The organism is Micromonospora sp. C81, from assembly GCF_018070425.1.
GTDB lineage: Bacteria > Actinomycetota > Actinomycetes > Mycobacteriales > Micromonosporaceae > Micromonospora > Micromonospora zamorensis.
Window position 1 is genome coordinate 111173 of sequence record NZ_JAGPXS010000016.1, and the last position, 54534, is coordinate 165706.

56 protein-coding genes (2 of these 56 only partly in view) are annotated in these 54534 nt (G+C 71.7%); 24 read left to right on the forward strand and 32 right to left on the reverse strand.

The genetic code is table 11. The annotated features are described in order from the left end of the window. The 3 genes from KBX46_RS24100 to KBX46_RS24110 all read right to left on the reverse strand — a co-directional run. A protein-coding gene (locus KBX46_RS24100; protein WP_088948027.1) for a rhodanese-like domain-containing protein crosses the window boundary here: on the reverse strand, positions 1 to 479 show its 5' portion. It extends 7 nt beyond the left edge of the window; 479 of the gene's 486 nt are visible here — the first part of the coding sequence; its start codon is at positions 477 to 479; its stop codon lies off the left edge, out of view. Between the two features lie 47 nt (positions 480 to 526). Further along, a complete protein-coding gene (locus KBX46_RS24105; RefSeq protein ID WP_210794161.1) occupies positions 527 to 982 on the reverse strand; it encodes a cysteine dioxygenase family protein in 456 nt (151 codons plus the stop codon). Positions 983 to 1093: 111 nt separating this feature from the next. Further along, a complete protein-coding gene (locus KBX46_RS24110; RefSeq protein ID WP_088948025.1) occupies positions 1094 to 1471 on the reverse strand; it encodes a signal peptidase I in 378 nt (125 codons plus the stop codon). 64 nt (positions 1472 to 1535) lie between these two features. Between KBX46_RS24110 and KBX46_RS24115 the strand changes: the two genes are divergently transcribed. Both KBX46_RS24115 and KBX46_RS24120 read left to right on the forward strand, forming a co-directional pair. After that, positions 1536 to 1928, forward strand: a complete 393-nt coding sequence (locus KBX46_RS24115; protein WP_088948024.1) for an ankyrin repeat domain-containing protein — start codon at positions 1536 to 1538, stop codon at positions 1926 to 1928. Between the two features lie 32 nt (positions 1929 to 1960). Then, on the forward strand, positions 1961 to 2908 hold the full coding sequence (locus KBX46_RS24120; protein ID WP_210794162.1) for a DUF3500 domain-containing protein: 948 nt from the start codon (positions 1961 to 1963) through the stop codon (positions 2906 to 2908). Between the two features lie 124 nt (positions 2909 to 3032). Here the strand turns inward: KBX46_RS24120 and KBX46_RS24125 are convergent, their stop codons facing one another. From KBX46_RS24125 to KBX46_RS24155, 7 genes are all read right to left on the reverse strand, one after another. Beyond that, positions 3033 to 3791, reverse strand: a complete 759-nt coding sequence (locus KBX46_RS24125; RefSeq protein ID WP_210794163.1) for a class I SAM-dependent methyltransferase — start codon at positions 3789 to 3791, stop codon at positions 3033 to 3035. Positions 3792 to 4050: 259 nt separating this feature from the next. Further along, positions 4051 to 4542 carry a DUF2231 domain-containing protein gene (locus KBX46_RS24130; protein ID WP_088948023.1) on the reverse strand — a complete coding sequence of 164 codons (492 nt, stop codon included), beginning with the start codon at positions 4540 to 4542 and terminating at the stop codon, positions 4051 to 4053. Positions 4543 to 4911: 369 nt separating this feature from the next. Continuing rightward, positions 4912 to 5652, reverse strand: coding sequence for a GAF and ANTAR domain-containing protein (locus KBX46_RS24135; RefSeq protein WP_210794164.1), 741 nt, complete (start codon positions 5650 to 5652; stop codon positions 4912 to 4914). A gap of 179 nt (positions 5653 to 5831) precedes the next feature. Beyond that, positions 5832 to 8123 carry an accessory Sec system translocase SecA2 gene (gene secA2 / locus KBX46_RS24140; RefSeq protein WP_210794165.1) on the reverse strand — a complete coding sequence of 764 codons (2292 nt, stop codon included), beginning with the start codon at positions 8121 to 8123 and terminating at the stop codon, positions 5832 to 5834. Positions 8124 to 8246: 123 nt separating this feature from the next. Beyond that, the gene (locus KBX46_RS24145) at positions 8247 to 10052 is read right to left on the reverse strand and encodes an ABC transporter ATP-binding protein (RefSeq protein WP_247668067.1); all 1806 of its coding nucleotides are present in this window, start codon (positions 10050 to 10052) and stop codon (positions 8247 to 8249) included. Positions 10053 to 10125: 73 nt separating this feature from the next. Beyond that, on the reverse strand, positions 10126 to 11214 hold the full coding sequence (locus tag KBX46_RS24150) for a zinc-binding dehydrogenase (protein ID WP_099853179.1): 1089 nt from the start codon (positions 11212 to 11214) through the stop codon (positions 10126 to 10128). Continuing rightward, positions 11207 to 12217, reverse strand: a complete 1011-nt coding sequence (locus KBX46_RS24155) for a Gfo/Idh/MocA family protein (RefSeq protein WP_210794166.1) — start codon at positions 12215 to 12217, stop codon at positions 11207 to 11209. Before KBX46_RS24155 ends, KBX46_RS24150 begins: the two co-directional genes overlap by 8 nt. Positions 12218 to 12440: 223 nt before the next feature. Here KBX46_RS24155 and KBX46_RS24160 point away from each other — a divergent pair, with 223 nt between their 5' ends. The 5 genes from KBX46_RS24160 to ctaD all read left to right on the forward strand — a co-directional run bounded on the left by KBX46_RS24160 (position 12441) and on the right by ctaD (position 18106). Beyond that, positions 12441 to 13424 carry a glucosyl-3-phosphoglycerate synthase gene (locus KBX46_RS24160; RefSeq protein ID WP_231927464.1) on the forward strand — a complete coding sequence of 328 codons (984 nt, stop codon included), beginning with the start codon at positions 12441 to 12443 and terminating at the stop codon, positions 13422 to 13424. Between the two features lie 22 nt (positions 13425 to 13446). Beyond that, complete coding sequence (locus KBX46_RS24165) at positions 13447 to 14604, forward strand: glycosyltransferase (protein ID WP_088948017.1); 1158 nt, start codon at positions 13447 to 13449, stop codon at positions 14602 to 14604. Positions 14605 to 14712: 108 nt separating this feature from the next. After that, a complete protein-coding gene (locus tag KBX46_RS24170; protein ID WP_210794167.1) occupies positions 14713 to 15171 on the forward strand; it encodes a DUF4383 domain-containing protein in 459 nt (152 codons plus the stop codon). A gap of 90 nt (positions 15172 to 15261) precedes the next feature. Next, positions 15262 to 15990 (forward strand): STAS domain-containing protein, encoded by a 729-nt coding sequence (locus KBX46_RS24175; protein WP_210794168.1) that lies wholly within the window; start codon positions 15262 to 15264, stop codon positions 15988 to 15990. A 124-nt stretch (positions 15991 to 16114) separates the two neighbouring features. Further along, positions 16115 to 18106, forward strand: a complete 1992-nt coding sequence (gene ctaD, locus KBX46_RS24180) for a cytochrome c oxidase subunit I (RefSeq protein ID WP_210794169.1) — start codon at positions 16115 to 16117, stop codon at positions 18104 to 18106. A 66-nt stretch (positions 18107 to 18172) separates the two neighbouring features. Here the strand turns inward: ctaD and KBX46_RS24185 are convergent, their stop codons facing one another. Together KBX46_RS24185 and KBX46_RS24190 are read right to left on the reverse strand one after the other, a co-directional pair. Beyond that, on the reverse strand, positions 18173 to 19315 hold the full coding sequence (locus tag KBX46_RS24185; protein ID WP_088948013.1) for a SigB/SigF/SigG family RNA polymerase sigma factor: 1143 nt from the start codon (positions 19313 to 19315) through the stop codon (positions 18173 to 18175). A gap of 223 nt (positions 19316 to 19538) precedes the next feature. Beyond that, positions 19539 to 20909 (reverse strand): hypothetical protein, encoded by a 1371-nt coding sequence (locus tag KBX46_RS24190; RefSeq protein WP_210794217.1) that lies wholly within the window; start codon positions 20907 to 20909, stop codon positions 19539 to 19541. A 275-nt stretch (positions 20910 to 21184) separates the two neighbouring features. Between KBX46_RS24190 and KBX46_RS24195 the strand changes: the two genes are divergently transcribed. Further along, the gene (locus KBX46_RS24195) at positions 21185 to 21415 is read left to right on the forward strand and encodes a CDGSH iron-sulfur domain-containing protein (protein WP_210794170.1); all 231 of its coding nucleotides are present in this window, start codon (positions 21185 to 21187) and stop codon (positions 21413 to 21415) included. A gap of 231 nt (positions 21416 to 21646) precedes the next feature. Here KBX46_RS24195 and KBX46_RS24200 read toward each other — a convergent pair whose 3' ends face one another. The 3 genes from KBX46_RS24200 to KBX46_RS24210 are packed head-to-tail and all read right to left on the reverse strand — an operon-like array spanning position 21647 to position 25671. Next, positions 21647 to 22750 (reverse strand): iron-containing redox enzyme family protein, encoded by a 1104-nt coding sequence (locus KBX46_RS24200; protein ID WP_210794171.1) that lies wholly within the window; start codon positions 22748 to 22750, stop codon positions 21647 to 21649. Between the two features lie 49 nt (positions 22751 to 22799). Continuing rightward, entirely contained in the window at positions 22800 to 24554 is a 1755-nt protein-coding gene (locus KBX46_RS24205; protein ID WP_210794172.1) for a thiamine pyrophosphate-binding protein, read from the reverse strand. Continuing rightward, positions 24547 to 25671 (reverse strand): Vms1/Ankzf1 family peptidyl-tRNA hydrolase, encoded by a 1125-nt coding sequence (locus tag KBX46_RS24210; RefSeq protein ID WP_210794173.1) that lies wholly within the window; start codon positions 25669 to 25671, stop codon positions 24547 to 24549. The genes KBX46_RS24205 and KBX46_RS24210 overlap by 8 nt, the downstream gene beginning before the upstream one ends. Positions 25672 to 25813: 142 nt before the next feature. Between KBX46_RS24210 and KBX46_RS24215 the strand changes: the two genes are divergently transcribed. Continuing rightward, on the forward strand, positions 25814 to 26362 hold the full coding sequence (locus KBX46_RS24215; protein WP_185755288.1) for a hypothetical protein: 549 nt from the start codon (positions 25814 to 25816) through the stop codon (positions 26360 to 26362). 50 nt (positions 26363 to 26412) lie between these two features. On the opposite strand, the gene KBX46_RS24220 is transcribed toward KBX46_RS24215, so the two are convergent. Then, a complete protein-coding gene (locus KBX46_RS24220) occupies positions 26413 to 26751 on the reverse strand; it encodes a DUF3817 domain-containing protein (RefSeq protein WP_088948007.1) in 339 nt (112 codons plus the stop codon). Between the two features lie 155 nt (positions 26752 to 26906). Here KBX46_RS24220 and KBX46_RS24225 point away from each other — a divergent pair, with 155 nt between their 5' ends. After that, positions 26907 to 28385 (forward strand): glutamate--cysteine ligase, encoded by a 1479-nt coding sequence (locus KBX46_RS24225; RefSeq protein ID WP_210794174.1) that lies wholly within the window; start codon positions 26907 to 26909, stop codon positions 28383 to 28385. Positions 28386 to 28415: 30 nt separating this feature from the next. On the opposite strand, the gene KBX46_RS24230 is transcribed toward KBX46_RS24225, so the two are convergent. The 4 genes from KBX46_RS24230 to KBX46_RS24245 all read right to left on the reverse strand — a co-directional run bounded on the left by KBX46_RS24230 (position 28416) and on the right by KBX46_RS24245 (position 31743). Next, positions 28416 to 28802 (reverse strand): DUF2267 domain-containing protein, encoded by a 387-nt coding sequence (locus KBX46_RS24230; protein WP_210794175.1) that lies wholly within the window; start codon positions 28800 to 28802, stop codon positions 28416 to 28418. 119 nt (positions 28803 to 28921) lie between these two features. Beyond that, on the reverse strand, positions 28922 to 29476 hold the full coding sequence (locus KBX46_RS24235; RefSeq protein ID WP_308159676.1) for a GNAT family protein: 555 nt from the start codon (positions 29474 to 29476) through the stop codon (positions 28922 to 28924). Between the two features lie 115 nt (positions 29477 to 29591). Then, entirely contained in the window at positions 29592 to 30764 is a 1173-nt protein-coding gene (locus KBX46_RS24240; protein WP_210794177.1) for a zinc-dependent alcohol dehydrogenase, read from the reverse strand. 28 nt (positions 30765 to 30792) lie between these two features. Continuing rightward, complete coding sequence (locus KBX46_RS24245) at positions 30793 to 31743, reverse strand: SRPBCC family protein (protein ID WP_141909270.1); 951 nt, start codon at positions 31741 to 31743, stop codon at positions 30793 to 30795. Positions 31744 to 31981: 238 nt separating this feature from the next. Between KBX46_RS24245 and KBX46_RS24250 the strand changes: the two genes are divergently transcribed. Then, a complete protein-coding gene (locus KBX46_RS24250; RefSeq protein ID WP_210794178.1) occupies positions 31982 to 32995 on the forward strand; it encodes a carboxypeptidase-like regulatory domain-containing protein in 1014 nt (337 codons plus the stop codon). Between the two features lie 9 nt (positions 32996 to 33004). On the opposite strand, the gene KBX46_RS24255 is transcribed toward KBX46_RS24250, so the two are convergent. Beyond that, positions 33005 to 33262 (reverse strand): hypothetical protein, encoded by a 258-nt coding sequence (locus tag KBX46_RS24255; protein ID WP_210794179.1) that lies wholly within the window; start codon positions 33260 to 33262, stop codon positions 33005 to 33007. A 52-nt stretch (positions 33263 to 33314) separates the two neighbouring features. Between KBX46_RS24255 and KBX46_RS24260 the strand changes: the two genes are divergently transcribed. From KBX46_RS24260 to KBX46_RS24275, 4 genes are all read left to right on the forward strand, one after another. After that, positions 33315 to 33863 (forward strand): sigma-70 family RNA polymerase sigma factor, encoded by a 549-nt coding sequence (locus KBX46_RS24260; protein ID WP_210794180.1) that lies wholly within the window; start codon positions 33315 to 33317, stop codon positions 33861 to 33863. Further along, positions 33850 to 35052, forward strand: a complete 1203-nt coding sequence (locus tag KBX46_RS24265) for a hypothetical protein (RefSeq protein ID WP_210794181.1) — start codon at positions 33850 to 33852, stop codon at positions 35050 to 35052. Before KBX46_RS24260 ends, KBX46_RS24265 begins: the two co-directional genes overlap by 14 nt. A gap of 80 nt (positions 35053 to 35132) precedes the next feature. Beyond that, positions 35133 to 35495: an SCP2 sterol-binding domain-containing protein gene (locus tag KBX46_RS24270; protein WP_210794182.1), complete on the forward strand. Its 363-nt coding sequence runs from the start codon at positions 35133 to 35135 to the stop codon at positions 35493 to 35495. Between the two features lie 3 nt (positions 35496 to 35498). After that, the gene (locus KBX46_RS24275; protein ID WP_247668068.1) at positions 35499 to 37550 is read left to right on the forward strand and encodes a glycogen debranching N-terminal domain-containing protein; all 2052 of its coding nucleotides are present in this window, start codon (positions 35499 to 35501) and stop codon (positions 37548 to 37550) included. 8 nt (positions 37551 to 37558) lie between these two features. Here the strand turns inward: KBX46_RS24275 and KBX46_RS32690 are convergent, their stop codons facing one another. Together KBX46_RS32690 and KBX46_RS24285 are read right to left on the reverse strand one after the other, a co-directional pair. After that, positions 37559 to 38095, reverse strand: coding sequence for a hypothetical protein (locus KBX46_RS32690; protein WP_247668069.1), 537 nt, complete (start codon positions 38093 to 38095; stop codon positions 37559 to 37561). 88 nt (positions 38096 to 38183) lie between these two features. Then, a complete protein-coding gene (locus KBX46_RS24285; protein WP_210794183.1) occupies positions 38184 to 39137 on the reverse strand; it encodes a helix-turn-helix domain-containing protein in 954 nt (317 codons plus the stop codon). 94 nt (positions 39138 to 39231) lie between these two features. On the opposite strand from KBX46_RS24285, the gene KBX46_RS32695 reads away from it, so the two are divergent. From KBX46_RS32695 to KBX46_RS24295, 3 genes are all read left to right on the forward strand, one after another. Then, positions 39232 to 39369: a hypothetical protein gene (locus tag KBX46_RS32695; RefSeq protein WP_247668070.1), complete on the forward strand. Its 138-nt coding sequence runs from the start codon at positions 39232 to 39234 to the stop codon at positions 39367 to 39369. A gap of 3 nt (positions 39370 to 39372) precedes the next feature. Then, positions 39373 to 40278, forward strand: a complete 906-nt coding sequence (locus KBX46_RS24290; protein WP_308159677.1) for a saccharopine dehydrogenase NADP-binding domain-containing protein — start codon at positions 39373 to 39375, stop codon at positions 40276 to 40278. 208 nt (positions 40279 to 40486) lie between these two features. After that, positions 40487 to 41995, forward strand: a complete 1509-nt coding sequence (locus KBX46_RS24295; protein WP_210794184.1) for a DUF1996 domain-containing protein — start codon at positions 40487 to 40489, stop codon at positions 41993 to 41995. Between the two features lie 39 nt (positions 41996 to 42034). Here KBX46_RS24295 and KBX46_RS24300 read toward each other — a convergent pair whose 3' ends face one another. The 3 genes from KBX46_RS24300 to KBX46_RS24310 all read right to left on the reverse strand — a co-directional run bounded on the left by KBX46_RS24300 (position 42035) and on the right by KBX46_RS24310 (position 44405). Next, entirely contained in the window at positions 42035 to 43114 is a 1080-nt protein-coding gene (locus tag KBX46_RS24300) for a MerR family transcriptional regulator (protein WP_210794185.1), read from the reverse strand. Positions 43115 to 43121: 7 nt separating this feature from the next. Beyond that, positions 43122 to 43790 carry a HEAT repeat domain-containing protein gene (locus KBX46_RS24305; protein ID WP_210794186.1) on the reverse strand — a complete coding sequence of 223 codons (669 nt, stop codon included), beginning with the start codon at positions 43788 to 43790 and terminating at the stop codon, positions 43122 to 43124. 171 nt (positions 43791 to 43961) lie between these two features. Next, a complete protein-coding gene (locus KBX46_RS24310; RefSeq protein WP_210794187.1) occupies positions 43962 to 44405 on the reverse strand; it encodes a DUF5990 family protein in 444 nt (147 codons plus the stop codon). A 215-nt stretch (positions 44406 to 44620) separates the two neighbouring features. Here KBX46_RS24310 and rph point away from each other — a divergent pair, with 215 nt between their 5' ends. Together rph and bla are read left to right on the forward strand one after the other, a co-directional pair. Next, positions 44621 to 47266 carry a rifamycin-inactivating phosphotransferase gene (gene rph / locus KBX46_RS24315; protein ID WP_210794188.1) on the forward strand — a complete coding sequence of 882 codons (2646 nt, stop codon included), beginning with the start codon at positions 44621 to 44623 and terminating at the stop codon, positions 47264 to 47266. Then, entirely contained in the window at positions 47263 to 48195 is a 933-nt protein-coding gene (gene bla / locus KBX46_RS24320) for a class A beta-lactamase (RefSeq protein WP_210794189.1), read from the forward strand. The genes rph and bla overlap by 4 nt, the downstream gene beginning before the upstream one ends. Before the next feature lie 19 nt (positions 48196 to 48214). On the opposite strand, the gene KBX46_RS24325 is transcribed toward bla, so the two are convergent. Further along, positions 48215 to 48571, reverse strand: coding sequence for a DUF4267 domain-containing protein (locus KBX46_RS24325; RefSeq protein WP_308159678.1), 357 nt, complete (start codon positions 48569 to 48571; stop codon positions 48215 to 48217). Positions 48572 to 48705: 134 nt separating this feature from the next. On the opposite strand from KBX46_RS24325, the gene KBX46_RS24330 reads away from it, so the two are divergent. Then, entirely contained in the window at positions 48706 to 49308 is a 603-nt protein-coding gene (locus tag KBX46_RS24330) for a TetR/AcrR family transcriptional regulator (RefSeq protein ID WP_210794191.1), read from the forward strand. Here the strand turns inward: KBX46_RS24330 and KBX46_RS24335 are convergent. The 4 genes from KBX46_RS24335 to KBX46_RS24350 form a co-directional block, all read right to left on the reverse strand. After that, positions 49298 to 49981, reverse strand: a complete 684-nt coding sequence (locus KBX46_RS24335; protein ID WP_210794192.1) for a bifunctional 2-polyprenyl-6-hydroxyphenol methylase/3-demethylubiquinol 3-O-methyltransferase UbiG — start codon at positions 49979 to 49981, stop codon at positions 49298 to 49300. The genes KBX46_RS24330 and KBX46_RS24335 overlap by 11 nt on opposite strands. A gap of 64 nt (positions 49982 to 50045) precedes the next feature. After that, the gene (locus tag KBX46_RS24340) at positions 50046 to 50873 is read right to left on the reverse strand and encodes an ABC transporter permease (protein ID WP_210794193.1); all 828 of its coding nucleotides are present in this window, start codon (positions 50871 to 50873) and stop codon (positions 50046 to 50048) included. Next, entirely contained in the window at positions 50870 to 51865 is a 996-nt protein-coding gene (locus KBX46_RS24345; protein WP_210794194.1) for an ATP-binding cassette domain-containing protein, read from the reverse strand. The genes KBX46_RS24340 and KBX46_RS24345 overlap by 4 nt, the downstream gene beginning before the upstream one ends. Then, positions 51862 to 52164, reverse strand: a complete 303-nt coding sequence (locus tag KBX46_RS24350; protein ID WP_141909251.1) for an antibiotic biosynthesis monooxygenase — start codon at positions 52162 to 52164, stop codon at positions 51862 to 51864. Before KBX46_RS24350 ends, KBX46_RS24345 begins: the two co-directional genes overlap by 4 nt. Before the next feature lie 60 nt (positions 52165 to 52224). Between KBX46_RS24350 and KBX46_RS24355 the strand changes: the two genes are divergently transcribed. Both KBX46_RS24355 and KBX46_RS24360 read left to right on the forward strand, forming a co-directional pair. Beyond that, the gene (locus tag KBX46_RS24355; protein WP_210794195.1) at positions 52225 to 52854 is read left to right on the forward strand and encodes a TetR/AcrR family transcriptional regulator; all 630 of its coding nucleotides are present in this window, start codon (positions 52225 to 52227) and stop codon (positions 52852 to 52854) included. A gap of 128 nt (positions 52855 to 52982) precedes the next feature. Next, positions 52983 to 53363 carry a hypothetical protein gene (locus KBX46_RS24360; RefSeq protein WP_210794196.1) on the forward strand — a complete coding sequence of 127 codons (381 nt, stop codon included), beginning with the start codon at positions 52983 to 52985 and terminating at the stop codon, positions 53361 to 53363. A gap of 92 nt (positions 53364 to 53455) precedes the next feature. Here KBX46_RS24360 and KBX46_RS24365 read toward each other — a convergent pair whose 3' ends face one another. Then, a complete protein-coding gene (locus KBX46_RS24365; protein ID WP_210794197.1) occupies positions 53456 to 53887 on the reverse strand; it encodes a helix-turn-helix domain-containing protein in 432 nt (143 codons plus the stop codon). Positions 53888 to 54003: 116 nt separating this feature from the next. Here KBX46_RS24365 and KBX46_RS24370 point away from each other — a divergent pair, with 116 nt between their 5' ends. Then, positions 54004 to 54534 carry the 5' portion of a DsbA family protein gene (locus KBX46_RS24370; RefSeq protein ID WP_210794198.1) on the forward strand. It continues 189 nt past the right edge of the window, so 531 of the gene's 720 nt are visible here — the first part of the coding sequence; it begins with the start codon at positions 54004 to 54006; its stop codon lies off the right edge, out of view.

Here is a 54534-nt window from a genome sequence, read left to right on the forward strand (position 1 = left end):
CGCGCCCACCCGGTCTTGACGGGGGACGCGAGTGGGGAGGTGTGCAGCGGGGTCGGGCCGAGGGCTGGCAGGCCGGCGATCCGCCAGGCCGCGAAGCCGCCGACCACGTCGGTGGCCCGGTGCAGGCCGACGTCCTGCAGGGCGGCGGCGGCCAGCGACGAGGTGTAGCCCTCCTGGCAGAGGATCATCACCGGCACGTCGTAGTCGACCGCCTGCGGCAGTCGGGCCGGGCAGCGGGGGTCGAAGCGCCACTCCAGCACGTTGCGCTCGACAGTGAGCGAGCCCGGCACCACGCCGTGCGCGGCCCGCTGCGCTGCCGGTCGGATGTCGACCAGCAGTGCTCCGGCCCGGTACGCGAGGTGCGCGCGCTCCGGGTCCAACCGGTGCAGCCGGGCACGCGCGGCGGCCAGGATCTCGTCGATGCCCCGGGAGCCCGGCGGCGGCACGGGGGCCGGACAGTGCTCGGCGGTTACCTGCATTATCGGTTCCTTCCGGTGACAGGGAGTGGATCGTGGGCTCGCCGCGGTCACCAGGACCGGCCGGCTTCGGCGACCTCGGCGACCCGCAGCCGCCCGTCCACCAGGTGGTAGCGGGTCATCCGCAGCAACGCCGGCCGGTAGACGTGCACGCTGACCGCCGGCGCCGGCCCCTGGTTGGTCACCTGGTGCACGTGTCGGGGGCCGAAGCGGCGACCGGCGCCGGCGGGCAGCAGTCGTGGGCGCAACCGGCCGGCGGCGACCGTCTCCTCGGTGAGCGTGCCGCTGACGACCCGGAACCCTCCGGCCGAACCACCGTGGTCGTGCAGGTCGGTGCCCTGCCCGGGCAGCCAGCTCAGTGCCCACACCTCGTGGTCGTCGCCGACGTCGAGGCGCGCGTACCAGCGCTCGGCCGGGTCGAAGCGCAGCGCGACCGGCCAGCCGGCCGGATCGGCCCACCGGGCGGCGACGGTGAGCAGGTCGGGCTCCGGGCGGCGGTGCGTCATGGCGGTTCCTCGCGGGTCGTTCGGCGGGGTGCCCTCGTACTCTAGACGGCAAAGCCTATAGGTTTAGTAGGTAATTCCACCTGCTGGGACGCAGGTCAGACCTGGTGTCCATCAGCGCAGCACCGGCGGGTCCACCCGGTAGCCGGGCAGCGACGGCCACCGCACTGTCAGGACCACCGACGCGCGCTCCGCGAACCAGGAGTGGTCCACTCCCCGACCCCACACCACGTAGTCGCCCGGCGCGGCCAGCCGTACCGTGCGGTCCGGCAGCTCCACCCGGAAGCACCCCTCAATGAGTACGAGCAGAGTGGTGCGCCGCTCCCCGGTCGCCCACTGGGACCGGGCCTGCCCGGGCGGGTGCACTCCCCACTTCACCTCGACATCGGCGCTGTGCCGGATCTCCCCCGGCGGCGCGAAGTGCCCGAGCAGCCAACCGGCATTGGTGGCACCGTCGACACCCGCGTTGCCCACGTACACCGTCTCCGCCATCGGACCCCTCCCCCAGCACACCGGCCGAGCAACGTATCAGGACCGCTGCGACTAACCTGGACCGGTGACCGACCACCTCGACGCCGAGACGCTGGCGTTCGCGCACCGCATGTTCGACCTGGCCCGGGCCGGCTCCACCGAGGAGTTGGCCGCACAGCTCGACGCCGGCCTGCCCGTCAACCTCACCAACGACAAGGGCGACACGCTGCTGATCCTGGCCGCGTACCACGCCCACCCGGACACGGTGGCCGCCCTGCTCAGTCGCGGCGCCGACCACTCCCGGGCCAACGACCGGGGTCAGACCGCGCTGGCCGCCGCGGTGTTCCGCAGCAGCACCGAAGCGGTCCGCGCGCTCCTCGCCGCCGGCGCCGACCCGGCACACGGCAACCCCTCGGCACTGGAGACCGCGCAGTTCTTCGACCTGCCGGAGATGACGGAGCTGCTGCGCGCCGGCTGACACCAGCGCCGACGGGCCGGTATACAGGGTCGGTGGAAGATCCCCTGCCCGAGCAGATGCGGGCCGCCGGCACCACGCTGCTGGCCGCGCTCGACCCCGCCACCCGCGACAGCGCCGTGCACCCGTTCGACGACGAGTCGTCCCGACGCTGGCTGGAATACCGGCCTCGACCCCGGCCCGGCGTCTGCCTCTCCGATCTCGACGTCGCCGGCCGCAAGGCCGCGCACCGGTTGCTGGCCACCGCGCTCAGCCCTTCGGCGTACGCCCAGGCGATGGCGATCATCGCGCTGGAGGAGGTGCTGGACCGCGCCGAAGGCTGGCACCGCGGGCGGCACAGCGGTGACTACTGGGTGGCCGTGTTCGGTGACCCGGCGCGCGACGACCGCTGGGCGTGGCGACTCGAAGGGCACCACCTGTCGGTGAACATGACAGTGGTGGACGGTCAGGTCTCCCCCGCGCCGATCTTCTTCGGCGCCAACCCGGCAGCGGTCCACTACGCCGGCCGCCCGGTCTCCCGCCCACTCGGCATCGAGGAGGACCTGGGCCGGGCACTGCTCGACGCGATCGGGCCAGCCGAGCGATCCGCCGCGATCATCGCCGACGAGGCGCCCGCGGACATCATCAGCGCCACCCGCGGGCAGGTCGACGCCCCGCTGGAGCCGCTCGGCGTCCCGTCCGACCGGTTGGGGCCCACCGGGCGCGCACTGCTCGACCAGGTGGTCGCGCTCTACCTGGACCGGCTGCCGCCCGAGCTGGCCATCCGCGAGGCGCGCCGACTGGACGCCGGCCGGCTGCACTTCGCCTGGGCCGGGCCAACCCACCCCGGGCAGCGGCACTACTACCGGGTGCAGGGCGACGACCTGCTGATCGAGTACGACAACACGAGCGCCGACGGCAACCACGCCCACACAGTGCTACGCCGCCCCGCCAGCGACTTCGGCGCCGACGTCCTGGCAACCCACCACAAGGACCACCACTAGTCCGCCCTGCCCTGGCCCGCCCCGCCCCGCCCCGCCCGGTCGATCATGGACTTGTGGTGGGCGGCTTGGCCCGGTGCGCCACTTTTGCGGGGCACCACAAGTGCATGATCGCCGCGGTCAGGGGTCAGGGCCGGGTCGCCTCGATGAGGAAGCGTTGGGCGTGGGCGGTGAAGGGGCCCTCGGTGGTGATGCGATCGTGCAGGGCCAGGAGTTGTTCGCGGTAGCGGTCCACGGTGAACCCGGGCACCGTCCAGATCACCTTGCGCAGGAACCAGACCACCGCACCGATGTCGGAGAAGGTGGCCCGCAGGGTGGCCCGCCGCAGGTCGACCACCCGCAGACCAGCGTCTTCGGCGGCAGCCGCCGCGTGTTCGGGATGCCGGTGGGCCGGCGGCGGCAGCGGGCCGAGGATCGCCTCACTCAACTCCCGCATGGTGCCCGCCCCGATCTGCTGGGACAGGAACGTCCCACCCGGCCGCAGCACCCGGGCGATCTGCGCCCAGTCGGTCCGCACCGGATGCCGGCTGACCACCAGGTCGAACGAGGCGTCACGGAAGGGCAACGGCCCGTCCGGGTCGACCGCCACCACCGTCGCGCCCACCCGGCGCAGGGTGCGCCGGGCAACCTCCACGTTGGGCGGCCAGCCCTCGGTGGCCGTCAGCAGCTTCGGCGGATGCGGCACCTCGGCGAGCACCTCACCGCCGCCGGTGTCCACGTCCAGAGCGGCGGCGGCGCGCGCCATCCGATCGACGACCAGGCGGGCGTACGCCCACGGTGGACGCTCCTCGGTAGCCCGGCCGGACAGCCAGTCGAAGCCCCAACCGTCGATCGGCGCGGCGGCTGCCTCGGCGATCAACTCCTCGGCGTTCCGTAGATCGGTCATGGCCGTCAGCCTCACCGGCCGGCCACCCGACCGGCAACTCATTTGCGCCCACCACCGCCATGGCCCGGCCGGGCGGGTCGGATCAGGGCCGACCGGCCGGACCGGTCACGCCCGTCCAACCGGGTCACAGGTCGGACGAACCAGGCGGGTCGGGTCACGGGCCGGCAGGCGTGGGGCCCGCAGCGTGGGGCCCGCAGCGTGGGGCCCGCAGCGTGGGGCCCGCAGCGTGGGGCCTGTAATGCTCTGCCGGCAGTGCGCGTCAGGGGCGCGGGCGGACGATCTCGACGGTGCCGTTGGCGAGCGCGTCGAGGCCGCCCGTCTCGGTGCGGCCGCTGTCGAATTGCCGCATCAGCCGGGCGCCCAGGTGCACGCCGATGCCACCGGCGGCGAGCGCGACCAACTCGGTGACCAGGATCGCGGCCGACGCGCCGTGCTCCGGTGACTGCGACCGGACCAGGCAGGTGAGCAGGAACAAGCCGGCCATCACCGCGTTCACCAGGTTGAAGGCGACCGCTGTGCGGCGGGTGCGGTCGACCGGAACGTCCCACAGGTCGATCATGCCGGCCACCGCGGTCAGTGCTGCGGCGACGAGGGCGGCGACGCCGGTCCAGTAGCCGACCTCGCCCAGGAACGCCGGTCCGCCGACGACATCGGTGAAGTCGAAGACGGTGGCGCTGACGAAGAGCCCGAGTGGAAACGTGACCAGCATCGGTTGGATCGGGTGCCCCTGCACCCGCAGCCGGCTCTGCATCGGTCCTCCCCCGGGTCGGCGCAGCTCACCTGACCAGAGTGCTACCCGAGGCCGGTCGGGACGAAACGACGCCGCCCGACTCGCCGCCGAGAGAGAGAACGGGCACCGCCCGGAGAACGGGCACCACTGCGGGCACGCGCACCGCCGCGGGCACAGGCACCACCGCACGCACACGCACCGCCGCGCGCACACGCACCGCCGGGAGGTTGATCCACTCGGGACTCAGGAAACCGGTCCATCCACGAGCCGCGAACACCCCGGATTCAAGGAACCCGAGTCGATCAAGCCGAACCACGAACGCAACACGAGCCACGAACGCCCACCCGCCCGGGCAAGCCGTGGCGCCGGTCCGGTCAGGCATCGCGCCGGTCAGGCGTCGCGAGGGCGGGAGACCGTCCGGACCAGGCGCTCGGCCACCTCGCGCAGCGGAATGTCCAATGACGACGCTGCGGTGCGCAGCACGTCGAGGGCCTCGGCTGGCGGGCACCCGCGCTGAGTCATGATCACCCCGACGGCCTGGCCCACCACCCCGTCGTGCAGCAGTGAGGCGTCCCGCTCGCTGGCGAGCGTGAGTTGCCGCTTGCGGTCACGGACGGCCGCCAGCAGCAGGCCGGCGTGTTCGGCGAGCAGCATCGCGGTCAACTGGTGTTGCGGGGTCAGCAGCTCCGGCGAGGCGGCGTAGAGGTTGATCGCGCCGATCACCTGGTCGTCGATGTCCACCGGCGCGGAGATGACCCCGCGCACGCCGAGATCCCGGGCGCGCGCCGTCCAGACCGGCCAGCGGGTCTCGCCGGCCAGATCGGCGGCGAGGATCATCTCGCGGAGTTGGATGGCGCTCATCGCTGGCGAGTCCGGCCCGTGTCGCAGGTCGTCCAGCCCGGCCAGCCGCTCGTCGGAGGCGGCCACACCGGCGGGTTCGCCGGCGCGCAGGGCGGTGAACCCGCACCAGCGCACTCCGGCCACGGCGTCCCGGGTGACCCGGACCAGGGCCAGCAGCGCCTCGTCAAAGTCGGTCAGGGCGATCAGGCCGGCGGTCAGCTCGCGTAACAGGGCTGCGGTTTCCAGGACACCGAGGGTCTGCACCACCGGCTCCCGCGTGTCGAGGTTCACCTGTTCGCAGCCTCCGTGCGCCCTCGCGCCCGGCCCGCGATCATCGTCACCTGTGTCATCGTCTGCTCTCTCCCGACTCGACCGACCAGCGCTACTACCCGAGGAAACCTGGGTCGAAACGACGTAAATCGGGGCCCCTGCCGCACGCGGAGGCACGACAGGGGCCCCGGTGGCCTACGTCAGCGCGAGGTGCCGCTGAGTCGCCGCCCGATCGACGCGATCAGCCGGTCCAGCTCGGACCCGAACGGGTTGTCGTGCACCAGGTACGTCCAGGTGGCGGTGGGCCGGACCAGGGTGCCGTCGTCGGGCTGCCAGTCCTCATCGAATTCGGTCTCGGTAAAGGTGGCGATGGTGCGGGCCTCGATCTCCGGGATCAGGTCGTTGAACGCCGGCACGGCGGCCCGGTGGAACTCGTCCAGCGGGTCGAGCCGACCCAGCGCGCGCAGGTGCACGCCCTCGCGGACCTCCGACAACTCGGCCAGGTGCTCGGCCCAGAGCCGGTCCAGGTGGAAGAGCGCGATCGAGCGGGCCGCGCGGGCGAGCAGGTCCTCGTCCATCTCGCCGGCCTTCTCAGGCTCCTTCTCCAGCAGCATCACGGCGGCCACGTCACTGGTCAGCAACCGTTCGCGGCGCGCGGCGAGAGCCTTGCGCTGCTGCTCGATCACCACGCTGTAGCGCCAGGTGTTGCGGTGGATCTCGTGGTTGACGCCCTCGGCGACCCGCTGGGCGTGCTCCACCGCGTAGTCGACCTGCTCGTCGGTCACCAGGCCGTCGGCGTTCATCCGCGGCGACGCCGGCACCGAGTCGGCGGCGTGCCGGACGACCAGGTCGTCCTCCAGGCTGACGAAGAAGACCGAGCCGCCGGGGTCGCCCTGCCGGCCGGCACGACCACGCAGCTGGTCGTCCACCCGGCGGCTGTCGTGCCGGCCGCTGCCGATCACGTAGAGGCCGCCCAGCTCGGCGACCCGCTCCTGGTCGCGGCCGTCGCTGCCGCCCAGTCGGATGTCGACGCCCCGCCCGGCCATCTGGGTGGAAACGGTCACCGCGCCGTACGCGCCGGCCTCGGCGATGATCGCCGCTTCCTCGTCGTCGTTCTTGGCGTTCAGCACGACGCAGGGCACCCCGGCCGCGTTGAGACCGGCGGCCAGGCCCTCGGACTCCTTGACGTCCAACGTGCCGACCAGCACCGGCCGCCCCTTGGCGTGCCAGCGCTGGATCTCGTCGATCAGCGCCTCGTCCTTCTCGGCCCGGGTGGCGTAGATGCGGTCCGGCTCGTCCTCGCGGATGCAGGGGGTGTTCGGCGGGATCACCGCGACCTCAAGTCCGAAGAACTCCCGCAGCTGGTCGCCGACCAGCACCGCCGTGGCGGTCATGCCGCAGACCTTCGGGTAGAGCGCGATGTACGCCTGCATGGCGATCGTGCCCAGCACCTCGCCCTCGGCGGTGGCGTCCAGGCCCTCCTTGGCCTCGACCGCGGCCTGGAGCCCGTCCGGCCAGCGGCGGCGCTGGGCCACCCGGCCGCGCATCTCGTCGACCAGCTCGACCGAGCCGTCCCGGACGATGTAATCCACGTCACGGTGCAGCAGGGCGTGCGCGTGCAGCGCCACGTTGACCGCGGAGAGCTGCTCGACGTGCTCCTCGTCGTACAGGTCGATGCCGAGCTTGGCCTCGATCGCGGCCAGGCCGGCGGAGGTGAACGCGACGCTGCGGCCGTCGTCCGCGACCGTGTAGTGCTTGCCCTTGCGCAGGCCACGGACCAGCGCGGCGGCGGCGTGCACCGGGTCCTGCTCGCCCGGCACGGCGCCGGCCAGGACCATCGGCACCCGAGCCTCGTCGATCATGATCGAGTCGGCCTCGTCGACGATCGCGGTGGTCAGGGCCGGTTGCACCCGGTCCTCCACGTCGGTGGCCAGCTGATCGCGCAGGTAGTCGAAGCCCGCCTCGCTGACCGACACGTAGGTGACGTCGCAGGCGTACGCGTCGCGCCGCTCCTGCGGGGTGGAGCTCTCGTTGACCCAGCCGACGGTGAGGCCGAGCAGGGTGTAGACCGGCTCCATCCACTGGGCGTCGCGTCGGGCCAGGTAGTCGTTGATGGTGAGCACGTGCACCGGCCCGTTGCCGAGCCGGACGTGCCCGTACGCGGCGATCGTGGCGGTGAGTGTCTTGCCCTCACCGGTGGCCATCTCGGCGACCTTGCCGGACAACAGCGACATCGCGCCGAGCAGCTGCACGTCGTACGGCCGCTGGTCGAGGCCGCGGCGGGCGGCCTCGCGGCCGATCGCGCAGATCTCCTCGTAGCCGGTGGCGGCACCCGCGGCCTCGGTCAGCTCGGCGTCGTCCAGCGCGGCGAGCTCGTCCTCGCGCGCCTCGACAGCCGGCAGCAGCTTCTCCAGCGGAGCAAGATCCACGGTCGAGCCGGGGCGCTGAAGGAACCGCCGGAACTTGCTCTTGAACCGTTGCGACACACCCATGAGCGGCAACGGTACGCGATTCCGGCCGGCTTGCGCGGCCCGGCCGCCGGCAAGTCGACACCGAACGGAGAGAGCACCTCGACCCCGGCGGAGGAGTGCAGGTCGGCCCCCGAACGGACGGAGTCAGCCGACCAGCAGTTGGTGGGTGGCGAGCTCCCGGTAGAGCGGGTCGGTGGCGGTCAGTTCGGCGTGGGTGCCGACGGCCACCACCCGGCCGCCGTCGAGGACGACGATCTGGTCGGCGTCGACGACGGTGGCGAGCCGGTGCGCCACGATCAACAGCGTCCGGCGGACGGCCACCGCGTCGATGGCGCGGCGCAGTGCGGCCTCGTTGCGCGAGTCGAGGTTGCTGGTCGGTTCGTCCAGCAGCAGCACCGGCGGGCCGGCGAGCAGCGCGCGGGCGATCGCCAGTCGCTGCCGCTCACCCCCGGAGAGCAGCACCCCACCCTCCCCCACCTGGACGTTCAGACCTTCGGGGGTGCGCTCGACCAGGTGCGCGAGGTTGACCTCGTCGAGCACCTGGCGCAACCGGTCGTCGGTGGCGTCCGGGGTGGTGATCAGCAGGTTCTCCCGCAGCGTGCCGGCCAGCACGGGTGCTTCCTGCTCGACGTAGCCGAGCCGGGCCCGCAGCGCGTCGCGGGGCAGGTCCCGGACGTCGTGGCCGTCCAGTCGGACCGCGCCGGCGGTGACCTCGTAGAAGCGCTCGACCAGGGCCAGCAGGGTGGACTTGCCGGCGCCGGAGGGGCCGACAAGCGCGGTACGCGTACCGGCGTGCACCGCGAAGCTGACCTCGTGCAGCACCGGCTCGCCGCCCGGGTAGCCGAACCCCACCCGATCGAACTCGATCATCGGTGCGGGCCGGCGCGGGGTGGTCGTCGCGGCGGCGGGAGCGGCCCGGTCGGCAGCGCCCTCGGCGGGCACGGCCAGGATCTCCTCGATCCGCTGGAGGGCACCCAGACCGGACTGCAACTGGGTGTACGCCCGCAGCACCTGGGCCAGCGGCAGCGCCAGGAGGAACAGGTACATGACGAAGGCGACCAGGTCACCGACGGAGATCGCCCCGGCGGCGACCCGTGCACCGCCGATGCCGAGCACCAGCAGGAACGCGCCCTGCACGGTGATCGAGCCGATCGGGCCGACCAGTGACTGCACCCGCGCCACCCGCAGGCCGGCGTCGTACGCCTCCCGCGCGCTGCCGGTGACGGTCTCCGCCTCCCGGGCCTCGGCGCGACTGGCCCGGATGGTCCGGGCCGCCGAGATGGCCCGCTCCACCGCCGAGGTCATCTCACCGATCCGCTCCTGGGCGGCTCGGGCCAGCGCCCGGACCCGGCGGGCGAAGGTGGCGGCGAAGCCCAGCCCCAGTGCCACACCGAGCAGGGTGACGCCGAACAGCAGCGGGTCGAGCAGCACCATGGCGATGCCGGCGCCGACCACCGTCACCGCCCCGGTGACCGTCTCGAAGAGCCCGGAGGTGACGACCGCTCGCAACAGGGTGGTGTCCGAGCCGACCCGGGACAGCAGGTCGCCGGTGCGCCGGCGGTCGTACTCGGCGATGGGCAGCCGCAGCAGGTGACCGGCGAGCCGTCGCCGGGTGCCCAGCACCACCCCTTCGGCGGTGCGTTGCAGCAGGTAGTCGCGCAGCCCACCGATGGCCGCGCCCAGCACCACGAGCACCACCAGCACCGCTACCAGGTCGGCGACGGGATTGTCGGCACCGATGCGGTCGAGCACCGTGCGGGTGAGCAGCGGCTGCGCCAGCGACGCGGCCGCGCCGACCAGCGACAGCACGCCCACCACGACCAGGGTGCCGCGGTGCTCCCGCAGGTACGGCAGCAGCGCCCCCAGACCGACCGGTCGGCCCGCAGCGGCGCCACCGGCCGGCCGGTCCGTCGAGGTGCCGCCGGTCGGCCGGTGCGTCGAGGTGCTCATGCCGGGAACGGTAGTCCGCCGCGTCACCCGGGCGGGCGCGCTCCGGCCCGCCGGGTCGGTCCGGCCCGCCGGGTCAGGTGGACAGCACCACCTGAAGCTCCTGGCGACGGCGGTCGGCCAGATCGGTGAGCAGGGTGGGCGCCTCGTCGAACGGCACCACCGCCGAGACGAGGTGCTTGCGGATCACGTCCCCGTACGTCCGGAGCAGGTCGATGGTCTCGGCAGAGAGTCGCTCGCGGTCCCAGGTGGGTGCGAGCCCGCGCGGCACCCGGCCGATCTGCGCGCAGCGCAGCGAGAGCCCGTTGTGGTGGAACTCCTCACCGAGCCGAACCGCGTCCGCGCCCTCCTGGTAGAAGGCGAGGTCGATGACAGTGCCCTGGGGGCGCAGCAGCCGCAGGGCGAGCTGCAACGCCCACGCCTGCCCCCGGCACTGGAACACCACGTCGGCGCCCCGGTCACCGGCGGTGTGGGCCCACCGGGTCTTGAGCACGACCGCCGGGTCGTCCGCGTCCGGGTCGAGGGTTTCCAGACCGAGCGCCTCGGCGACCTGGCGACGGTGCGGGGTGGGGTCGAGCACCACCACCGAGGCGGCGCCGTTGCGCCGGGCGAACAGCGCCGTCAGCAGCGCCACCACCCCGGCGCCGACCACGGCGACGCGCCGGCCGCGGACCCCGTCGCCGAGGGAGCGGACGTCGGTGCCGTGCAGGTCGGCCGCGGCGTGCAGCAGACCGTTGGCGCAGATCGGACCCATGTGCGCGACGTAGACGCCGAGCAGCGGATCCAGGTCGTCGGGCAGCGGCACGAACCGCTCGGCGACCGGGTCGGCGAGCCAGCCGGTGCGGTGCCCGTACGTCATCGCGCCGACAGTGCCCACGGCGACGGCCGGGGTGTCGCTCTCCACCACCCGGCCGACCTGCATGTAGCCGAGCCGGTTCACCGGGTACGGGGTGCTCGCCTCGCCCGGTTGGAACAGCCCCAGGTCGGCGTTCCAGGTGACGTTCAGGTAGGGGTTCGTGCCCTTGACGAAGCTCAGCTCGGTGCCGGCGGAGACGCCGCTGTAGAGCGTCTCGACCCGGAACGTGCCGGGACGCAGCGGGGCGGCGTCCTGCTCGACCAGCTCGACCCGGCCGGGGCCGGTTACCACCACGACCTTGTCACGCATCGACGGTCACCCCCGTGCTGATTGCGGCCGGGGCGGTCGGGGTGGCGAGCCGCACGGTGGTGCCGGTGCGGGCCGAGTCGGCCACCGCGAGGGCCAGCCGTTGGGTGGCCAGCGCCTCGGCGTACGGCACACGGACGTCGTCGCCGATGCCGCGGACGGCGTCGACGAAGGCGCGGTCCACCGCGATCCGCGCGGCCTCCGGGTCGGCGGGGACGTGTCGTTCACCGTCGGCGTCGCGGATCGTCAGGCCGTCCTCGGTGAGCGAGAGGGCCAGCCCGTCGGCGAGGATCTCCAGGCCGGCGCGGTGCTTCCAACCCAGCACGCAGGCCGCGCTGAGGGTGCCGACAGCCCCGTCGGCGAAGCGCAACGCGGCGGTGGTCACCGAGTCGATGTCGGCGCCGTCGACCGGCGGCGGGGTGCCGTTGCCGTACGCGGTGACCTCGGTCACCTCGCCGGCCAGCACACGGATCAGGTCCAGCACGTGGGCGGCCTGCTCGACCACCGGGCCGCCGGAGCGGTCCCGGCGCGACCACCACGCCACCGGGGGGACCTTGTCGAGCCAGGCGCCGCTGACCATCCGCACCGGGCGGTCGGCGAGCAGGTCGCGGGCTTGGTCGAGCACGCTCAGGTAGCGCCAGTGATGACCGACGGCGGTGCGCAGCCCACTGCGCGCGACCAGGTCGGCGATCCGCTCGGCGGTGCCCAGGTCGACCGCGACGGGCTTCTCGACGAACATCGGCACGCCGGCCTCGATCACCGCCTCCTCGGCGGGACCGTGCGCGAAGGGCGGGACGCAGACGTACACCGCGTCCGGGGCCGCGGCCAGCAACTCGGTGACGTCGCCGAAGACCTGGCCGCCGTGCTGCGCCGTCAGCGCTGCCGCCGCCTCCGGTGCCACGTCGGTCACCCCGATGAGCTCGACGTCGTCGAACCCGGACAGCACCCGGGCATGGCGCTGTGCCACCCCGCCAGCGCCCACGAGACCAACCCGGCATTTCCGCATGCGACAACCTCTTTCGAGAACGTTTCCTTTTCGATGGGAGCAGTCCCCTGGGGTGTCCGCAATCAAACGTTCATGCCCTGGGAACGCGACAATGTCACTGTTGTGATCAAGCTGACGCCCTGGAAGCGGTTAGCGCGTGGTGGCGAATGGGAAGTAACAGTGTCGCTATTTCCACGCACGAACGGAGGGGGTGCCCGTGCGGGATACGACCGTGTCACCGGTGGTGGAGGCGTGGGCCACGTACCGGACCACCTCGGCGGCGGACTGGCCGGCACGCCGGCTGCTACGCGCCAAGGGAGGGAGCCGGGTCAGCGTGGTGCTGCCGGCGCGCAACGAGGAGGCCACCGTCGGCGCGATCGTGTCGACCATCCGCGAGCACCTGATGGACCGGGTCGCCCTGGTCGACGAGCTGATCGTGGTGGACTCGCGGTCGACCGACCGCACCGCGCAGGTGGCCCGTGCCGCCGGCGCGGAGGTGGTCAGTCAGGACGAGATGACCCGAGGGCTGCCGCAGCTCACCGGTAAGGGCGACGCGCTCTGGGCCGGGCTCGCCGCCGCCGAAGGGGACGTGGTGGCGTTCATTGACGCCGACCTGCGGGAGTTCCGGCCGCACTTCGTGAGCGGGCTGCTCGGCCCACTGCTCACCGACCCGTCGGTGGACTTCGTGAAGGGCTTCTACCACCGCCCGCTGGTGGGCAGCGCCAGCGTGGAGCCGGACGGCGGGGGCCGGGTGACCGAGCTGATGGCCCGCCCGCTGCTCAACCTCTTCTGGCCCGAGCTGGCCGGCTTCGTGCAGCCGCTGGCCGGCGAGTACGCCGGCCGCCGTGACGTGCTGGCCCGGGTGCCGTTCGTCTCCGGTTACGGCGTGGAGACGGCCATGCTGATCGACCTGCTCGAGCTGGTCGGGCTGGACGCGTTGGCCCAGGTCGACCTGGGCGAGCGCAAGCACCGCCACCAGGACACGGCCGCCCTTGGCCGAATGTCCGCCCAGATCATGCTGACCGCCTGGTCCCGGTTGCAGCGGCGCGGCTGGGCGGTCCCCGGCGCGACGCCGGAGGCATTGCTGACCCAGTTCCGTCGCGGTGGGTCGGACACGCTGCCGCACCTGGACCGGGAGATCGTGGTCAGCGACGTGTCCATCGAGGAACGCCCGCCGCTGGCCGAACTGCGCCACCGCGTGCCCCGTCGCCGGGTGGCCGCCGCGTGAACGCCAGGAAGGGACGAGCGCGATGAGCCTCACCGTGTTGATGAACGCCGGTCCGTGGCTGTCGGTGCCGCCGCCCGGTTACGGCGGCATCGAGAACGTGATCGCCACGCTGGTGCCGGAGCTGCGGCGACTCGGCGTCCGGGTGGTGCTCGCCTCGGTGGGCAGCAGCACCCTGCCGGTGGACGAACAGATGTCGGTCTTCGACGACGGGCAGTTCGCGGCGTTGCAACGGCCGTACAACCAGGTCTGCGGGATCGCCCAGGCGCACCTGGCCGGTGTGGTCCGGGAGCTGCACTCCCGCGACGACATCGACCTGGTGCACGACCACGTGGAGGCGGTCGGCCTGGCCACCCTCGCCGCGATGGGTCCCGCCGGCCCGCCGACCCTGCACACCCTGCACTGGGACCTGGCCAAGCACCCCGCGCTCTACGGCGGGCTGGACGGCGGTGACCGGGTCCGGGTCAACGGCGTCTCCGCGTCGCAGCTGGCCCGCGCCCCGCTCGCGTTGCGGGAACACTCGGTGGGGCACGTGCACCTGTCCACCCCCCTGGCCGTGGACGCCGACCGGCGGCCCCGACCGGAGAAGGGCGAGCATCTGCTCATCCTCGGCCGGATCAACCCGGGCAAGGGGCAGGACGTGGGTGCCCGGCTGGCACACCGGGTCGGGTTCCCGCTGGTCCTGGCGGGGCCGGTCGGCCCGTACCATCGGCCGGCCGATCTGGCCGCCGCGGGCGACGAGGCCCGGCAGAACCCGGACGTGCGGTTCTTCCTCGACGAGGTGGCGCCGCACGTCGACGGTGACCTGGTCCGCTGGATCGGCACCGTGGCCGGTCAGGAGCGGGACGACCTGCTCGCCAGCGCCCGCGCGTCGCTGTTCCCGTTGCGCTGGGAGGAGCCCGGTGGCACGGCGGTGGTCGAGTCACTCGCCCTGGGCACGCCGGTGGTGGCGACCGCCCGGGGCTGCCTGCCGGAGCTGATCGAGCACGGCCGCACCGGGCTGCTCACCACCGACGAGGAGGAACTGGGCGACCTCGTGGTCGCCGCCGACCTGCTCGATCCCGACGAGTGCCGGCGGGTGGCCGCGCAGCGGTTCACCCCGGCGGTGATGGCCCAGCGCTACGTCGAGCTGTACGAGCGGGTCCGCAAGCTGTCCAGCGCGCCGAGGCTGCTGCCGGCCTGAGCGTAGGCGCGGCGGTGTCTGGACGGCCGGTGACTGGGCGGCGGTTTGTCGGCGTCGACAGCGGGTAGGCGGCAGCGCTCATGCCCGCCGCGCAGCGAGGAGCCGGGAATGGTCGGACCGATGGCCCACTCCCGGGCCCGACCCAACCCGGCCGACGGCAAGCCGCTGGTCCGGCGGGCGGCGGCGACGGTCGGGGTGCTGTTCCTGCTGATCGGTGTGCTCGGCTTCGTGCCGGGGATCACCAGCGGCACGGACAACCTGCGCTTCGCCGGCCACGGCTCGGGCGCCTTCCTGTTCGGCGTCTTCCAGGTGTCGGTGCTGCACAACCTGGTGCACCTGGCGTTCGGGGTGGCGGGTCTGGTGCTGGCGCGGACGATCACCGGCGCGCGGGCGTTCCTGGTCGGCGGCGGCGCCGTCTACCTGGTGCTCTGGCTGTACGGACTGGCGGTGGACCACGACACCGGGGCGAACGTACTGCCGGTGAACGACGCCGACGACTGGCTGCACCTGGGCCTGGGCATCGGCATGATCGCGTTGGGCCTGCTGACCGGGCGACCCCGTCGGTGACCTGCCTCGCCCTCGGCACGGGGCCCGTTTGATCCGCTTCGACCCCGGGTAGTGGTGAGATCCCGACCCCGCAGCGAATCGAGGGCACCAATGTCGAGCCGGATCACCTGCGAGGTGCGCACCACGGCACCGGTGGCGGTCGTCCGACTCACCGGCGCCCTGGACCTGGGCACCATGCGGTCGGTGCACCACGCGCTCCGCGACGCACTGGTCGACCAGCCGGACGCGCTGGTGGTCGACATGGCCGAGGTCGACGTCAAGGACCGGCTGGCCCTGTCCGTCTTCGCCGCGACGGCCCGTCGGGCCGAGGAATGGCCGGGCGTGCCGGTGGTGCTCTGTTGCCCGTCGCCGGTCGCCGCCCGTTGGCTGTCCGAGTCGACGACGTGCCGGGTGGTCCCGGTGTCCCCCGACTGCGCGGAGGCGACCCGGGTGGCGGGCACGACGTCCCCGTTGCGGATGCGGGCGCGACTGGAGCCCGTTGCCGGCGCCTGCCGGCGAGCCCGGGAGCTGGTCACCGAGGCGTGCGCGCGCTGGAATCTGCCGGACGCGTCCGGCCCGGCGGCCCTGGTGCTCAGCGAACTGGTCGGCAACGTGGTCCGGCACGCCGGCACGCCGATGCAGGTGACGGTGACCCTGCGCCGGCCGTATCTGCACCTGGCCGTGGTGGACGGCAGCAGCGCCCAGGCCCGGGAGGGCGGGACGGACCTGCACGCCGAGGGCGGGCGAGGGCTGCTGCTGGTCCGGGAGCTCACCCAGCGCTGGGGCAGCGTGCCGGCCGGTCAGGGCAAGGCCGTCTGGGCGATGCTGCCCGCGACCTGAGCGATGGCGGTAGGTGCGCCGGTACTGGCGATCTGACCGAAATTACCGCTCTGGGCTGGTTACATGGGGAGAGGGTCGGGTAGGCACGCCCGTCCTTTCTGCCGTCACGACGGGGTGAGCAACCATGCCCAAGCGGGTAACCACGGAACCCGGTCGAGATCGGGGCCCGGCGATCCTGGCTCCGGCCCGCTTCGGGGGCTTCCCCGGACCGGTACGCGCGCCGGTCCCCGGCAACTCGTTACTCAAGTTCCTCGCCACCACCGATCACAAGCAGATCGGCCTGCTGTATCTGCTGACCTCCTTCGCCTTCTTCGTGTTGGCCGGCCTGGAGGCGATGGTGATGCGGGCCGAGCTGGCCCGCCCGGGGATGCAGTTCCTGTCCCCGGAGCAGTACAACCAGCTCTTCACCTCGCACGGCGCGGTGATGCTGCTGCTGTTCGCCACGCCCGCGGCCTTCGGGTTCGCCAACTACATCGTGCCGATCCAGATCGGCGCGCCGGACGTGTCGTTCCCCCGCCTCAACGCGCTGGCCTACTGGTTGTACCTGTTCGGCGGGCTGATGGTGGTCGGCGGCTTCCTCACACCGCAGGGGTCGGCCGACTTCGGCTGGACCGCCTACACCCCACTGAGCAGCGTCGAGAACTCCCCCGGGGTGGGCGCGAACATGTGGGTGCTCGGCCTGGTCGTGTCCGGGCTCGGCACCATCCTCGGCGCGGTCAACCTGATCACCACGATCCTGACCCTGCGCGCCCCCGGCATGACCATGTTCCGGATGCCGATCTTCACCTGGAACATGCTGTTCACCAGCGTGCTGGTGATCCTCGTCTTCCCGCTGCTGGCCGCCGCGCTGCTGGCGCTCTCCGCCGACCGGTTGCTCAACGCCCACGTGTACGACGCGGCGACCGGCGGGCCGATGCTCTGGCAGCACCTGTTCTGGTTCTTCGGCCATCCCGAGGTCTACATCATCGCCTTGCCGTTCTTCGGCATCATCACCGAGGTCATCCCGGTCTTCTCCCGTAAGCCGATCTTCGGCTACACCGGGCTGGTGCTCGCCACCATCGCGATCACCGTGCTGTCCATGACCGTGTGGGCGCACCACATGTTCGCCACCGGGCAGGTGCTGCTGCCGTTCTTCAGCATCCTCAGCTACCTGATCGCGGTGCCCACCGGCGTGAAGTTCTTCAACTGGATCGGCACCATGTGGAAGGGCCAGCTCACCTTCGAGACACCGATGCTGTTCGCCATCGGCTTCCTGGTCACGTTCCTGCTGGGTGGCCTCACCGGCGTGCTGCTGGCCAGCCCGCCGGTCGACTGGCACACCCACGACAGCTACTTCGTGGTGGCGCACTTCCACTACGTGGTGTTCGGCACCGTGGTCTTCGCGCTCTTCGCCGGCTACTACTTCTGGTGGCCCAAGATGACCGGGCGACTGCTCGACGAGCGGCTCGGCAAGTTGCACTTCTGGACCATGTTCATCGGCTTCCACGGCACCTTCCTCGTGCACCACTGGCTGGGCAACGAGGGCATGCCCCGGAGGTACGCCGACTACCTGCCCAGCGACGGCTTCACCACCCTGAACACCATCTCCACGATCTTCTCGTTCATCCTCGGCGCGTCCACCCTGTTCTTCATCTACAACGCGTGGAAGTCCTGGCGGTACGGGGCGATGGTGACGGTGGACGACCCGTGGGGCTTCGGCAACTCGTTGGAGTGGGCCACCAGTTGCCCGCCACCGCTACGCAACTTCGACCGGATGCCGCGGATCCGGTCGGAACGTCCGGCGTTCGACCTGAAGTACGGCCCGCTCGTCGCCGACCTGGGCCGGGATCTGCCGCAGCGCACCACCAAGCCGCCGCAGCAGTTCAGCGACGAACTGCGGATGGAACACCACGCCCCGGAGTCGCCGTCGGCCGAGGGCGCGCACGGCGCCACCGAGGCGGCCGAGTACCAGCCGGCGCCGCGGTCCGGGGCACGGCCGGTGGACGTGCCGGACCCGGACGGCGTCCGCCGGCCCAGCTTCGAGGAGAGCGACCCGCCCGAGGACGCCGACGACGCGCCGAAGCCGCACGAACGCTGGCGCCACCCGCACAGCGACGGCAACCCCGAGGAGCGCTGACCAGGGGTACGCGCACAGAAGGGCCGACACCCGGTGGGTGTCGGCCCTTCGCCCGTACGTGTGCGGTCAGTCCCGGGCCGGCGCCAGGCCAGCGGCGGTGAGCGAGCGGCGCACGGCGGGCTGCACCCGGGTCAGCCGCAGCGGCACCCCGGTCCGCTCCGCCGCGTCCCGTCCGGCCATCAGCGCGGCGATCCCGCCGGCGTCGAAACCACCCGCGCCGACCAGGTCGACGACCACCTCGCTGGGCTGGCCGGTGACCGCCTCCAGCATGGCCCGGCGCAGCTGGTCCGCGCCGTCGCGGTCGATCTCGCCGCCGACCTCGACGACCACCCGGTCGCCGTTCTGCTTGACCGAGATCCGGGTCTTGCCCGGGTCGGGCTCGGCGGCGCCGTTCTGCCACGGGGGCGGCGCGTCGGCGAGCATTGCCTGGCGCAGCCAGGTGAGCGCCCGCGACAGCAGCCGGGACACGTGCATCTGCGAGATGCCGAACCGGGCGGCGATCTCCGCCTGGGTCTGGTTGCCGTAGAACCGCATCGCCAGGATGCGCCGCTCACGCCAGGGAAGCCGGTGCAGCAGGCCGCTCACCGTGACCCGGTCATCGACGGATTCGAGCGCGTTGTCCGACTCGCCGACGAGGTCCCCGAACTCCGCGGAGCTCTCCCCGCCCACCGGGGCGTTGAGTGAGGCGGGGCTGTAGCCGGCCGCCGACTCCAGCGCGGCGAGGATCTCCGCCTGCGGGGTCTCCAGTCGGGCCGACAGCTCGGCCACCGACGGGGCTCGGGACAGCTCGCTGGTCAACGCGGCGGTGGCCTGCCCCACCTCGAGGATGAGGTCGCGCAGCCGGCGGGGCACGTGTACGCCCCAGGTCCGGTCCCGGAAGTGTCGTTTGATCTCGCCCACGATGGTGATCGCGGCGTACGCGGTGAACGAGCCCCGTTCCGGGTCATACCGGTCGACGGCGTTGACCAGCCCCAGTCGGGCCACCTGCTCCAGGTCCTCCAGCGGCTCTCCACGACCCCGGTACCGGCGGGCCAGTCGCCCGGCGAAGGGCAATGCGAAGCGAACCAGGTCGTCCCGGGCCTCTCCCCGCCGCTCCGGTGGCAGCCCTTCGATCCGGGCCGCGTACGCCAGTGCCGCCGCGTCGAGATCCTCCAGACCTCGCTCGGTGGGTGGTGGTGTGGTCGTGGTCGTACTCGTCTGTCCGAACATCCGCGCCTCCCTCAGGAAGGTCCCCCGCCCGGATCGGGAAACCGGTCGTGCGCGTGGTCGAGCCACGCACCGGGCCGGAAAAGTGGGTCAGTGACTGGGATGCCAGCGGGCGACACCGCCTCTACGCAGCGCAATCAGGCCGTCGCAGCCAGCGATGTTCCCGCTCCGTAGGTACTCAATCACGGGACCCCGGGTTCGCGAGGATGTTTCGGCGTGCTCCGCCTCAGGAGACCAGCAACCCCTGGTGGCCGCCGCTGTCGCGGAGCACTGCCAACGCCTCGGCGGCCCCCAGCGGGGGCGGCACGGGCAGGTCGTACGGCTGGGCACGCATGACCTCGGTGGCCCGGCGGGTGGGCACGGAGGTCACCGGGTAGCCGCGGGCGCTGGTCCGGTCCAACGCCCGACGCCGTCGCCCGAACCCGGCCACGGCCAGCCACTGGGGCAGCCCCGCCAGCGCGGGCGAGCGCATCCCGGGCGGCTCGGGCAACACGTCCACCGAGCTGAACGCCTCGCTGCCGGCCAGCCACCACTCGGCCTCGTCGACGGTGCGCCGGGCGGCGTTCTCGCACCAGTACGGCACCAGCCCCGCGCGCACCACCTGCCACGGATCGAGCAGCCGGCCGCATTCCACCACCAACCGGTCACCGGTCTTGCCGGCGCCGCGCAGCCACCGCCGGTACAGGTCGGCGACGCCCGCGCTCAACGCCGCCGGTCGGGGCACCAGCACCCGGTGCAGCGGGTGCTCGTGTCGTGCCGACCAGTCCCGCGCGGCCGTCTCGAAGCCCGGGTCGACGCCGTGCTCGGCGTGACCCGACGGCACGGACACCTCCGGCGGCTCCCACCGGGCCACGCTGCCGCCGACGGAGCGCAGGACCTGCCGCAGCGCGTGGCTGTCCGGATGGAAGTCCACCGGGTCCAGCCCGCTGGCGGGGCAGCCGACCTGGAAGCTGTGCCCAGCGTTGCGCTCGAGGACCGGCCAGGTGCGCGCGTCGTGGACCAGCAGCACCGGCGCGCCGGGGAGCAGGCGGTCGGCCAGGAACTGCGCGTACGCGGCCGGCAGGGCCCTCCACGCGGCGGTCAGCGCCACTGTCACGCCGGCCAGAGCGCCACGGCTGGCCGGGCAGTGCACCTGCCGCAGGTGCAGGTCGGCGTTGCCGGCAAGCAGCCGGGTGGCGAGTGTCGCGCCGTGCTCCAGGGCGGCCGCCGGGCGGTCCACCGCTCCGTCGGACCAGTGCACGATCATGTCGAAGCCGGCCGGCAGCAGCGGCACGCCGAGGGCCACCGCGAGGTGTGCCGCACCGCCGTGCGGAGAGCCGATGAGGACTCCCGGGTAGCGCCGGCGGGGGTACTGGTCGACGAACCAGCGGGCCACCCGGGCGGCGTCCACCTCGTCGGCCTGGGCCACGGTCAGCGCGACCCGACCGGCGGCGCGGGTGACCGCGGCACGGCGTACCGGCTCGGGCGCACCGGGGAAGCGCGACGTCGGGCCGGTCTGGCCCAGGTCGGCGCAGTCCACCCCGCGCAGCGCCCGGGCGGTGGCGGCGACCAGAACCCGGGCGGCGCTGCCCGCGGCCACGACCCGGTCGCCGGCCATACCGGCGCCATCGGCCGTCAGCCCCTTGTGCACCTTGTGCACCGGGCCCACCTTGCCTCGTTCGCTCACCACGCGGCCCGGCTTCCCGTCCCGATGGGGTTCAAACGGGGCATCACCCACCCGGCGGCACATTCCGCCGGTCGGCGGGGTGCGCCGGTCATCCTCGGCGTTCGGCGACGATCGGCGGGAGCGGGCCGGCAACGGCCTTCTCCCATGTGCCGGAACACGGCGGCGGGAGGTGTTTCGCCCGGGCCAGGGCGGGCACTTCCGGGGCCATGCGCACCGAGGACACCAGCGAGCCAGCCGCCGCCACGATCACCCCGTACGAGGACGGACCGCTGCTGGTCCGCGGCGACTTCGAGCTGGTCACGCCGGACGGCGAGCGCATCGACGCGCGCCGGGGCACTGTGGCGTTGTGCCGGTGCGGCAAGTCGGGGCTCAAGCCGTTCTGCGACGGCACCCACATGGCGATCAACTTCCGCGCGGGCACCACCCGCGAGGGGTGACCCCACGTCGCCTCGTCACGTAGCGAGAGCGCGCGCGGACGGCCCAGACCATAGGCACCACGCCGCCTTTGCTCTGCACCCATCCACGCACCGGCTACGGAGCGTGTGTGGCGCATGGGCGGGTGCAAAGCAAAGGGAGCGGCAAGCCCTCACCCAACGTCCGGCGCTCTACGCAGACCCCACACGATTGGATCTGATCCGTCGGCTTCCGGGTGTGACGAGCCCTTCGGATCAGACGAGCGCGGGCGGGGCCGGCGGGGTCACAGCGGCGGGCGCGGCCCTGGCGATCGAGACGGTCGGCGGCACGGTCGGCGGGGCGGGTGGCCGCAGTGAGCTGCGACCGGCGGCCCAACTGTCCAGCAGGTGCCCGGCGAACAACCGGTCCACCGCGAGCCCGGCCGCCGCGCCGAAGAGCACGTCGGGGGCGAGGTCCGGCTCGACACGGACCAGGCCACCGCACATGTCGTGCGCGGCGATCTGCTCGTGCACCGCGTCGGCCTCGACGTGCTCGTCGTAGAAGCGGGTGGCGACCTCGTCGAAACCGAGGCGGCGTAGCCCCTTGCCGTAGCGGCGGTTCGGCAGCGAAGACGTCATCTCGAACGCGGCCAGGTGCCCGAGCAGCGCTCCGCGCAACCGCCGGTGCAGGCCGAACAGCGACATCAGGTTGTTGGTCGCCAGGGTCACCGCCGGCACGGCGTCCAGGTGAGCTGCGTACGCGGTGTCCAGCCCCAGCCGGTCAAGGGTGCGGCGGAACAGCTCGGCGTGCATCCGGTCCAGCCGGCCGTTGCCGTACTCGTCGGTCTGGATCTCCACGAGCGCGGCCTTGGCCGGGCCGCCCAGGCGGGGCAGCGCCCAGCTGTGCGGGTCCGCCTCACGCAGGTGGTAGACGGAACGGTGGACGACGAACTCGCGGAACTGGGTGAGGTCGGCGCGTCGTTGCAGCGTCGCGGCCAGCGGCGGCCCGTCGTCGGCCGCGACCAGCTCGGTCAGGCCGGCAGCCACCCCGGCGGCGGGCACTGTCGGCGTCCCGACCAGCCGGCGCAGTGCCGCCTCGAAGACCCGTTCGCAGCGGGCGCGCAACGCGAGCAACGTCGGCTGCCACTCCCACGAGTCGTCCACCCCGAGCCAGCCCCGGTAGTGCAGCTCGTAGCAGAGGAACAGGGTCAGTTGCAGGTCCTCGTCGGTGATCGGGTCCGCCGGGCCGAGGTCGACGCCGAGACCGGTCGGCAGGTCGTGCGGCGGGCGCCGCAGAGCCTCGACCACCGCCGCGGAGAGCGGGCCACGCGGCCGCGGCAGGATCGCCGGGCCGTAGCGGCGGTCAGCGGTCTCGGACATGGGACCTCCAGCATCGTCGGGCCGCTTCTGATGCCCTGGCCCAGGGCGACTAAACGAGGTCGTCGGCGTTCGCGGTGAGCGTCACCTGCTCCCGGACCTTCCGGGCTGGAGCGCCTTCGGCGTACAGGCCGCGCAGGTCGGCGAACGCCGGTTCCGGCGGCGCCAACGACACCGCCGGGTCGACAACCGCCTCGAGTACGCAGGGGCGGTCCGCCGCGAGGGCCTCGTCCCAGGCCGCGCCGACCAGCTCCGGGCGGTCCACCCGCACCCCGTGCAGCCCGAGCAGCCGGGCCCAACCGGCGTACGGCACGTCGGGTCGGCGGCGGGTCGGGTCGGTCGACGGCTCACGCCCGCCACCCATGCCGTTCTGGTCGCGGTTGTTGAGCACGAGCACCACCAGCCGAGGATCGCGCCACTGCTGCCAGTGGTGCGACACGGTGATCAGCTCGGCGAGCCCGTTGAGCTGCATCGCCCCGTCGCCGACCAGCGCGATGACCGGTTGGTCGGGGGCGGCGAGCTTGGCGGCCACCGCGTACGGCAGGGCACAGCCCATCGAGCCGAGTGTGCCGCACAGTTGAGCCTTCACCCCCGGTGGCAGGGTGAGGTGCCGGGCGTACCAGTAGAGGACCGAGCCGACGTCGACCGCGACCGCGCCGCTGCCCGGCATCCGGGCGGACAGCTCCTGGAGGACGAGCTGCGGGTTGACCGGATCGGCGGGCGCGGCGACCCGCTCGGCGGCGACCTCCCGCCACCGGTCCACCGAGCTCTCCACGGTGGCGCGCCACTGCTGCTCGGGCCGGCCGCGCAGGCGGGTCAGCAGCGCCCGCAGCGTTTCGGCGGCGTCACCGACCAGCGGCACGTCGGCCGGGTAGCGGGTGCCGATCCGGCGACCGTCGATGTCGATCTGCACCGTGCGGGCCTGCTCGGGCATCGGGAAGTAGTCGGTCCACGGGTCGTTGGTGCCGACCATCAGCAGCGTGTCGCAGCCACCCATCAGCTCGGCCGCCGCCGGGGTGCCGACCTCGCCGAGCACCCCGGTGTGAAACGGCAGCCGCTCGTCGAGGACCGGCTTGCCCAGCAGTGAGGTGGCCACCCCGGCGCCGAGCCGGTCGGCGATCTCGATGATCTCGGGGGCCGCGTCCCGACCCCCCTGCCCCACCAGGATCGCGACGCGCTGGCCGCCGCCGAGCAGTTGCGCGGCGGCGTCGAGGTCCACCTCGTGGGGCAGCACCCGGGCCAGCGGCTCACCCGGGGTCGCCGTGATCACCCCGGCGGCGTACGTCTGCAGGTCGGGCACCACGGCTTCCTGCAACTGCCGGGGCAGCACGACGCAGGTCGGGCTGCGCGTCGCCGCCGCCGTACGGAACGCCTGGTCCAGCAGCGCCCCCACGTCCTCCGGGCTGCGGCCGTAGCGGACGAACTGGTTGCACACGTCGCCGAAGAGGCGACTCAGCCCGATCTCCTGGTGGGCGCCGCCGAGCGGCCCGGAGATGTCCTCCCCGACGATCGCCACCACCGGCTTGCTGTCCAGCTTGGCGTCGTAGAGGCCGTTGAGCAGTTGGACGGCGCTGGGCCCCTGGGTGGCGAGGCAGACCCCGATACCGCCGGTGAACTTGGCGTGCCCGGTGGCCATGAACGAGGCGGTTTCCTCGTGCCGCGCCGGGATGAACGCCGGCTCACCGCCGGTGCGGTCCAACGCCTCGATCAGCGGGGCGATCGCCTCGCCCGGATACCCGAAGGCGCGGGGCACCCGCCAGGCCAGGAGCCGCTCCACCACCAGATCCGCGACCCGCCGCTCAGCCATTCTCGCGCCCCGGTGTACTGGGGTCGACGTAGCGCAACACCGCGCCGACGCCGTCGGTGAGCTCGGGCGCCTCCTCGGGGCCCAACACGGTCAGCGCCGCGTCGGTGCCGACGAGTGCCCGGACGAGTGCCGCGTCGGCGCGTACCCGCTGCGGGTCGGTCACCGACATCGCGGCCAGCTGCCCGGGGTCGACGGCGATCTCGGTCGGCTCTGCGCCGATCCACAGCTCGCCGTTGGCCGACGGGTCGTCCACGATGATCATGGTGTCCACCTGGTTGCGTTGCAGGGCCGAGACGACCGCGTCGAGCCCGCCGCCCACGTCCTCCTGCACACCGAACCTGTCCAGCGCGGCGCTGATCCGTTGATCGGCGACCTCCGCGATGGTCTGCACGGTGAGGTCGTCCAGCAGGGTCTGGTCGGCGCCTTCGGCCCGCGAGCCCGCGTCGGTGCGCACCATGAGGTCCTGCCAGCGCTCGGGCATCTGGGCGGCGATCATCCCCGTGGCCCGGACGTCGCCGGCGATCACCACCACCTCCGCGCCGACCTTCTCGGCCAGCTGCACGGTCGCCGCGGTGACGTCACCGGCGTTGCGGTGCCAGGCCTCCATGGCGGCCTTCTGGTAGATGTCCTGGGACCAGCCGCCGGGCTGCGGTTTGCGTAGCGGGAAGGTCTCCCCGCCGACGACGTGGGCCCGCCGGGGCACTCCTCCGGCACTGATCGCGATGGCGTCCGCGCCGATCCGGTCGGCCAGCACCCGTACCCAGGCCACCTGTTCGCCCCGCTGGGCGAGCAACGGCATCACGTGCGGAAGCGGCGCGAAACTGGCCAGATCGCGCAGTGGTGGCGCGGACAGGTACTCGGAGAGCACCACCCGGCCGTGACTGGCGAAGACCGCCAGACCGTAGTCCCCGACCATCGGGTCGTGGCCACGGATCACCCGGTCCAGAGCGGCGATGCTCGCCTCGTCGGCTCCCTGTTCCATGAGCCGGCGCTCCAGGGCGCGCCAGCGCAGGTCCAGGGCGGGATGGGCATCCTCCGTGTCCGCGGAGGCGTCCAGATACACCGAGCACCACGGCCCGGGACGGTCGTAGAGCGGGCGCAGGAAGGACAGCTGCATGCTCGACCCCTTTCCAGCTCGGCCCCCCGCTTACCCGGGTCGCCCGGGATGTCACCTCGTGGCCGTGAGCCCGTGACCAGGTTTCATTCACGTCGTTCAACTGAGGACGTCGATACGATCTGTGAACACATGCGGACTCTCGGTGGTGGAAATGGACAGCGGACTCGAAACCCGACGGATCGTGCACCCGACGGAGCGGATCGTCACCGGGCGGCTGATCCGCCTGCTCGACGGCTACACGCGCGAGGTGCGTATCGGGCAGCCGGTGCTGGTGGCGGTGCTCGCGGCGGCGGCGTTCGCGCGGCTGCCCGCCCTGCTGCTGCGCTCGCTCTTCTCCTTCGGCGGTGGCGGCACCCGCCGGCGCTGGAAGCAGTTGAAGCAGGGTCCGGAATATCTGGTCACGCCGGTGCGACTGCGTAACACCGCAGGGCAGCTCTGCGAGGTGGAGCTGCACGGTCACCTGCCGCAGAGCGCCCTGCACCCGGCGGACCAGGTGCAGCTCACCCTGCGCCCGCAGCGGGACCCGGAGCTGCCGCCCCGGATCGAGCGGATCGTCAACCTCACCACCGGGCAGCTGCTGACCCCGCGTACCGCGACGCTCTGGTCGCACCTCGGGCCGCCGCTGCTGTTGCAGGCGTTCCTGGGCGCGCTGCTGCTGGCCGGCGTCGTGGCCTGCTCCGCGCTGACCTGATCGCTCAGGCAGGCGGCCGGCGGGTCAGCCGACCAGGGCGGGTTGGCGGCTCAGCCGACCGGGGCGGGCTCGCGGGCCGGTTGGCGGTCGACGCCGAGCATCCCCCGGCGGCGGGCCCAACGCTCGAAGGCCAGGGTGGCGAACGGCGGCACCGCGCTGGCCAGAGCCACCGCCGTGGCCAGCAGGCTCCACCGGCGCAGCCGGGCCACAGCCAGCACCAGCAGGGCGTACGCGACGAAGAGGCCTCCGTGGATCGGCCCGAAGATCTTGACGCCCAGCTCGTTGTCCGGCGGGCCGTACTTGACCAGCATGCCGACCAGCAGGGCCAGCCAGGAGCAGGCCTCGGCGATCGCCGCCGCGACGAACAACCGGGTCACCTTCTCGCGCATCCGCACGCCACCACCTCTCAGGGCCGCAATGCTATCGGGGCGGCCTGACTGGGCTATCAGGGCGGGCAGGTGGGTAGGAAGGGACCATCGGGTCTTTCCCCGCCCGCCCCGGACGTGCGAGGTTAGGGGGGACCAGCGGTGACAAGGTGGTGACCATGGGCGAGGACGTCGGCGTACGAACCTTCAGTCGAGAAGACCGGGCCCGTTATCGCGACAAGGTCCGCCGCTGCCTGGACGTCTTCGCCGAGATGCTGCGCGAGTCCCGTTTCGACGTGGACCGGCCGCTGACCGGCGTGGAGATCGAGCTGAACCTCGTCGACGAGGCGTCGAATCCGGCGATGCGCAACGCCGACGTGCTGGCAGCCATCGCCGATCCGAGCTTCCAGACCGAGTTGGGCCAGTTCAACGTCGAGATCAACGTGCCGCCGCGCCGGCTGGCCGGCACCGGCACCGCCGACTTCGAGGAGTACGTGCGGGCCAGCCTCAACGCCGCCGAGGTGAAGGCCCGGGCGATCGGCGCCCACATGGTCATGATCGGCATTCTGCCGACACTGCGCCCGGAGCATCTGACCGCCGAGACGCTCTCGGCGAACCCCCGCTACAAGCTGCTCAACGAGCAGATCTTCGCGGCCCGCGGTGAGGATCTGCCGATCGCCATCAGCGGCGTGGAGCGGCTGGCCGTCACCGCCGACACGATCACCCCGGAGGCGGCCTGCACCAGCACCCAGTTCCATCTGCAGGTCAGCCCGGCCCAGTTCGCCGACTACTGGAACGCCGCCCAGGCGATCGCCGGCATCCAGGTCGCGGTCGGCGCGAACTCGCCGCTGTTCTTCGGCCGGGAGCTGTGGCGCGAGACCCGCATCCCACTGTTTCAGCAGGCCACCGACACCCGGTCGGAAGAGATCAAAGCCCAGGGGGTACGCCCCAGGGTCTGGTTCGGCGAACGTTGGATCACCAACGTGTTCGACCTGTTCGAGGAGAACGTGCGCTACTTCCCGGCGCTGCTGCCGGTCTGCGACCCGGAGGACCCGACGCAGGCCCTCGCGGCCGGCGAGGTGCCCAGTCTCGCCGAGCTGCGCCTGCACAACGGCACCGTCTACCGGTGGAACCGCCCCGTGTACGACGTGTCCCGCGGCCGACCACACCTGCGGGTGGAAAACCGGGTGCTGCCCGCCGGACCGACCGTGCTGGACACCATCGCCAACGGCGCCTTCTACTTCGGACTGGTCCGCGCCCTCGCCGAATCGGACCGCCCACTGTGGTCACAGATGTCGTTCAGCGCCGCCGAGGAAAACTTCACCAGTTGCGCCCGGCACGGCATCGACGCGCAGGTGTTCTGGCCCGGCCTCGGCTACCTGCCGGTGACCGAGCTGGTGCTGCGCCGGTTGTTGCCGATGGCGCATCACGGTCTGGACCGGTGGGGGCTCGACCCGGCCGAGCGCGACCGGCTGCTCGGCGTCATCGAGCAGCGCTGCCTGACCAGCCGCAACGGCGCGACCTGGCAGGTGGAGACGCTGCACCGACTGGAGTCCGCCGACCACCTGGACCGACCGGAGGCGCTGCGCGAGGTGGTCCGCCACTACGTGGACCTGATGCACAGCAACCGACCGGTGCACGAGTGGCCGATCCCGTGAGCGCCCCGGGTGGCCCGATCCGCACGGGGCTCAGCCTCGCGGGGTGGGAACACCGAAGAGATCGATGATGCCGCCGGGAAGCTGGGCGAGCAGGTCGTGTCGCTCGTCGTCATCGAGCGCCTCGGCGACGGTACGCAGCACCGCCTGGGCGTGTTGACGCACATGGTCCGCGTTCGCGACCTGCTCGCGGTCCCCGACCTTCTTCAGGAACTCGCCAACATCCCACCGACGGCCCTCCGGATTGCGAGTGACGGACCCGCTCAACCGCTCCGGTAGCTGTGCCGCCAGGTTGTCGGCCTCCCGTCCGGCGAGCCGTTCACCGAGCACCGACAGGACGGCCTGCACGGACCGCACCGCCTCGTTCTCACCGAGACCAGCGCGCTGTCGTACCGTGGCGATCATCTGCTCGTACTCCATGCTCCGCTCCTTCGGTCTCCTCGACATGCCGTCAGGCCTGCCTGCGGACGAACGGGGCGAGTTCCCCGGCTCCCTGACCACAAACGGGGTCACGCGCGGATCCGGACTCCCCTCGTCGCTCAGACCTGCGGCGTCGGGTCCCAGGGGGACGGGTCGTCGCGCAACCGGCTGTAGAGGTAGCCGTCGCGCCACTGACCGGCCCGAAACTCGCTGGCCCGGATGACGCCCTCAAGCTGGAAACCGGCCTTCTCCAGCGCCCGTTGCTCGGCGACGTTCTCCGGGTGCGTACCGGCCTGGATGCGCTGCGCCGGGCTGTGGTGGAAGAGGTAGTCGCAGAGCAACGCCTGTGCGCGCCAGCCGATGCCTCTCCCCCGCCACTGCGGCAGCAGGGCGATGCCGATCTCCCAGTACGACGCCCGTCCGGCGTAACGCCCAGCGGTGTAGCTGACGATGCCGGCGGCGGCCTGCTCCTGCTCGACCTCCACGACGAGCCGCCCGTCGTCCTCGCCGAGATAGCCGTCGACGGCGAACCGCCGCGCTGGCGCCCCCGCGTCCTTGAAGCCAGCCCAGTCCAGCCCGATCAGGCCCGGCTCGGTGCAGAACCGTCGGAGCATCCCCAGGTCGGCCTCGCCAACCGGGCGCAGCCGGACAGTGACGTCGGTCGAGACAGGCACCGACGTGCCTCCACTTTCCATGGCGACACGCTAGCTGCCCGGCCAGCGGGAGACGCGCCGCCCGGAGCTTGCGTCGCGCGCGCAGCACTCCCCCGCCGGCAGACCTGACCGCCGGTCAGACCTTGAGCAGCACCTTCGTACAGTCGTCCTGCTTCTTCTGGAAGATCTTGTAGCCCTTCGGGGCGTCGCGCAGCGGCATGCGGTGGCTGACGATGAAGCTCGGGTCGATCTCGCCGCGCTGGATGCGCTCCAGCAGCGGCCGCGTGTAGCGCTGGACGTGGCACTGACCGGTCCGCATGACCAGTGAGCGGTTCATGAACGCGCCCATCGGGAACTTGTCGACGAAGCCGCCGTACGCGCCGACGACCGAGACCACCCCACCCGAGCGGCAGGCGAGGATCGCCTGGCGCAGGGCGAACGGCCGTTCCGTCTCGACCCGGGCGACCTGCTTCGCCCGGTCGTACGCGTACATGGCGGCGTTGCCGTGGTGGCCTTCCAGGCCGACCGCGTCGATGCACGCGTCGGGCCCCCGGCCGGCGGTCATCTCGTTGAGGGTGTCCAGCACGTCGGCCTGCTCGTAGTTGATCGTCTCGGCGCCGGTGTGCTCCTCGGCCAGCCGCAACCGGTACGGGAACCGGTCGATGACGATCACCCGCTCCGCGCCCAGGAGCCGGGCGCTGGCCGCGGCGAGCAGCCCGACGGGCCCGCTGCCCCACACCGCGATCACCTGGCCGGGTTTGATGTCGCACATCTCGGCGCCCATGTAGCCGGTCGGGAACACGTCGGCGAGCATGACCGCCTGGTCGTCGCTGACCTCGTCGGGCACCTTGAGCGGGCCGATGTCGGCGAACGGCACCCGGGCGTACTCGGCCTGGCCGCCGGCGTAGCCGCCGAGCAGGTGGGAGTAGCCGAAGATGCCGGCCGGCGAGTGCCCCATGATCTTCTCGGCGATGCCGGCGTTGGGGTTGGAGTTCTCGCAGACCGAATAGAGGCCGCGCTGGCAGGACGAGCAGTGCCCGCAGGCGATCGGGAACGGCACCACCACGCGGTCGCCCGGTTTGAGGTTGCGGACCTCCGGGCCCACCTCGACCACCTCGCCCATGAACTCGTGGCCGAGGATGTCGCCCTTGCGCATCGCTGGAATGTAGCCGTGGTAGAGGTGCAGGTCGGAGCCGCAGATCGCGGTGGTGGTGATCCGGACGATCGCGTCCCGGGCGTTCATGATCTTCGGGTCGGGCACGTCGATCACCTTGACGCTGTCGGTGCCCATCCAGGCGGTGGCCTTCATGGTCGGTCCCTTTCGGATGCGTGGGCGGTCAGCGGCGCGACGACGGCAGCGGCTGGGCGGGACGCTGCATGGCCTGCTGGCGTACGGAGATGCCGTTGGGGCTGCCCTCGGAGCGGACCACCTCGCCGGTCTCCAGCACCTGCTTGAACCGGCGCAGGTCGTCGCGGACCTGCTGCTCGGGCTCCTCGCCGAAGAGCTTCGCCACCACCCGCCCGAGCGCGCCGGCCGGAGGCGCGTACCGCAGCTCGACCCGGACCTCGGTGCCCCGGTCACCGGGTGCGGGCACGAACCGGACCCGCCCGGCGTTCGGCACCCGGGTGCCCGGCAGCGAACGCCAGGTGATCGACTTGTTCGGCTGGTCGTCGATGATCTCGGCGTCCCACTCGACGCGGTGACCCGCCGGGCCACGGGCGATCCAGTGCGAGCGGCGCAGGTCGTCGGCGCGTACGGACTCCAGGTGCGCCATGAACCGGGGAAGGTTCTCCATGTCCCGCCAGAACCGGTACGCCTCGGCGGGTGAACGGTTGACGGTCACGGCGATCTCCATCCGGATCACCCGGGCCCGGGCCCGTTGGGCCCGCCCGATCCGCACGGCGGAGAGCACGTCGACGGCGGTGATGCCGGCGATCGCGAGGGTGCTCAGCGCGACCCGGCGGCGTCGTTCACCGCTGCGGTCCGCGAGTGCCCTTCCGAGCAGGGTCAGGTCCATGGCGTCGCCGGCCACCCGGCTCCAGGCCCAGCCGGCGGGGCGACGGCCGCTGAGCAGACCGGCGGCGCTGCCCAACTCCCGGAGGCCCACGGCCGGGAGCACGGCCCGCGCGGACGGGGAGTCGTCCACCCCGGTCAGTCGCGCGACGGGTCCGGGCGCGACCAGGGCGCCCACGCCCAGCGCCAGGCTCAGCAGGCCCAGGGCGCTCGGCAGCGTCGCCGGCACCGGCCCGTCCAGTTCGGGCAGGAGCACACTGTCGATCCGGGTCATGCCTGGTCCCTTCCGGTGGACGTGACCGCCGGTCCGCCGGCGGAGCGGCGGTGGTCCCGCCCCCGTGACGCTATGCGGTAGGCGTGACGTGCGCGCCCGGTTCGGGGTAGAACGCCCGATGTGGGCAGCGTGGGCGCAAACGCTCCGTCGACGGTCGACATCGTGACAGTGACCGATCTGGATCGCTTGCGGGCCGTACCGTCGGCCCCACCCGCCGCGCCGCCGGAAGGACGACCTCATGCGCCGTGCCCTTCTCCGCCAGCTGACCGCCACCGTCACCGTCGCACTGCTCGTCGTGCAGGCCGCCGAGCCGGCTGCCGCGCGTACCCCCGGGTCGGTGTCGCCCACGCCCGGCGGCGTCCGCACCGTGGTGCGCGACGCGGCGACCGGCGCGCCGGTGTCCCGGGCCTGCGCCGCGCTCGTCCCAGTGGACGCCGCGGCCCTGGCGGCGGTGACGCTCGGCGAGGACCAGCTCGGTCGGTACGGGGGCTGCGCCGACGAGCAGGGGGTCCTGGTGGCCGCCGACGTCGCCCCCGGGACGTACCGGCTGCTGGTTCGCCCGTACGACACGACGGCGCACGGATGGCAGTGGGTCGGCCGGCACGGCGGCACCGGTGACCGCAAGCGGGCCCGGGAGGTCCGCGTGCGGGCCGGCGCGGTGACCACTCTGTCGGACGTCCGGCTCGACCCTCCCGGCACCGTCGTGGGCGTGGTGACCGACGCGACGGGCGCCCCGGTCCCCCGCGCGCGGGTGATGGTGGTGCCCTACGTGCCGCATCCGAAGTACGACGACCACGGCCCGACCACCGACGAGTACGGCCGCTACACGATCACCGGTCTCGGCCCGTACGACTGGCCGGTGCAGTTCGCCGCCGCCGGGCTGGCGACCGTGTGGTCCGGCGGTGCGGGCAGCCGGTTGTCGGCACGGCCGGTTGCGGTCCGCGCCAACGAGACGGTGACCCTCGACCAGGCGCTGCCCGCCGGGACGCCGCTGAGCGGGAGCGTACGAGTCGACGAGCTGCTCACCTACGCCCAGGTGATCGCGTTCGACGCGCTGACCGGGGACCTGGCCGGCGTCGCGGACGTGGGCACCGGTTACACCCTGCGCCTGCTCCCCGGGCAGCGGGTGAAGCTGCGTTGCGACTGCGCGTACGCCCCGTCGGCGTGGCACCGGAGCGCGGCCGGTTTCGACGCCGCGACCCCCGTACGGGTCCGTCGCACGCCGGTCGTGGTGGACTTCGACCTCCGGTAGCCCCCTGGCCTACCACGCCCAGCGGAGCACGGTGATCAGGCCGACGACGGTGAGCGCCACCAGGACCAGACCGGTCAGCCCTGCGACCAGGCAGCCCAGCGCGTCCCACCGTGAGCTGTGCTCCTCCGGCCGGGGGCCGGCCTCGGTCCAGGTGACCGGGGCGGGGCCTTCCCGCTCGGCCTGCTCGACCAGCCGGCCGAGCCGCGCACCCGCCACCGGCCCGAGCCGGTCGGTGGGGTCGGGGGGCCACATATTCTGGCCGGCCACCGGAACCTTCTTCCCGGCCCGTTGGTGGGAGTGGTGGAGAAGGGGGGTGACGGTGTCCGACGGTGATCTGATCTCCGAGCTGTACGCCGGCTGTTTCCGACGCCTGGTGGTCCAGCTGTACGCGGTGACCGGCGACCTGACCGAGGCGCAGGAAGCGGTCCAGGAGGCGTTCACCCGGGCGCTGGTGTCACCACGGCGCTTCGCCGCGCTGGAGAACCCGGAGGCGTGGTTGCGCCGGGTCGCGGTGAACTGGGCCCGCAGCCGGTACCGCCGCCGCCGGGTGCTCGACGGGCTGCTGCGCCGCATCGGCCCGCCGCCGGCTGTCGCCGACCACTCCCCGGAGCACCTTGCCCTGCTCGCCGCCCTGCGGGTGCTGCCGGAGGGGCAGCGGCACGCCCTGGCTCTGCACTACCTCGTCGACCTGCCGGTGGACGAGGTCGCGGCCACGCTGGGCGTCTCGTCCGGCACGGTGAAGTCCCGGCTGTCGCGGGGCCGGGTCGCCCTGGCGGCGCTGCTCGCCGACACCTCCGACGCCACCAGCACTGGCACCAAGTGCGCCTCCGACGCTACGGAAACCGGGAGGATCGATGTCCGGTCGTGAGTTCTCCGGGTTCGACATGAACACCCTGACCGAGGCCGTGTCGCCACAGCCCTTCGACGCGCTGCGGTCCACCGCCCGGTCCCGCCGACACCGGTCGGTTGCGATGGTGGCGGTCGCACTGGTCGCACTGGCCGGGCTGGCGGTCCTGCCGCTGGTGGCCGAGCCGGACCGGGCCGCGCCGGCTGACCCTGCGACAACGTCGGATGCGCAGTTCAGCCAGTTCACGCTGACCGGACCCAACTCCGGCGTCGACGTGCGGCAGGACGGTTGCGTCGTGCGCTTCGCGTATACCGGCGACGGTGGCCGCAGTTGGTCGGACTGGGACGCGGCGCGCTTCGAGGGCGCCAGATGTGCGGCCGGGACCGCCGCCGGAACGCCGGGCAGCGGCACGGACTTCTTCGTACTCGGTGAGCGGTCCTACCTGGTCACCGACTCCGGGCTGGCCCAGCTCTCCACCGACTACGGCCGCACCTGGCGGGACGCGGATGCCGCGATCGTCGCCGTACCCGCGTTCCCGGCGACGGCCCGACCGGTCCTCTGCGGGTTCGGCTGTAGGCCGATGCTGGAGCCGCTGGCGGTGGACCCGTCGAGTGGAACGGTATACCGGCTCACCGCCACGGCACCCTCGTGGCGCCCGCTGTTCAGCCTCTACCCGGCCGCGGACGGCAGCATCTGGGCCACGTACCAGAGGGGGAGCGCCGATGGGTCGACCGTCGCCCGCAGCGCCGACCGGGGCGCGACCTGGACCTCGTGGGAGGTGGGCGACGACGGGAACGTGATCACGGCGGCCGGGCTCGACAACCGGGAAGGGTACGTGCTGACCCAGTCGTCGGATGGCGCGGTGCGGCTGCTGCGCACCACGGACGGCGCGAAGACCTGGACGGACACCGGCGCCGACCTGCAAGATCAGATGCCCTACGACCTCACGGTGGGATCGGACCGGTCCCTGCTGGCGATCACTCCCGGCGAGGGGACCGACTCCGACCGCCGCGGGCGGCTGCTGGTCAGCCGGGACGACGGACGGCACTTCACCGTCGCCCGGGAGTACGGCCGGCTCGTCGGTGCGGTCAGTGTCGCGCCCGGCTACGCCTGGCTCTTCGGGCGCGACGACGGGTCGACGGGCGAGCCGGACCATCTGATCGTCACCACGGACGCGACCACCTGGACCCGCTTCACGCTGAAACCCTGAAAACCGCGCGCCGCCCGGAGTTAACAGTGACCCGTACCGGGTAGCCGGCATCCGCTGCTACCGGCGGTCGGGGAGGTGGGATGACGGCGACGAGCGCCTTCTTCGAGCGGTTGACCGTTGCCGGCCGTGACCCGCGGTTCAGCAAGGTCTGCGGGAGCGTGCGGTTCGACATCCGGGACGGGGGCCACCTGGAGCAGTGGCTCCTGGACATCGATCATGGCCGGATGCGGGTGACGAGGAGCGGTGGTCCCGCCACCACCGTGATCCGGGTGTCCGCGCAGGTCGCGGAGGCGATGGCACGCGGTGAGGTGAACGGCCTGGCGGCGATCACCCGCGGCGACATTCTGGTCGACGGTGACCTCGGCCTGGCACTGCGACTCGGGCGGCTCTTCCCGCGCGAGGCGGGGCCGCTTCAGCGCGACGACCGCGACAGCGGCAGGTGACCGATGAGGGACATCGCGGGCACTGTGGCGTGCATCGACGGGAACACCTTCATGGTGTCCGACTCCAGTGGCGATGTGGAGTCGTCCCCGGCCACGCCGGTCGGGTTGTTCGCCGCCGACACCCGCTTCCTGTCCCGCTGGATGCTCTTCGTCAACGGCGAGTGCATGACCGCGCTGTCGGTGGACGACAGCCAGTACTACGAGGTCACGTTCTTCGTGGTGCCGGGCGCGGCGGTCGACTACGTGCAGGCGGACCTGTCAGCCATCCGGCGCCGGCGCATCGGCCCGGACCTCACCGAATCGCTGACGATCTTCAACTACGGCGACCGGGACACCGACCTCGACGTGCGGCTGGAGGTGGCAGCCGACTTCGCCGACATCTTCGAGATCAAGTTCGACGTCGGTGAGAAGGTCGGCACGCACTACACCCACGTGGGCCCGAACGAGTTGCGCCTGGGCTACCGGCGCGGCACCTACCAACGTGAGGTGGTCGTGTCGGCGAGTGAGCCGGCCGAGTTCGACCCGGACGGCATCCGCTTCCGGGTCCGACTCCGCCCCGGCGAGCAGTGGTCGACGCAGCTACAGGCTGACATGAGGGCGCTGCGTCCGGACGGCGTCGACCTGCGCTCGGCTCTGCGGGCTCAGCGGCCGGACGCCTCCACACTGCCCACCAGCCTGCGGGCCTGGGTCGAGGCGGCCCCGACGCTGGACACCGACAGCGTCGCCCTCCAGCAGGTGTACCACCGCAGCCTGGTGGACCTGGCGGCGCTGCGCTTCGCACCGCTCTCGCTCAGCGGCGCCGCCGTACCCGCAGCCGGGTTGCCCTGGTTCATGACCCTGTTCGGCCGCGACAGCCTGCTGACCTGCCTGCAGACCCTGGCCGTCACCCCCTCGTTGACCCCACCGACGCTGCGGATCCTCGGGTCGCTGCAGGGCGTCCGCACCGACGACGTGTTGGAGGAGGACCCCGGCCGGATCCTGCACGAGCTGCGCTACGGGGAGTCGGCCGCGTTCGAGGAGCAGCCGCACTCCCCCTACTACGGCACGGTGGACGCCTCACCGCTGTTCGTCGTGCTGCTCGACGAGTACGAGCGGTGGAGCGGCGACACGGCGCTGGTGACCGAGTTGGAGCAGGAGGCGCGAGCGGCCCTGGCGTGGATCGACCAGTACGCGGACCTGACCTCCACCGGCTACATCTGGTACCAGCGACGCAACCGCGCCACCGGCCTGGACAACCAGTGCTGGAAGGACTCCTGGGACAGCATCTCCTACGCCGACGGGCGGCTGCCGGGCTTCCCGAGGGCCACCTGCGAAACCCAGGGGTACGCCTACGACGCCAAGATCCGGGGAGCGCGGCTGGCCCGTACCGTCTGGAATGACCCGGACTTCGCCGACCAGTTGGAGCGCGAGGCGGCGGCGCTGTACGACCGCTTCAACCGGGACTTCTGGTTGGAGGACCGCGGCTACTACGCCCTCGCGCTCGACCACGACGGCACTCCGGTCGACAGCCTGTCGTCCAACATCGGGCACCTGTTGTGGAGCGGGATCGTGCCGCCGGAGCGGGCCCCGCGGGTCGTCGAACACCTGATGGGTCCGAGACTCTTCTCCGGTTGGGGCGTGCGCACCTTCGCCGAGGGGCAGGGCCGTTACAACCCACTCGGCTATCACAACGGCACGGTCTGGCCGTTCGACAACTCGTTCATCGCCTGGGGTCTGCGCCGGTACGGGTTCACCACCGAGGCGGGCCGCATCGCCGAGAGCATCCTCTCCGCCGCCACCTACTTCGAGGGCCGGCTGCCCGAGGCGTTCGGCGGGTTCGACCGTGACACCACCCGGTACCCGGTCCGGTACCCGACCGCCGGCAGCCCGCAGGCGTGGTCCAGCGGGGCGTGCATGCTGCTCATCCGCACCATGCTCGGCCTCGATCCGCACGAGGACCACCTGGCCGTGGCCCCCGCGCTACCGGCCGCCTTCGGGCGGATCGCGCTCCTAGACGTCCCCGGCCGCTGGGGCAAGGCCGACGCCTTCGCCCGCCAGCGCCCCAACCAGCGCTAGCGAGACGCTCAACTGACGGTGAAGCCGCCGTGGGTACGTGTCTCCCGCAGCCAGTCGAGCCAGGCCACCCACAGCTCGTCGGTCTCCCACTCGGCGCGCAGGCTCGTCGGCGACGCGTCGTAGAGGATCAACGCCTGCTCGATCTCGGTCTCGCCCACCACCCAGGGGCCGTTGCTCGTCAACTTGAACTCGGGGATCCCCACCTTGCCGGGGCTGGTCTGCGCGGATGCCGCCCGTTCGGCCTCCTTGTAGGCGTCGCGTCGACGCTGGTCGTTGCGCCAGTCGGCGACGCTGTCGAACGGCCAGTCCGGAAAGGGCTGCGGCGTTGCCTGGTAGGTCATGCCGGCCCATCGCATGCGTTCCCGGCAGAACCCCATGCCGGCGATGTTCAGGGCGAACTGGTAGGCGTCGGCGAGCGACGAGTACTCGTCGTAGCACTGCGGCCAGTTGCCGCACGACCCGTTCAGGTCTATGCACGCTTCGGCGTGGGCGCGCGCGGTAGCGGCGGGTTCGGGCAGATCAACGTGTTCGAAGCTGTAGCCCATCGGACCCCCGACCGCCGGCAGAGCAGGAACTTGGCATTCTGCCCGACGCCGACGAGCGACGCCCCTCCGCGCGTACCCCGGTCAGGGCTCATCCCCCGGCGGGCCCGGTGGCCCGGAAAGTGCGCCGGTACGCGTCCGGCGGCACGCCGACGGTGCGGTGGAAGTGCCGCCGCAGTGTCGTGGCGGTGCCCAGGCCGGCCGCCTCGGCGATGACGTCGATGCTGTCGTCGGTGTTCTCCAGCAGCTCCTGGGCGCGGCGGATCCGCTGCGTCGACAGCCACAGCAGCGGGGTGGTGCCGGTGACCGCCCGGAAGTGCCGAGCCAGGTTGCGCGAGCTCATGTTCGCCTGCCGGGCCAGGTCCTCGACGGTCAGCGGTCGGTCCAGCCGTTGCAGGACCCAGGGGAACAGGGCGGCGAGCGGGTGGTCGTCGCGGGCGGGCACCGGGGTGGTGACGTACTGGGCTTGGCCGCCGGCGCGGTGCGGCGGCACGACCAGGCGGCGGGCGACGGCGTTGGCGACCGTCGAGCCGTGATCGCGGCGGATCAGGTGCAGGCACAGGTCGATCGCGGCGGCCTTGCCGGCGGAGGCGAGCACGGTGCCGTTGTCGACGTAGAGCACGTCCGGGTCGACCCGCACCCGGGGGTAGCGGGCGGCCAGCGCCTCGGTGTGGGCCCAGTGCGTGGTGGCGCGCAGCCCGTCGAGCACCCCGGCGGCGGCCAGCACGAACGCGCCGGTGCACAGCGAGACCATCCGGGCACCGGCGCGGTGGGCCGCGCGGACCGCGTCGAGCAGGTCGGGCGGCATGTCCACGTCGACGTCCTCCACCGCAGGGATGATCACGGTGTCGGCGCGGGCGAGTCGGTCCAGCCCGTCGTCGGGCTCCATCTGGAACCGTCCCACCCGGACCGGGCCGGGGCCGCAGACCACCACCTCGTACCACGGGTCCGCCTGGCCGGTGGGGTCGCGGGCGAAGACCTCGCAGGCCATGCCCACCTCGAAGTGCAGCATCCCGTCGGTGGCGGCGATCGCGACAGAGGTCATGTCCGAAACTGTACGGGTAATGGCGTTCCCGACACTGGTCGGTCATCGGCCGCTGCTGGAGGCTGTACCCAGTCGATCTTCTCAGGGGGCAGCAATGGGTCAGCGTGTGGCGGTGTTCGGGGCGTACGGGCACACCGGACGGTTCGTGGTGACGGAGTTGCGCGAACGCGGGTTCGTGCCGCTGCTGCTCGGCCGCGACGAGAGCAGACTGGCGGCGTCGGGGCTCGCCTAACGGGTGGCGTCGGTCGACGATCCGGCCTCGCTCGACCAGGCACTGATCGGCGCGGACGCGGTCATCAACTGCGCCGGCCCATTCGCCTCGACCGCCGCGCCGGTGATCGAGGCCGCGCTGCGCGCCAGAATCCCGTACGTGGACGTGGCGGCCGAGATCGAGGCCAACGTCGACACGTTCGCGCACTTCAGCGAGCCCGCCCGTGCGGCCGGCGTCGCGGTCGTCCCGGCGATGGCGTTCTTCGGCGGGCTCGGCGACCTGCTGGTCACCACGGCGATGGGCGACTGGACGTCGGCCGACGAGGCGCACGTCGCGTACGGACTGAGCAGCTGGCACCCGACGGCCGGGACGGTCGCCGCCGGCGCCGTCTCCCGCGAGCGCCGCGACGGTCGCCGGGTCCGCTACACCGGCGGCCGGTTGGAGTACCACGTCGACGAGCACGACCTGCCGAGCCTGGCGTGGGACTTTCCCCCGCCGCTGGGCCGGCGGCGGGTGCTCGGTGAATTCACCATGGCCGACGTCGTCACCGTCCCGAGCCACCTGGCCATCCCCGAGGTCCGCACCTACATGGCCGCCGACGCCGCCACCGACCTGGCCGCCGCGCAGGCACCGGTCCCGACCGACGAGTCGGGCCGCTCCGCGCAGACGTTCACCGTCGACGTCGTGGTGCGGCGCGGCGACACGCGACGACGTGTCGTCGCCACCGGCCGGGACATCTACGCGGTCAGCGCACCCCTGGCCGTCGAGGCGGTCCGCCGCATCCTCGCCGGTCAGACGAGGACGAGCGGTGTCGCCTCCGCCGGCGAGATCTTCGACGCGCCCAACTTCCTCCGCGCGCTGTCGCCGTCAGTTTCCGTCGACCGGCACCCCGACGAAAATCGGCCCGAACTCGTTACCCAGAATGCGTAATAATCCAATAGCCCGGCGCGCCGGAGACTTAAAAGAAACTTAAGACCACGCGCGTGAAAAATTGTTATCCCGAGCGCCGGAGCCGGCCACCAGCGCCTTCGCGGAGCGACCTCCTTAATTCTTTTCCCGCGAGTTGATGCAGGCTCCTGACGTGCACATACTTCTTCCGACCGGAGCGTTATCGCCGACTCGAAGGACAACACTGGTAATGCGGACTCCCCCCGCGCACGTCGCACCGCAGGACCGGGCGCTGAAGCGTCGTCGCCTCACTCGCATCACGCTCGCCTCCGCGGTCGTCGCCGCGCTCGGCGCGAGTGGCATCTATATCGCCGGCGCCCAGGCCGAAGAGGTCGACGTGCCCGGCCGGGTCCAGGCGGAGGCCTTCGCGGCGCACTCCGGCGCGCAGGCCGAGGGCACCGGCGACACCGGCGGCGGCCGGAACGTCGGCTGGTTGGCCAACGGCGACTGGCTGCGGTACGACAATGTGTGGATCACCGGCGTCGACCTGACGGCCCGGGTTTCCTCGCACAACGCCACCGGCGGCACCGTCGAGCTGCACCTCGGCGCGCAGGACGGCCAGCTGCTGGCCAGCTTCCCGATCGCGCAGACCGGCGGGTGGCAGCAGTGGAAGACCGTCACGGCGAAGGCGTCCGGTGTGCCGACCGGCGCGCAGACCGTCTTCGCCGTCATGAAGAGCACGTCGTCGTCGGACTTCGTGAACCTGAACTGGTTGACGTTCGGTCCCCCGGCGGGCACGTCGCCGAGCGCGTCGGCCAGCGCCTCGCCGACGCCCACCGCCTCGTCCGCGCCGAGTGCCACCCCGTCGGCGTCACCCTCCTCGTCGGTGCCGCCGACCGCGCCGGCCGGCGGTTGGGTGCCGGTCGACCAGGCCAAGTGGAACAAGGAGCTGGCCGCGTTCAACGCGCTCAAGCCCAAGGCGGTGCCGCCGGGCACCACCCGGGTGCCGGAGTTCCACACCGACTGCGGTGTCGCGAACTCCGCCGCGGACGACCCGATCGTCCTGCCCGGCCTGTCGGGCGCCTCGCACATGCACACCTTCTTCGGCCCGAAGGTCGACGCCTTCACCACGACGGACAAGCTGTTCGCCGCGGCGAACACCTGCAACGCCCCGGGAGACAAGAGCGCCTACTGGACCCCGGAGCTGCGCAAGGACGGCAAGCCGGTCCCGATCAAGAGCATGCGCATCTACTACGGCTCGCGGGTCAAGGACCCCTCGACCGTCAAGCCCTTCCCGCCGGGCCTGGTGGTGGTCGAGGGTGACGCCAAGCGGCAGGTGGACACCCCCAGGAACGCCGGCAGCAACCAGTTCTGGTGCGCGGGCAGCGCCGAGATCGGTCGCAGCGCCGACGGCAACTGGCCGAGGTGCGCCCCGGGCGGCAACCTGATCTTCCAGCTCGTGTTCAAGGACTGCTGGGACGGCCAGAACATCGACTCGCCCGACCACAAGTCGCACATGGGCGACCCGGTGAACGGCGTCTGCACCGGCAAGTACCCGGTGGCGGTGCCGGACCTGTCCTTCATGGTCAACTACGAGTCGCTGGGCGGTGACGGTCTCAGCCTCTCCTCCGGCAAGCCGTCCTCCATGCACGGCGACTTCATGAACGCCTGGGAGCCGGATCGCCTCGCCGACCTGGTGAAGTCCTGCCTCAACCAGAACGCCAAGTGCGGCATCGACACGACGTTCGCCGGCGGCTGACCAGCGCCTCCACCCGTTGTCGACGGACGGCCCTCTCGCTCAGGCGAGGGGGCCGTCCGGCATCGTGCCCGGCCCAGCCCCGTGGCGACGCCTGCCGATCCCGTCGCGGAGCTTCCCGGCCCCCTCGCGGAGCGTCAGGATGGATGTCGCCGTCAGCGCGACGGCACGGTCGTCATCCTGCGACAGGCCCACCAGCGCGCGTGCGGCGATGCTGCCCCGGATGTCCGCCAGCGCCTCGGTCAGCCGCCGACGCGCGGACGGAGTCAGGGTGCCCCGGGCGAGGCGGTCGACGAGCCTGGTCGCGATCCGGTCCGCCGCCGCGGGATCGGCCGCCAGCACGCCCAACACGTCGGCCGCTTCGGCGTCCTTCGACTCCTCGACGACCATGTCGATCAGCGTCGGGACCGCGTCCGCCGCCCCCCGTGCACCGAGCGCCAGCGCCGCGTACCCGCGGACCACGACGTCGGGGCTCGCGAGGGCGTCGCGCAGCACGTCGGTCGCCGCGTCGTGCGGGATCTCGGCGATGGTCTGGACGGCACGCTCGCGTACGTCGGCCTGCGGTGAGCGGAGGCCGTCCGCGAGCAGCGCCAGGCCCCCGTCCCCCGACTGTGCCAGCGCCCATCGCAGGGCTCCGGCGACGTTCGGGTCGGACTCGTTGAGCGCCGCCTCGACGAGTGCCTCCACGGGCACCTGAGCCCCGTCGACCGAGGACAGGGCCGCGCGCTGACGCCTGCCCGCGCTCGGCGAGCCCAGTGCCTGTAGGAGCGCGACGACCTGGAGGACGTCCTCCCAGCCGGCGGGTTCGGCGGCACCGATCCGACGCAGTCGGGTGAGCAGGTCCAGTTCATCGGCGATGCGCTGTCGCGTCCGCTGGATCAGGTTGTCGACGAGGTCGGAGGGTGCGAAGCCGGGATCGTCGAGTGCCCGTCGGACGTCACGCAACGACAGACCCAGGGACCGCAGGCTCTCGACCTGGAAGATCAGCCGGATGTCCTCGTCGGAGTACTCCCGATAGCCGGCGCCACTCCGACCGGTCGGCCGGACCAGGCCGAGCGAGTCGTAGTGCCGGAGCATGCGAGCGCTGACCCCGGACCGGCGCGCCACGTCACCGATCAACACCTGCGCATCATCCCTTCTCACCGATCGCGCCGAGGGCCACCACGCGCTTCGCCTCCTCGATCGCGAACTCGACACCGGCATCCGGGTCCCGGGTCAGCCGTTCCGTCGCGATCGCGTGCGCGCGTACGTGCGGGTCGGGATCCGTCATCGCGGCGCGCAGGATCGGCGTGGTCACCGCACCGAGCGCGACCAGCGCCCGGCTGAGACTCAACCGCGTGTCCCGCGTGCCGCGCCCGAGCTGCGTCGCCAACACGTCGGCCAACTCGGGCTCGTCACCCGGCGGCACGAGGACGACCGCCGCTCGCCAGGCGCTTCGCGCCACCTCGTCGTCCGGGTCGGTCAGCAGCGCCCGCGTCAGCGCCGGCCAGGCCCGCCGATCGCCGATCTTGGACAACGTGTGCAACGCCTGGCTCCGGGCCTGCGCACGCTCCGAGCTGAGTTGGTCGGTGAGCTTCGGTACGGTCAGCGCGGTTGGGTGACGGATCAGTGCCCAGGTGAGCATCTCGCGTACGGAGAACTCGGGCTCGATCGCGCACCGCTCGACGAGGGTGTCGACGAACAGTGGGTCCGGGGCCGTGCCGACTGCCAGCGCCGCGCGCAGCCGCACCGACGGGTCGGCGTTCTCCAGCGCCTGGAGCGCCCGCGTGGTGTTCGTGTCCTTTTCCGGCCTGGTCATCGGGACCACCTCCTGGACCCCACTGAAGACCTTGCCACTGTGTCAAGGTCAAGGCGGCCGACGGGCACCCTGCGGGTCACCCGGAGTGCGGCGCTGGCTGGTCGGCGGACGACACCGACCCGCGCCGTCGGTCGCGCCACGGCAGACGGGTACGGCGGCAGTAGGGCAGGGTCACTCCACCGTCCAGGCGACGCCGGGGGGTCGGACGCGCGCGGACAGTGGTCCGCCCGCGGCATCGGTCAACCCGACCCGGCCGACGAGTGTGCCGCTGCCCTCGTGTGCGGCGCGCAGCAGCTCGGTCGGGATGTCGGTGAACATCAGCTTCGCTCGTCGGAACATCGCGAAGCCGTCCTCGGTCACCGCTCCCCAGCTCAGATACAGGAACCGCGCTCCCGGCCGCCCGTGCACCCAGGGGCCGCCGACGTCGAGCATCCCGTCGATGTCGCGGCTGGACACCTCGAAGCACCAGGTTGCCGTCGGCGCGTCGGCCGGCACCAGCTCGACCACCTCGGCCTTGCGCTGGACCCCGACGTGCACGTTGCCCAGCCGCAGCGCGTCGGCCTCCGCACCGGCGCGCCGCCCCGGGAGGTCGCTGCCGTCGATCCGGATCCGCATGCTGGCGACTCTAGGCCGGACGGGGGTGTGCGGCGGACAGGCGGGTCACCGCACCGCCCTGGGCGACAAAAGCAAAGGCAAGGAGATAACTCTCCCTGCCACTTCTAACGTATATCGCACCTGGGGGCTTGCGGCAAGACCCCGGTCCTGGCGCAGAATCTGCGGCCGGACCAGCATCAGGACGTAACGGGGGGCATGACGTGGGTGTGTTGTCGATGGACGGGGACCGCAGTGACCTCGCACCGGTGTTGGATCTTCGGGAGGTTGACGAGACGCAGGTCGGGGTCGTCGGTGGCAAGGCCGCGCACCTGGGCGGGCTGTCGCGGATCGACGGCGTCCGCGTGCCGGCCGGATTCTGCGTGACGACGGCCGCCTTCCGGCGGGTCATGGCGGAGGCACCGTCGATCGACGACCGGCTCGATCAGCTGTCGCGCCTGGGCCCGGACGACCGGGAGGCGATCGGCGCGCTCAGCGCGGAGATCCGCCGGAGCATCGAGGGGACCGCGATTCCGGCCGAGCTGGCGGCCACGATCACCAGCGCGCTCGCCCGGTTCGGCGACGAGGCCGCCTACGCCGTGCGGTCCAGCGCGACGGCAGAGGACACTCCCACGGCCTCCTTCGCGGGCCAGCAGGACACCTACCTGAACGTGGTGGGGCCGGAGGCGGTCCTGCGACACGTCAGCCGATGCTGGGCGTCGCTGTTCACCGAGCGGGCCGTCATCTACCGCCTGCGCAACGGCATCGACCACCGCGCGGTCCACATGGCTGTCGTCGTACAGCAGATGGTTTTTCCGGATGCGGCCGGAATCCTGTTCACGGCCGACCCGGTCTCGGGCAACCGGAAGGTCGCGACAGTGGACGCCAGCTTCGGGCTCGGCGAGGCCCTGGTGTCCGGCCTGGTGAACCCGGACGTCTTCACGGTGCGCGACGGGGAGGTCGTCACCGGGGCGGTCGCCGCCAAACACCGTGCCGTCGCTGCTCTGCCGGGCGGCGGTACGCGGGAAGTGGCGATCGACAGGCAGCGGCAGAAGCAGCCGGCGCTGATCGAGGAGCAGGTCGTGCGGCTGGTGCGGCTCGGGCGACGGATCGAGGCGCATTTCGGCCGTCCGCAGGACATCGAATGGTGCCTGGTCGACGACGACTTCCAGATCGTGCAGAGCCGGCCGATCACCACGTTGTTCCCCATTCCCGCGGCCGCTGACCAGGAGAACCACGTCTACCTGTCGGTCGGTCACCAGCAGATGATGACCGACGCGATGAGGCCGCTGGGGCTCTCGATGTGGCAGTTGACGGCCATGGCCCCGATGCTGGAGGCCGGTGGGAGGTTGTTCGTCGACGCCACCCGGCTACTTGCCTCACCCGCGAGCCGCGCCGGCTTCCTGGAGATGGCGGGGAAGTCAGATCCGCTGATGCGCGACGCGTTGGAAACGCTGCTCGATCGCCCGGACTTCATTCCGACGGTCCCGGACGACGGGGGTCCCGGCAGGCCGACGACCGGCGGCGCGTCCGCCCCGATCGAGACCGACCCGGCCATCGTGACCGAGCTGATCGAGCGCAGCGAGGCGTCCATCGCCGCGTTGCGGCGCGACATCGCGACGGTGACTGGTACGGCGCTGTTCGACTTCCTGCTGGAGGCCTTCCAGGAGCACAAGCGGATCCTGGGTGAGCCGCTGAACATGCAGGCGATCATGGCTGGCATGGAGGCCACCTGGTGGCTCAACGACCGGCTGTACGAGTGGCTGGGCGAGAAGAACGCCGCGGACACCCTCACCCTGTCGGCTCCCGGCAACATCACGTCGGAGATGGGCCTGGCGCTGCTCGACGTCGCCGACGTCATCCGTCCGCATCCGGAGGTGGTGGCGTTCCTGCGGGGCGTCGAGGACGACGGCTTCCTCGACGAGCTGCCGAAACTCGCGGGCGGGACCGAGGCGTGCGACGCCATCGAGGCGTACCTCGACCGGTACGGCATGCGCTGCGTCGGCGAGATCGACATCACCAGGCCACGGTGGAGCGAACGCCCCAGCACGCTCGTGCCCGTGATCCTCGACAACGTTCGGCTCTTCGAGCCGGGCGCCGCCAGGCGGCGCTTCGAGCAGGGGCAGCGGCAGGCGCGGCAGAAGGCGCAGGAGGTGTTGACGCGCCTGCGGGCGCTGCCGGACGGGCAGCAGAAGGCCGACGAGACCGAGCGGATGATCGACCGGGTACGGACCTTCATCGGTTATCGGGAGTACCCGAAGTACGGCATCATCAACCGCTACTTCGTCTACAAGCAGGCCCTGCTGGGCGAGGCCGAGCGCCTCGTGCGGGCCGGCGTGCTCACCGAGACCGAAGACGTCTTCCACCTCACGTTCCAGGAGTTCCACGAGGTCGTGCGCTCGCACCGGGTGGACGACGAGCTGATCCGGCAGCGCAGGGACGCGTTCCGGTCGTACCAGGCGCTCACGCCTCCCCGGGTGCTGACCTCGGACGGCGAGGTCATCACCGGTGCCTATCGACGCGACGATGTGCCGGCCGGCGCCCTGATCGGTGTGCCGGTGTCCGCCGGGACGGTCGAAGGACGCGCCCGCGTCATCCTCGACATGGCACAGGCTGATCTCGAAGCGGGTGACATCCTCGTCACGACACACACGGACCCCAGCTGGACGCCGCTGTTCGTCGGCATCGCCGGCCTGGTGACGGAGGTCGGCGGGTTGATGACGCACGGCGCGGTGATCGCACGGGAGTATGGTCTGCCGGCTGTCGTGAGCGTGCTCGACGCCACCCGGCTGATCCGCGACGGGCAGCGGATCCGGGTGCACGGCAGCGACGGGTACGTCGAGATTCTGCCCGGGTCGGCGGCGCAGGAGGAGGAACGACGATGACGATGTCTGTCCGACGTCTGGCGGCCGTCGTGGCGACGGCGTCGACGGTGGTGTCGCTGGCGGGGTGCGGCACCGGCGACGCACCCGAGGCGCGCACGACGCCGAGCCCCGAGGTGACGGCCAGCCCCGAGGTGACGGCCTCCCCCTCGCCGGCCGCCGAGCAGGAGTTCCAGCGGCTGGAGAAGACGTTCCAGGCGCGACTGGGGATCTACGCCGTCGACACGGGCACCGGCCGCACTGTGGAGCACCGACCCGACGAGCGGTTCGCGTACGCCTCGACGTGGAAGGCGTTGGCCGCCGCCGAGGTGCTGGACGGCACCACCGACGCCGAGCTGGACCGGGTGGTGCGCTATTCGGCGCAGGACCTGGTGTCGCACGCACCGATCACCGAGAAGCACGTCGCCGAGGGCATGAGCCTGCGTGCTCTCGCCGACGCCGCCGTGCGCTACAGCGACAACACGGCCGGGAATCTGCTGCTGCGTCACCTCGGGGGCCCGCAGGGGTTCGAGAAGAAGCTGCGCGGGATCGGCGACACGGTCACCGACCCGGCCCGCTACGAGACCGCCCTCAACGAGGCGACGCCGGGCGACCGGCGGGACACCAGCACGGCGCGGGCTCTGGCGGGCGACCTCCGGGCGTACACAGTGGGGGATGCCCTGACGCCCGCGGACCGCGACGTGCTGCTCGGTTGGCTGAAGGGCAACACCACCGGCGCGGCGCTGGTCCGCGCCGGGGTGCCCGCCGGCTGGGTGGTCGGGGACAAGACCGGGACCGGAGGGTACGGCACCCGCAACGACATCGCGGTGATCTGGCCGCCCGATCGTGCCCCGATCATCGTCGCCGTGCTGTCCAGCCGCGACAAGTTGGACGCCACCCCCGACGACGCGCTCATCGCCCAGGCCACCAGTGTGGTCGTCGCCCAGCTGTGACCGCTCGGCCGGCTCGCGCTCAGGCGACGAGCAGGAGCACGCTGATCGCCAGCATCACCAGGGCGGTGCTCGCGTGGACGCCGTACGCGATCGCCTTTGGGCCCTTGCTGCGCAGCACGATCAGCGCGTCACCGATGGGTATGAGGGTGGCGGCCAGCATGAACCAACCCAACAGGTCTGACGTCGCTCCGATGATCAGGACGAAGATGAAGAGCCCCGACGCGATGTCGCGCACGCCCTTGACGGTCAGCCAGGCCTGAAACGCCCGGTCGTCGGTCGGCGTGCCGGGGATGCCGAAGCCGGTTGCGGCCTGCGGTGCCCAGAAGACGCGCGCGCCGATGACGATGATGCCTACGCCGATCAGTGCGGCGAGCACGGTGGCGACGGTGGTGAGCATGGGTTGCCTCCCCTTTTGACGGCAGCGCCCGCAGCGACTGTTGCCGGCGCTAGTTGTTCTAGCAACGCTAGATCTAGCTTCGATAGGAAGTCAAGCGTTGCTAGGATGCAGTCATGTCCGGCATCAACGAGCGCCGCGAACGCGAACGCGCCCACCGTCACCAGCTGATCGTCACGGCCGCGCGCGAACTCGCGGAGACCGAGGGCTGGGAAGCGGTGACGACGCGACGCCTGGCCGAACGCGTCGAATACAGCCAGCCGGTGCTCTACAGCCACTTCAACGGCAAGGAAGCGATCGTGAGCGCCGTCGCCATCGACGGCTTCGGCGAACTCGCCGCCCACCTGCGCCGCGCGAGACTGGCCGCCCCCGAGCCGGGGCAGGCCCTGCGTGCCGTCTGCCGCGCCTACCTGGATTTCGCCACCGAACGACCCGCCCTCTACCAGGCCATGTTCGTCCTGCCCACCGACCTGAGGTTCGCCAGCCCCGAGACACCGGCTCCCCTGCGGGCGGGCTTCGACGAGTTCGTCAGCTGCTTCGACCCGGACGACGAGCGCCGCGAACTCATCGCCGAGGTCACCTGGAGCGCGTTGCACGGCATGGCCGTCCTGTCGGAGACCGGCCGCATCCCCCCAGAGGGCCAGGACGCACGACTCGACTTCCTCGTCACCCAGTTCACCGCGCCGAATGCGGGCGGCGCGGCGACCGTCACGGCTTGACTCCGATGTAACGGATGCCCGTGGCTCGGATCTCGCCTCGGTGTGCGGCCGCCCGCTCGTGGGTTACCGAACTGGGGTACAAGTCGGGGAAGAGATAGGGGGCCTCGGTGAGCAGCCGGGTGTGAAACCGGGCCTGGAGCGCTTGGACGATGGCGTGGCCGTTGTGCAGGCCCTCGCGTTCGGCCCAGTCATCGAGGTAGGTATGCCAGGGTTGCCCAGATGCGAGCCACAGCTCCCGGTGGTGGTGTAGCCAGCCGTGCTCGCCGTTGTCGGGCAACCGGTCGAAGCTCCATCGTGCGGTTGCCTCGTCGAACTTCTCGTACGACCACTCGACGATGATGAGCACGCCGCCCGGCGCGAGGGCCGCCGCGGCTCGGTCGAGTGCCCGGTCGAGGTCACTGACGTGGTGCAGCGAGGCACAAGCCACGATCGCGTCGACCGGGCGGGTCCCCTCGTGGTTTTCGAACTCCGTCTGATGGAAGCCAGGCTCGGGCGGTGCGGCTGGATCCACGCCCACGGCGTCATAGCCGTGCTCCCGCATGGCCGGGACGAAGCCGCCGGTCGGGCCGCATCCGATCTCCACCACATGGGATGGTGCCGGTGGCAGGTGAGCTTGCACGAAGGGCCAGAGGGTGCTCAGCCAGCGCTGCTCAGCGGCTGTCGTGTCGATCATCTTGTCTCCTTCGAGTCGGCGGCCGAGGGGTGCGGCCAGCACCCCTCGGTGCCGTGATGTGTCGTCAGCTGCTGCGGAGCAGGCGCACCGACAGCGGCGCGAAGACCGCCGTCAGCACCGCGCAGGCGATCAGGATCCAGGCGAGCTGGAGGCCGGGTGTGCCGCCGGCCATCAGCTCTCGGGCGGCGGTCACCAGGTGGGTGACCGGGTTGACATCGACAAAGGCTTGCAGCCATCCGGGCAGCGTGGCCGGGTCGACGAAGATGTTGCTGAACAGCGACAGCGGGTACAGCAGCGCCTGGGTCACGCCGAGCGCGGCGCCGGGTGACTTCATGAGCAGCGCCAGCGTTGTCCACACCCAGGACAGGCTGACGCTGAAGGTGACGACAAGCAACACCGCGGCCACCACACCGAGGACGTTGCCGTGTGGGCGGAACCCCAGTGCGAGACCGAGCCCCACGACCACCGCCGAGGCGAGCACGTACCGTACGGTGTCGCTGAGCATTGCCCCGATGAGTGGTGCGGCGGGTCGGATCGACAGCGTGCGGTACCGGTCGAACGCGCCGCTGGCGAGGTCGATACTGAGCGCGGCGCCGGTGGTGCCGGTGGTCACCAGCAGTGTCATCACGAGGATCCCCGGGACCAGGTAGCCGACGTACGTGCCGGTCGATCCGCCGACCGCGCCGCCGAACAGGTACGTGAACATCAGGGTGAACACGACCGGGTGGACGGCAATGTCGAAGATCTGGACGGGGGTACGCCTGATCTTCAGCAGAGCGCGTCGGGTGAACGCCAGGCTGGCGGTCAGGGTGCTGGGCCGGGACGGTCGTGGGCGGGTGGCGAGCACTGCCCCGGGCCGTCGGGCGCCGGTGACACTGTCGAGCGTGGTCATGCGGTCTTCTCCTTTCGGGCGCCGTCCGCAGTGGCCGGACGGCCGGTCAGGGCGAGGAACACCTCGTCCAGGCTGGGCTGTCCGAGGGTGAATTCGGTGACCTCGACCCGGGCTCGCGACAGCTCGGCCAGCGCGTGCACCGCTGCCGCGGCGGCGGCCGGCCCGCTTTCCGGCACCTGTGCGGTCACGGCGGCTGGATCGGAGCCGAGCGCCACGGGCCCGTGCAACGCCTGGCTCAGCAACCGTTCGGCGGCGGCCCAGTCGTCAGGTTCGGCCAGACGGACGTGCAGGGTGCCACCTCCGACCGATGCCTTGAGTTGGCTGCTGGTGCCCTGGGCGATGAGGGTGCCGTGGTCGATGACGGCGATGCGGTCGGCGAGCTGGTCCGCCTCGTCGAGGTACTGGGTGGTCAACAGGACCGTGGCGCCCTCGGCGACGAGGACCCGGATCACGTTCCACACGTCGTTGCGGCTGCGCGGGTCCAGCCCGGTGGTGGGCTCGTCCAAGAACAGCAGGTCGGGGGTGACGATGAGTCCGGCGGCGATGTCCAGCCGGCGCCGAATGCCGCCGGAGTACGTCTCGACCAGACGGTCGGCCGCCTCGGTCAGAGAGAAGGCGTTCAGCAGCTCCTCGGCCCGGGCTGCCGTGCCAGCACGGGAGTGGCCGTGCAGCCGACCGAGGAGAACGAGGTTTTCCCGTGCGGTGAGCCCATGGTCGAGCGAGGCGTACTGGCCGGTCAGGCTGATCCGGTCACGTACCGCAGCGGCGTGGCTGACCACGTCGTGGCCGAACACCCGCGCGCTACCCGCGTCGGGGCGCAACAGCGTGGCCAGCATGCGGATCGTGGTCGTCTTGCCGGCGCCGTTGGGACCGAGAAACCCGTACACCGAGCCCGCGGGGATGCTCAGGTCGATACCGTCCACGGCTCGGGTCGCGCCGAACGTCTTTACCAGGCCCGTAGCTTCGACGGCCAGGTCGCTGGAGTTCGTCATCGGGTCCAGCCGTCCTCGTCGACCAGCTCGCCCTGCTCCGCGCTGACATCACGGGCGACGGCGAACGCCGCGGCGGCCTCGGGCAGGCTCGGCGCTCCGGTGAGGGCCGCTTGCAGGGCCTCGGGCGAGTCCCACCGCCACATGTCCACCCAGGTCCGCTCGTCGACGCGGATCAGTCGGGTCTCGGTCGGACCGGCGAATGCCGCCCGGATCGCTTCGATGAGCTTCGTGCGCCGCTCCAGCACCGCGTCGGCGTCAGCGGGGTCGGCCGTGAATCGTGTCGTCCGGATGAGAGCCATCTCCGCACCTCTTCTTTAGAGTCGTTCTCTAGAGCTTAACTCTAGTGTTAAGGTACAGGTATGCAACGGGTCAAGAGCACCGGCAAGAAAGGCGAGAAGTCCCGGCAGACCCGGCGACGGATCCTCCAGGCCGCCTACGAACTGTTCGTCGCTCAGGGCTACGGAGCCACGACGCTGCAAGGCATCGCCGAGCGCGGCGACGTCGCCGTACAGACCATCTACTTCGCCTTCGGCAACAAGCCCTCGCTGCTCAAGGAGCTGGTTGACGTCACCATCGCCGGCGACGACGAGCCCATCTCCACGATGCAGCGGACCTGGTTCCTCGACGCCCTCGCGACCGACACTGCCGAGGCGCATTTGCGGGCACACGTGCGAGGCACCTGCGAGGTGCTCCAGCGGGTCGCGCCGATCATGGACGTACTAAGCGCCGCCGGCGCGCAGGATCCGAGTCTGGCCAGCATGTGGCCGCAGGACGCCGATCCGCGACTCGAAGTCCAGACCGTCGCGGCGCGCAGCCTCGTGGCCAAGCCCGGCGCCAAGGCCGACCTGCCCGTCGAGCACGCTGCCGACCTGCTCTTCGGCCTACTGAGCCCGCAGTTGTACCTGCTGTTCGTCCGCGAACGAGCCTGGACCCAAGATCGCTGGGAACAGTGGGTCTACGACACGCTCCACGCGCAGCTCTGCGCCTAGGACGAGCTTTCGGCTACCGCGAACTCAAGACCGGCCGAACCGCGTCCTGCCACCAACCCGTGCCCTGACGTACGGGTGGGCGCGCGAGCGAGGCCCGGTGATCTGCCCGCCGGTGGCATCATCGTTCGATGAACGTTCGTCGCCTGGCGGCCGTCGACATGCACGGCACCCGAGGCACCGCCCGCCGACAGCGCATCATCCTGACCGAGTTCCTGGTCGGCGTGGTTGCCATGGTGGCGCTGGGCATCTGGTTGCTGGCGTCGTCGAGCAGCCTCGGCAGCCGGGCGATCGGCCTGTGGTTCACCGGGGCGGGGCTCAACTACGCGCCACTGTCCATCCACGCGATCGCACTGACGAGACCCGGCGCCCTCGACGCCGAACTCACCGGTGTCGACATCGACCGGGAGCTGCGCCGCTACACCGTTCTTCAACTGTGGGTCTTCGTGCCGCTCGCACTGGTCGTCTTCGCCGTACGCGACGCACTCGCCCGGCGTCGGGCGGCTCAATGACGCCCCGAACCCGGTCGATCATGGAGTTGTGGTGGTCCGCAAAGCCACAATTCATCCCCGGACGGGCACCACAACTCCATGATCGGCCAGCGTCAGTCCGTGTTGCCGTTGTCGTACGTCATCTGGTGGCGGCGGATCTCGGCATGATGGTCGGCCGACCAGGCCGCCAGCGCCAGGACGGTGGAGAGCAGTGACCTGCCCAGCTCGGTGAGGGCGTACTCGACGCGGGGCGGAACCTCGGGATACGAGGTCCGGGTGACGAGGCCGGTGCGCTGGAGGTGCTTCAAGGTCAGCGTCAGCATCCGCTGTGAGATGCCGGGGATCGCGCCACCCAGATCCGAGTAGCGGACCGGCCCGTCGGCGAGCGTGCCGATGATCAGCACACTCCATTTGTCGCCGACGAGGTCCAGGACCTCGCGGATGAAGTCGGCGTCCTCGTCGTTCCAGTGGGCACAGGGCCCCGGAGCCGCCCGGACGTTAGCCCGGACGTTGGTACGCCTGCGCCGAAGATCCCCTGCGCTCATCCCCTGCCACCTCTCCGTCAGCCCCTTGCCACGAACATGAATGTACCTTTTGTGGCCTTCCAATTCTCATGCATCATGGTGTTACGAACAAGAAGTGAGAATAGAGGAGGAGTGCAATGAAGATCGAGTTCTGGTCGGACATCGTCTGCCCGTACTGCGGGCTGATGGACCACCGGCTCCACCAGGCCCTGGACCGGTTCCCGTACGGCGATCAGGTGCAGGTGGTCCACCGGTCCTTCCAGCTCCACCCCGACCTGCCCCGCGAGGGCGTCAGTCAACGAGAGTTGATCACGATGGCCGGAGCCCCCGCGACGACCGTCGACCGGGTCCTGCGGCCCATCGAACGGGCCGCCGAGGCAGAGGGCCTGACTCCCTACCACGCGGTGGATCGCACGCTCGGGCCGACTGACCTGGCCCACGAACTGCTCGCCTACGCGACCGACCAGGGCCGCGGCGCCGAGATCTGGACGGCGATGTTCCGCGCGCACTTCGGGCAGGCCCGCAAGCTGTGGACCGCCGACGAGGTCCTCGACTTCGCCGCCGAGGTGGGCCTGGACCGCGCCGACGCCGCTGAGGCCCTGCGCAGCCGCCGCTACCGCGCCCGGGTGGCGACCGACCAGCGCGAGGCAGAGCGCCTCGGGGCACGA

What these genes read in the sequence shown, in the direction of transcription:
- KBX46_RS24105 (WP_210794161.1), bottom strand. Translation starts at nt 982, where the DNA reads ATGACGCACCGCCGCCCGGAGCCCGACCTGCTCACCGTCGCCGCCCGG.
- KBX46_RS24110 (WP_088948025.1), bottom strand. Translation starts at nt 1,471, where the DNA reads ATGGCGGAGACGGTGTACGTGGGCAACGCGGGTGTCGACGGTGCCACC.
- KBX46_RS24125 (WP_210794163.1), bottom strand. Translation starts at nt 3,791, where the DNA reads ATGACCGATCTACGGAACGCCGAGGAGTTGATCGCCGAGGCAGCCGCC.
- KBX46_RS24130 (WP_088948023.1), bottom strand. Translation starts at nt 4,542, where the DNA reads ATGCAGAGCCGGCTGCGGGTGCAGGGGCACCCGATCCAACCGATGCTG.
- secA2 (WP_210794165.1), bottom strand. Translation starts at nt 8,123, where the DNA reads ATGGGTGTGTCGCAACGGTTCAAGAGCAAGTTCCGGCGGTTCCTTCAG.
- KBX46_RS24145 (WP_247668067.1), bottom strand. Translation starts at nt 10,052, where the DNA reads ATGAGCACCTCGACGCACCGGCCGACCGGCGGCACCTCGACGGACCGG.
- KBX46_RS24150 (WP_099853179.1), bottom strand. Translation starts at nt 11,214, where the DNA reads ATGCGTGACAAGGTCGTGGTGGTAACCGGCCCCGGCCGGGTCGAGCTG.
- KBX46_RS24155 (WP_210794166.1), bottom strand. Translation starts at nt 12,217, where the DNA reads ATGCGGAAATGCCGGGTTGGTCTCGTGGGCGCTGGCGGGGTGGCACAG.
- KBX46_RS24165 (WP_088948017.1), top strand. Translation starts at nt 13,447, where the DNA reads ATGAGCCTCACCGTGTTGATGAACGCCGGTCCGTGGCTGTCGGTGCCG.
- KBX46_RS24170 (WP_210794167.1), top strand. Translation starts at nt 14,713, where the DNA reads ATGGTCGGACCGATGGCCCACTCCCGGGCCCGACCCAACCCGGCCGAC.
- KBX46_RS24175 (WP_210794168.1), top strand. Translation starts at nt 15,262, where the DNA reads ATGTCGAGCCGGATCACCTGCGAGGTGCGCACCACGGCACCGGTGGCG.
- ctaD (WP_210794169.1), top strand. Translation starts at nt 16,115, where the DNA reads ATGCCCAAGCGGGTAACCACGGAACCCGGTCGAGATCGGGGCCCGGCG.
- KBX46_RS24185 (WP_088948013.1), bottom strand. Translation starts at nt 19,315, where the DNA reads ATGTTCGGACAGACGAGTACGACCACGACCACACCACCACCCACCGAG.
- KBX46_RS24190 (WP_210794217.1), bottom strand. Translation starts at nt 20,909, where the DNA reads ATGGCCGGCGACCGGGTCGTGGCCGCGGGCAGCGCCGCCCGGGTTCTG.
- KBX46_RS24195 (WP_210794170.1), top strand. Translation starts at nt 21,185, where the DNA reads ATGCGCACCGAGGACACCAGCGAGCCAGCCGCCGCCACGATCACCCCG.
- KBX46_RS24200 (WP_210794171.1), bottom strand. Translation starts at nt 22,750, where the DNA reads ATGTCCGAGACCGCTGACCGCCGCTACGGCCCGGCGATCCTGCCGCGG.
- KBX46_RS24205 (WP_210794172.1), bottom strand. Translation starts at nt 24,554, where the DNA reads ATGGCTGAGCGGCGGGTCGCGGATCTGGTGGTGGAGCGGCTCCTGGCC.
- KBX46_RS24210 (WP_210794173.1), bottom strand. Translation starts at nt 25,671, where the DNA reads ATGCAGCTGTCCTTCCTGCGCCCGCTCTACGACCGTCCCGGGCCGTGG.
- KBX46_RS24220 (WP_088948007.1), bottom strand. Translation starts at nt 26,751, where the DNA reads ATGCGCGAGAAGGTGACCCGGTTGTTCGTCGCGGCGGCGATCGCCGAG.
- KBX46_RS24225 (WP_210794174.1), top strand. Translation starts at nt 26,907, where the DNA reads ATGGGCGAGGACGTCGGCGTACGAACCTTCAGTCGAGAAGACCGGGCC.
- KBX46_RS24230 (WP_210794175.1), bottom strand. Translation starts at nt 28,802, where the DNA reads ATGGAGTACGAGCAGATGATCGCCACGGTACGACAGCGCGCTGGTCTC.
- KBX46_RS24240 (WP_210794177.1), bottom strand. Translation starts at nt 30,764, where the DNA reads ATGAAGGCCACCGCCTGGATGGGCACCGACAGCGTCAAGGTGATCGAC.
- KBX46_RS24245 (WP_141909270.1), bottom strand. Translation starts at nt 31,743, where the DNA reads ATGACCCGGATCGACAGTGTGCTCCTGCCCGAACTGGACGGGCCGGTG.
- KBX46_RS24250 (WP_210794178.1), top strand. Translation starts at nt 31,982, where the DNA reads ATGCGCCGTGCCCTTCTCCGCCAGCTGACCGCCACCGTCACCGTCGCA.
- KBX46_RS24265 (WP_210794181.1), top strand. Translation starts at nt 33,850, where the DNA reads ATGTCCGGTCGTGAGTTCTCCGGGTTCGACATGAACACCCTGACCGAG.
- KBX46_RS24270 (WP_210794182.1), top strand. Translation starts at nt 35,133, where the DNA reads ATGACGGCGACGAGCGCCTTCTTCGAGCGGTTGACCGTTGCCGGCCGT.
- KBX46_RS24275 (WP_247668068.1), top strand. Translation starts at nt 35,499, where the DNA reads ATGAGGGACATCGCGGGCACTGTGGCGTGCATCGACGGGAACACCTTC.
- KBX46_RS32690 (WP_247668069.1), bottom strand. Translation starts at nt 38,095, where the DNA reads ATGGGCTACAGCTTCGAACACGTTGATCTGCCCGAACCCGCCGCTACC.
- KBX46_RS24285 (WP_210794183.1), bottom strand. Translation starts at nt 39,137, where the DNA reads ATGACCTCTGTCGCGATCGCCGCCACCGACGGGATGCTGCACTTCGAG.
- KBX46_RS32695 (WP_247668070.1), top strand. Translation starts at nt 39,232, where the DNA reads ATGGGTCAGCGTGTGGCGGTGTTCGGGGCGTACGGGCACACCGGACGG.
- KBX46_RS24295 (WP_210794184.1), top strand. Translation starts at nt 40,487, where the DNA reads ATGCGGACTCCCCCCGCGCACGTCGCACCGCAGGACCGGGCGCTGAAG.
- KBX46_RS24305 (WP_210794186.1), bottom strand. Translation starts at nt 43,790, where the DNA reads ATGACCAGGCCGGAAAAGGACACGAACACCACGCGGGCGCTCCAGGCG.
- KBX46_RS24310 (WP_210794187.1), bottom strand. Translation starts at nt 44,405, where the DNA reads ATGCGGATCCGGATCGACGGCAGCGACCTCCCGGGGCGGCGCGCCGGT.
- rph (WP_210794188.1), top strand. Translation starts at nt 44,621, where the DNA reads ATGGACGGGGACCGCAGTGACCTCGCACCGGTGTTGGATCTTCGGGAG.
- bla (WP_210794189.1), top strand. Translation starts at nt 47,263, where the DNA reads ATGACGATGTCTGTCCGACGTCTGGCGGCCGTCGTGGCGACGGCGTCG.
- KBX46_RS24330 (WP_210794191.1), top strand. Translation starts at nt 48,706, where the DNA reads ATGTCCGGCATCAACGAGCGCCGCGAACGCGAACGCGCCCACCGTCAC.
- KBX46_RS24335 (WP_210794192.1), bottom strand. Translation starts at nt 49,981, where the DNA reads ATGATCGACACGACAGCCGCTGAGCAGCGCTGGCTGAGCACCCTCTGG.
- KBX46_RS24340 (WP_210794193.1), bottom strand. Translation starts at nt 50,873, where the DNA reads ATGACCACGCTCGACAGTGTCACCGGCGCCCGACGGCCCGGGGCAGTG.
- KBX46_RS24345 (WP_210794194.1), bottom strand. Translation starts at nt 51,865, where the DNA reads ATGACGAACTCCAGCGACCTGGCCGTCGAAGCTACGGGCCTGGTAAAG.
- KBX46_RS24350 (WP_141909251.1), bottom strand. Translation starts at nt 52,164, where the DNA reads ATGGCTCTCATCCGGACGACACGATTCACGGCCGACCCCGCTGACGCC.
- KBX46_RS24355 (WP_210794195.1), top strand. Translation starts at nt 52,225, where the DNA reads ATGCAACGGGTCAAGAGCACCGGCAAGAAAGGCGAGAAGTCCCGGCAG.
- KBX46_RS24360 (WP_210794196.1), top strand. Translation starts at nt 52,983, where the DNA reads ATGAACGTTCGTCGCCTGGCGGCCGTCGACATGCACGGCACCCGAGGC.
- KBX46_RS24365 (WP_210794197.1), bottom strand. Translation starts at nt 53,887, where the DNA reads ATGAGCGCAGGGGATCTTCGGCGCAGGCGTACCAACGTCCGGGCTAAC.